Origin of the sequence: Rhizobacter sp. Root1221 (assembly GCF_001425785.1) — a bacterium.
GTDB lineage: Bacteria > Pseudomonadota > Gammaproteobacteria > Burkholderiales > Burkholderiaceae_C > Rhizobacter.
This window is the reverse complement of record NZ_LMDI01000001.1, coordinates 115,343-173,013: the sequence shown is the minus strand read 5'-3', so window position 1 is coordinate 173,013 and position 57,671 is coordinate 115,343. Positions and strand designations below refer to the sequence as shown.

Genomic DNA, 57,671 nt, shown 5'->3' with positions numbered 1-57,671 from the left:
CCGGAAAGAAGTTCACGCGCCTGCCGCGAGACGCGCCCGAATTCCTCGGCATCGCCGGCTTTCGCGGCAGCGTCCTCCCCGTGTACGACCTGCGCGTGCTGCTCGGCTGCACCGCCGACGCCGCGCCGCGTTGGCTGGTCGTCACAGCATCCGTTGCCGTCGGGCTTGCCTTCGATGGCTTCGACGGCCACTTGCGCCTGCCGCAAGAGGGTATTGCGCAGCAAGATCGCAGCTGCTCCGAGCGACCGCATGTGCGAGAGCTAGCGCGGGTGGCGTGCGCCGGCACGCCGTCGCAGGGCGGCCCGCTGCGGCCAATCGTGGATGTGGCCTCGATTCTCATGACGATCCGGCATTTCGCGCGGCAGAACGTCACGGCACAACAACAGGAGTGATGACGATGATCCAGCACTGGACTTTTGGTCAGAAAATCGGCGCGGGCGTTGCGGTGCAGGTCTTGCTCACAGTCGTGATCGGCGCGGTAGCGGTCTACGCCTTGCGAAGCGTCGTTCAATCCAAGGACGACGTGATCAGCGTTAACGGCGAGAACATCGTCGATGCCGAGAAGCTCCAGGTGGCGGCCGCGCGCCGCGTCGTCGGCGTCCGCGGCTTCCTGCTCGAACGGACCGAGCCGCACCTCGAGGAGATTCGCGCTCACGGCGACGAATTCCGAACCATTCTCGGCCACCTCCGCGCGCGCGCCGCCGCTGCCGAGGAGCGGGAACTGCTGGATCGTGTTGACCGTATTGAGACCGAGCACCGGGAGGCCATCGAGCGCTTGGTTGCACTGCGCAAGAGCGAAGCGCCCATGGCCGCCGTGATCGGCGCCTTCGACGAGTACGGCAAACCAAAATTTCAGGCATTGCTGCAGTCGCTCGATCAATTCGCCAAGCTCGAACAGCGACGTCGCGACGACGCGAAGCAGGCCGCGACCGATACGGCAGCCTCGGCCACTATGCTCGTCACTCTCATCGCAGCACTTCTGGTGGCGCTCGCCGCGCTGATCGGATGGCTGTTGACACGAGCGCTGGGCCGTCAGATCGGCACCGCCGTCGGCCACGTGCAGAGCTCGTCGTCGGAACTGCAGTCCGCCGCCAACCAGCAGGCGACCGGCGCCCGCGAGCAGGCGACGGCAATGAACGAGATCAGTACCACCATCAGCGAGCTACTCGCCACCTCGCGGCAGATCGCCGAGAGCGCGCAGCGCGTCGCGCACATCGCCAGCCAGACGGTGAACTCCGCGCGCAGCGGAGAAAACACCGTCGAACAGGCGCACGAGTCGATCGGCAGCATCCGCCGCCAGGTCGACCTGGTAGTGAACCACATGCTTGAGCTGGGAAAGAAGTCGCAGCAGATCGGTGCCGTCCTCGACATCGTGTCGGAGCTCGCGGAGCAGACCAACATCCTGGCCATCAATGCGACCATCGAGGCCGCCGGTGCCGGCGAGGCAGGCAAGCGCTTTGCCGTCGTGGCCGACGAGATCCGCGAGCTAGCCGACCGCGTGGCCAGCTCGACCAAGGAGATCCGCACCCTGATCGACGACGTGCGTAGCGCCGTCAACACCACGGTGATGGCCACCGAAACCGGTTCGAAAGCGGTGGACAGCGGGTCCCGGCAGTTCGGCGACGTGGCCGTCGCGTTCAAGCAGATCGCCGGCTTGGTAACGGCCACCACCGAAGCGGCGCGCGAAATCGAACTGTCGACCAAGCAGCAGACGAGTGCGGTCGAGCAGGTCAACGTCGCCATCGCCAACCTGGCACAGACGACGAAGGAGACCGAGGTCAGTTCGGGACAAACGCTGGAAACCGTGTCGCAGCTGGCAAGCCTGTCGAGAGACCTGCTGCGCCTGGTGCGGCCGCAGACCGCGGGCGCCTGAAGCATGGCCAAGGACGCCTACAAGTACTTTCGCGTCGAAGCGCGTGAGTTGCTGGAGCAACTCGGCCAAGCTGTGCTGGGTCTGGAGAAGCAGGGTAGCGCGACGCAGACCATCGTGCCGCGCTTGCTGCGCCTGGCGCACACGCTGAAGGGTGCGGCGCGTGTCGTCAAGCAGCCTGAGATTGCGGACTGGGCCCATGCCGTCGAGGACACCTTGGCGCCGTGGCGTGAAGCGACCGTGAACGTGCCGCGCGAGTGCGTCGATCGATTGCTGAATCTGCTCGACCGCATGAGCGCCCAGGTCGCCACGCTGCTGCCCGTGTCCGAGGCCGCATCCGCGGGGCCCGCCCAGTCAATGCCCGGGGAAGCGGTGCGCACGCTGCGCACCGATGTCGCCGAGATGGACGCGCTGCTCGATGGCATCGCACAAACGCACGCCCAAATCGCTTCACTGCGGCGCAGTGGCGAGCGCGTCGCCGGCGCGGGCGTGCTCGCGCGGCGGCTGCTGGGCCAACTGGCGCCGCAACGCAGCCTCGACAACGCCCGGCCGGGCAGCACTGCGCACAAGTCGCAGGTCTTGGCCGCGGAACTGCAAGCGCTCGTCGGCGGACTCGGACAAGGCCTGGTCTCGTCGATCGACCAGGTCGACCGCGAGCTGCGGCAACTGCGCGACGCCGCCGAACAATTGCGGCTGATCCCGGCCGGGGCGCTGTTCGCCACGCTCGAACGCAGCGCGCGCGATGCGGCGCAGACGCTGGGCAAGCGCGTGCGGTTCGAGGGGCGCGGAGGCGAGGTGCGGCTGGACGCGCAAGTGATAGGTGCGGTGCAGGGCGCGCTGCTGCAGGCAGTGCGCAATGCGGTGGCGCATGGCATCGAAGCTCCGGGGGTGCGGCAGGCGGCAGGCAAGGCGTCGGAAGGCCGGATCACGCTCGCGGTCACCCGACGTGGGCGGCATGTCGCGTTCAGCTGCGGCGATGACGGCGCTGGTGTCGATCTCGACGCAGTGCGGCGCAGCGCGCAGCGCAAGGGCCTGCTCGCTGCGGCGACGGACTCGCTCGGTGTCGACGCGCTGCTGCAACTGCTACTGCGCGGCGGGCTCAGCACCGCAGGCACGGTGACCGAGGTCGCCGGGCGCGGCATTGGCCTCGACGTCGTACGCGAAACGGCCGAGAGCCTTGGCGGCGAGGTGTCGGTACGGACCGCGGCGGGGCATGGCACGACACTGGAGCTGAAGGTGCCGCTGTCGCTCGCCGCGATCGAAGCCCTGGTGGTCGAAGTGGCCGGCACGGCGGTCGCGATACCGCTCGATGCAGTACAGCGCACGCTGCGCCTCGCCCCGCAGGACATTGCCCGGAGCGCACAGGGCGACACCATGGTCTACGACGGTAGGGTCATCCCCTGTATCGCCTTGTCCCGGTTGCTCGATGAAACCGCGCCACCGAGCCTCCGGGTCCACTGGACGGTGGTGATTGTCGAAGGCGCCGACGCGCTCGCGGCCGTCGGCGTCGACCGCTTGTTGGCACCTGCCAAGCTCGTGCTTCGGCCGCTGCCCGAGCTGGCCCCGCCGAGCCCGCTGGTGGCCGGGGCCTCGCTGGACGTGGAAGGCAACCCGCAACTCGTGCTGGATGCCGAGGCCCTGGTGCTCGCGGCGGGGCGCGCCGGCGCACCGCCGCGCCCCGCCGAGGCCGCGCGCGTCCCGGTGCTGGTGGTCGACGACTCGCTGACCACCCGCATGCTCGAGCAGAGCATCCTCGAGTCGGCCGGCTATGCGGTGCATGCGGCGGTGTCGGGCGAAGAGGCGCTCGAGCAGGCGCGCCGCCAGCCCTACGCGCTGTTCCTGGTCGACGTCGAAATGCCGGGCATGGACGGCTTCACCTTCATCGAGCGCACCCGCGCCGACCCGGCGCTGCGCGATGTGCCGGCGATGCTCGTCACCTCGCGTTCGTCGGTGGAGGACCGGCAGCGTGGACGAGATGTCGGCGCACAGGCCTATGTCGTGAAGAGCGAGTTCGCGCAGAGCGAGTTTCTCGAGCAGGTGCGCCAGCTGGTGCAGACAACATGATCAGGCTGCGCGTGCTCGTCGTCGAAGATTCCGTCACCGTGAGGAGACGCCTGTGCGAGGTCCTGGCAGCCGACGCCGAGATCGAGATCGTCGGCGAGGCCGAGGACGGCAAGCAAGCCATCGAGCGCTGCCTCGCACTGCGGCCCGACGTGGTCACGATGGACATGATGCTGCCGCTGATGACCGGCCTGGCCGCCACCGAGTACATCATGGCGCACTGCCCGACACCGATCCTGGTGGTCTCGTCGTCGATCAACCGGGGCGAGTTGTTCAAGACGTACGATGCCTTGGCTGCCGGGGCGGTGGACGTGCTAGAAAAGCCCACCGGCGACGAGCCCGAAGGCGACTGGGAGCGGCGCTTCCTCTCCACTCTCAAGCTGGTGGCGCGCATCCGTGTCATCACGCATCTGCGGGCCCGGCAGGGGGCACTCGCCCAGCCCCGTGTGACGCGCGCGGCCGCGTTTGCCGAGCCGGCGACGCTGCGACATCGGTGTCGACTGATCGCCATCGGCGCGTCGACTGGCGGCCCCTCGGCCATTGTCGAGGTGCTGCGCGCCTTGCCGCCGCAGATCCCGTCGCCGGTGCTGCTGGTCCTGCACATCAACGAGCCGTTCGGTAGTGCGTTCGCCGATTGGCTGGACGCGCAAACCCCGCGCCGTGTGAGATATGCGCGGGACGGTGAGCCCGTGGCGGCGGCGGCGGGCTGCGTGGTGATGGCTCCGCCGGACCGCCATCTGGTGCTGCGGGAGAGCAGACTGCTGCTGACGCAGGAACCCGAGCGGCATTACTGCCGGCCGTCGGTGGACATGCTGTTCGAGTCGGTCGCGCACGACTGTGGCGCCAACGCGGCCGGCTGCCTGCTCACCGGCATGGGGCGTGACGGCGCCGCGGGCCTGCTCGCGCTGCGCCGCGCCGGCGGCCTGACCATCGCCCAGGACGAGGCGACATCGGTGGTGTACGGCATGCCGCGCGAGGCAGCCCTGCTCGGCGCCGCGGCGCACATCTTGCCACTGGGCGACATCGGACCCGCGCTGGCCGCGGTGGCGAACACCCAACGCGAGGTGCCCTCATGAACGACACGGTACTGATCGTCGACGACAGCCTGACCGTCCGGATGGATCTGCAGGAGGCCTTCGAGACCTCGGGCTTCCACTCGCGCTCCTGCGCGACCGTGGCGGCGGCGCGCGATGCGTTTGCGCGCGCGCCGGTCGACGTGCTCGTGCTGGACGTGCTGCTGCCCGACGGCGACGGCGTCGAGCTGTTGAAGGAAGTGCGCGCGGGCGCTGCGGGGGCGAACGCCATCATCCTGATGCTGTCGAGCGAGGCCGAGGTGAAGGACCGCATTCGCGGTCTGCGCACTGGCGCCGACGAGTATGTCGGCAAGCCCTATGACGCCAACTACATGGTCGCCAAGGCGCGCGAGCTGTTGCGGCAGCGCCGCGGCGGCGGGGGCGCAAACGCGCGGCCGACCATCCTCATCATCGACGATAGCCCCACTTTCCGGGACGCATTGCGGCGAGCCCTGGAAGACGAGGGCTACGACGTGACGACGGCCGACAGTGGCGAGGCGGGGCTGCGCCTGGCCGCGGCGTCGCGCCCCGGTGCCGTCATCGTCGACGGCGTGCTGCCTGGAGTCGACGGCGCCACGGTGATACGTCGCATGCGGTTCGACGCCGCCTTGCGCGGCGTTCCTTGCCTGCTGTTGACCGGGTCCGAGGATCGCGGCGCCGAGCTTCACGCCCTCGATGCTGGCGCCGATGCGTTCGTGCGCAAGGACGAAGCGATCGAGGTGATCCTGGCGCGGCTGGCAGCCGCGTTGCGCAGCGCCGCCAGTGGCACCACCGACGGACCGGCCAGTCTGCTCGGCCCAAAGAAGATCCTCGCGGTAGACGACAGCCCGACCTACCTGAACGAGCTGGCATCGACGCTGCGCGACGAGGGCTACGACGTGGTGCCCGCGCGCACGGGCGAAGAAGCGCTGGAGTTGCTGGCCGTGCAGCCCGTGGATTGCATCTTGATGGACCTGATGATGCCCGGGCTGGGCGGTCAAGAGACCTGCCGGCGCATCAAGGACGCGCCGCTCGTACGCGACATCCCGCTGATCATGCTGACTGCATCCGAAGACCGCGGCGCGATGCTCGAGGGGCTCGGAGCGGGGGCCGATGACTACATCCAGAAGTCCGGCGAGTTCATGGTGCTGAAGGCCCGCGTGCGGGCGCAGATCCGGCGCAAGCAGTTCGAGGACGAGAACCGCCGCATCCGCGAGGAGCTTTTGTACGAACGGCATGCAGCGTCGCAAGCCCGCGCCGCCCGGGAACTGGCCGAGACGCGTGCTGCGCTGGTCGACGAGCTGCAACGCAAGACCCACGAGCTGGAGCTGGCCACGTTGGCCAAAAGCCAGTTCTTGGCCACGATGAGCCACGAAATACGCACACCACTGAACGCCATCATCGGCATGGCCGGATTGCTCAACGACACGCCGCTGAACGACGAGCAGCGCGAGTTCGCCGCCGTCATTCGCCACAGTGGCGACCATCTGCTGACCGTCATCAACGACATCCTGGACTTCTCGAGCCTGGAGTCGGGCAAGCTGCCATTGGAGAGCTTGCCGTTCGAGGTGAACGGCGTCGTCGAGGACGCCCTGGACCTGGTGGCCGGTCGAGCCCGGGAGAAGGATATCGAGCTCGTCTACGAGCTCGCGCCCGATGTGCCGCACGCGCTGGTGGGCGACGCGGGGCGCGTGCGCCAGATCCTGGTCAACTACCTGTCCAACGCCGTGAAGTTCGTCACTCGGGGCGAGGTGGCCGTGGCGGTGTCGACCACTGCCACCGCGGACGGGCGGCATGAATTGCATTTTGCGGTGCGCGACACCGGCGTCGGCATTCCAAAGGAACGCTTCGACCGGCTGTTCCGCTCCTTCAGCCAAGTGGACGCGTCGACTCAGCGCGAGTTCGGCGGCTCTGGCCTCGGCCTCGCAATCTGCAAGCGGCTGGCCGAGTTGATGGGTGGGCGCGTGTGGGTCGAGAGCGAGTTCGGCCGGGGATCGACCTTCCATTTCAGCTTCGCCGCCGCCTTGCCGGTACAGAACTCCAAGGTGAAGTGGCAGTCCAGCGAAGCCACCCCGCTGGCGGGAGTGCGGGCCTGGATCGTCGACGATAACGACACCAATCGTCGCATTCTCGGCCGCCAGTTGGAGGACTGGGGAATGCAGGTCCGCGGAACTGGCTCGCCGCAGGAAGCGCTGGAATGGGCGCGACGCGGCGATGCCTGCGACCTGGCCATCCTAGATTTCCACATGCCCCAGATGGACGGCCTGCAGCTGGCGCGCGCCCTTCATGCACTGCGCGGTGCTGCTCTCAAACAAGCACTGCTGACCTCGGGGTTCCCTTTGCCGGAAGCCGATGCCCGCGAGGCTGGGCTACTGGCGCAGTTGTCCAAGCCGGTCAAGCACGCGGCGCTGTTCAACACGATCCTCAAGCTGCTCGAACGCCGCGGCTTGGCAACAGCGGCCGCCGCGGCGACGGTGCCGCTGAACGATCTGGCCCGCCGGAATCCACTGCGCATCCTGATTGCGGAGGACAACGCGGTGAACGCCCTGATCCTCACCCTGCTGCTCGAGCACATGGGCTATCGCGCCGACGTGGCCGGCAACGGTGCCGAAGCCATCGCTGCGTTGAAACGCCAGCCCTACGACGTCATCCTGATGGATGTACAGATGCCGGTGATGGACGGCCTTGAAGCGACGCGGCGCATCCGGAATGAGTGGGCGCCGAGCAACTGCCCTCGCATCATCGCGCTCACCGCGGGCGTGATGGCCGAGGAACAGGCAGCCTGCCGAGCTGCCAGCATGGATGATTTCGTGGTCAAACCGCTGGATCGCGCTCACCTTGCAGCTGCGTTGACTCGCTGCAAGCGGCTGTGAGCGGTCCGGTCAACAGCGAGACCGTTCTGCCTCGCACATCTGGACGCCATGTCAGGTGCGGGTGCCGCCCCTCGTGCATGGCAAGTGACTTCGCCGGTTCCTATAGGTGCAAGCGCGCCTCCCGGTTCCTTGGTCGCCAAACGTGCGAAGCACCGCGGGGCGGACCACATCCTCCAGAACCAGCCACGCCGCGCGCAGCGCCACGTGATGGACGAACATGCTGCGGTCGCCGGACTCAGGGAGCTGGCGAGTACTTCAATGTCGTGCTCGTCTGACAGCACGTTGCGCAACATCGTTCCGATCCGCTGGTCGTCATCGACGACCGGCACGCGGCCCGCGCCGCACCGCAGAAGGTGGCACCGCGACGGGCGCTTCCTCCATATGATCACCCCGCGCAGCGGGCAGGATCACCTTGAAGGTGGTTCCACTCCCGGGTTGACTCTCCACGGCGATCTCGCCGCCCAGCCCGTTGACGATGCGCTGACACATGGTCAGCCCCAAGCCCGTGCCCACCCCGGTGGGTTTGGTGGAGAAAAAGGGCGTGAAGAGCATCTTCAGAGTCTCCGTTGTCATGCCCGGCCCGGTGTCGCGAACCTCCACGACCGCGCGACCGATCGCGTCGGTCCCGGTGACCACACGGATCTCGTTGGCGTTCGCATGCCCTTCGGGAATGGCCTGCGCCGCGTTGACGATGAGGTTCAGGAACACCTGGCCCAGGCGCGACTCGTTGGCGTCGACGCAAGGGACCTTGCCATAGGTCTTCACCAGCCGCGCCCGGTGCCGGATCTCGGTCCAGGCCATTCGCAGCGTCGATTCGAGCACTTGATGCACGTCCACCGCCGTGAGGCGGTCCTCTTCGGCGCGGGAGAATATCTTCAAATCCTTGACGATCTCCCGCACACGCAGCGCCGCGTCCCGGGCATCGTGCAGCGATTCCTGCAGCTCCACCAGTCGCGGCGAGACGTTCGCCTCGATGCTCATCTCATCCGCATCCTTCACCGCGAGTTCCAGGTTACCGAGGACGACGGCCAGCGGGTTGTTGATCCCGTGCGCCACCCCGGCTGCCAAGGTGCCCACTGAGGCCATGCGGTCCGAGATCATCAACTGCGCCTGGGCGCGCATCTGCTCGGTCACGTCGCGGCCAATGCTGAACACCAGCCGCTCGCCGCCGACTTGGACCGCCGAGTTGGAGAACTCCATCAGTACGATGCTGCCATCCGCCTTGCGAATCTCGACGGGGGCCGTTCGACCCGAGCCGGTCGCCACGGTTTGCCCGTAGCTCTGCATGTTCTTCTCTTCCCGGCCCAACGCCGCGAAGTCGCGGATGTGCCGTCCGACCATTTGATCGGCGGAATAGCCGAAGGTGTCGGTGAACTGGCGGTTGACCTCGCGAATGACACCGTCGGGTGTGAGTACTGAAATCGCGTCATGCGCGTTTTCTGTGAGCGTCCGATAACGCTGCTCGCTGTCCGCGAGGCTGGAGAACGAGCGCGCGAGCCCGATCTTGCCTTTGGGGCTGATCGTGACCAGTGGGTCCAGCGACGCTTCGATGAGGCTTTGTGCGTGCTGCGAGGTCGCGCGGGCCTGCTCCTCGACACGCCGCCGCTCGGTGATGTCGCGAGCGATGGACGAGAGGCCGATGATCTTGCCATCGGCGTCGCAGATGGGCGACTCGGACAGCGAGACCGGCAGCGGCCCGCCGCCCTTCCTGACCCGGACGGTCTCGAAGTGCCTGATGTGCTCGCCGCTGCGGATCCTCTGGAGGATGGTCGACATATCCTCGGGGTGAGCCGGGTGGATCAGCACCGAGAATCGCCTGCCGATCATCTCCTCCGCCGAGTAGCCGTAGATCTTCTCCGCGCCCCGATTCCAGCTCGTGATGGTTCCGTCTAGGTCCTTGCTGATGATCGCGTCATCGGACGAGTCGACGATGGCCGCGAGCAGCGCGAGCTTTTCCTCCTTGTGGAACTGGGCGCCATGCGGGTGCGTGCTGGCGCCTCTTGCGAGTCGATCCATGTTCTTGCTCCCTGTGCTTGCTTCACGTTCGGACGGGGGCGTCCGAGTCCCACTTCACGCTGGGGAAATGCCGGCCTGGCGGATCAAGATCTCGCTCGCGCACGGCACGCAGCGGCTGCTCGCCGTCCGTGCCTTGCATCGTGATGTCGGTGACGACCGCATTCAAGCGGTTCTCGCGCGGGAGAGGAGGCTCGCTATCGACGACCAGCACTCGCCGGGTGCCAAATGCCCTGGAAGGCGCACGCCGTCATCTTCGCCCTTGCTCGTTCTGATTGTTTCTCTTTCGAACTTGCGGACGTGATCAGTGTAGGCCTGCGCTTCCCCGATGAGACCCGAAAGACTGTAAGAACGGAACGGACATTCGACCGCCTGGACGTTGGACACTTCGCGGTTTGGCACGGACGCCAAAATGTCGAGGCACGCAGCGTGCGTGGCGTCGTACGAGAACGTTACCACGCCGCAGCCGAGGCATGAACGGCCGCCATGTCGCGGCACAAGCACAACAGGCGCTCGTGGTCAAAGCGAACCCGGACCTCGTTGGTACGCAGCGCAGTCTGGATCGCATGCGCCGGGTCGGCGGCGTCGCGCAAGGCGGGCGCGTCCAGCGCATGCCCGGCGCGGCTCGCAATGGCAGCCACCAGCGGCTGGTTCGCCCGGCGGCCGTGGCGCATCACAACGGCGGCTTCACCACTGACCAGGCGCACATAGGTGCCCGGTGGGTAGATGCCCAGCACCTTGACCACGACGGCACCGACCTCGTCGGGCTGGCCGTCCGCCCCGAGACATGCATCGCGCGCCGCCAGTGGGGCAGTGAGCCCCGAGCGGCCCTCGCGCGGGCTGATCTTCGACGTGTACACGTCGATGCGACGCAGCACGCGTGCCAGTCGGTCCTCGGGGGCCAGCTCCGCGAGCGGAAGCTGAGCGCCCGGAACTTGATGGTGCAGCTCCACGACAAACAGCCACAAATCGTCGCACACGCCGGCCGCGCGCAGGAGCTCGGCACTGAGGCCGGCGTGCTGATCGACGCGCCGCTTCTGCTCGGAGGTGAGCGGAAACTCTTGCAGCGCGAGGTGGTTCTGCAGCGTCGTCATGCTGAGGTTCATGGTCAGCGCGGCAAGCCTCAGCGAGGCTCTCTCCTTGTCGCTCCACTGCAGCTGCATGGCGCAATGGTCGGCGACCGCTGCGCACAGCAAGGCATGTTTGCTGCTGTAGTGCTCGAAGGAGGAGGTCGCCGCCTGCACCAGCAAGTACAGCAGCGCGTCGGCGTCGTGTTCGATGACGCTGTGCAAACGCTGCGCGCAGCGGTCGATGCGTTCACTCCAACCCTGCTCGCGGTGCGCGTCGAGCAGCAGCAGCTCCAGGTCCTGATGCAGGGTCGCCACTTCGCCAGGCAGAGGGTGCTGCCATCGATGGTCTCGGGGCGGAATGACGTTCGGCCTCATGGCGCCGACTCTGCCGAGAGCTGCTTTGCTGCCCCTGGCAACTCGATCGTGGCAGCGTCAGCCTCCTCCCGTGCAGGGCGATCGTTTTCTGAACTCATCTCATGGCGGCGAAACGCCTCTGCGATTTTCTCGCGGAGCAGTGCGTCATCCCAAGGCTTGGTGATGAACTTGTACACGGCACCATCGTTGATCGCATCGGTCACCGAATCCACTGTGCTGTGGCCCGTAAGCATGATGCGCACAATGTCAGGATAGAGCCCCTTGACGCGGCGCAGCAGTTCCATCCCGGGCATTTCCGGCATACGTGCGTCACAGACGATCACCCCAACCGGGTGGATCGCCAGTAGCTCAAGTGCCTGGCGGGGACTGGTCGTGCTCAGGATGTGGAAGCCGTCACGCCGCAGCAACCGGTCGAGGGTTGAAAGGATGCTTTCATCGTCGTCCACCAACAGCAGAGTACGTCGGACGGGTTCACTGCGAGAGTACTCGACCGGTAGATGCTTGCCTGCGCCAAGCAGCGCTACCAAGTCGTTTGCTGGCAGCGGACGGCTGAAGTAGTAGCCCTGGATCGCGTCGCATCGGTGGGTGTTCAGGAAGCTCAACTGACCCTCGGTTTCCACACCCTCGGCAACCGTCGTCAAGTTCAGGGACCGGGCCATCGCAATGATGGCCTTCGTGAGCGATGCGCCCTCCACACTGTTGGTCACATCACGGACGAAGGATCGATCGATCTTGACGACGTCAATAGGAAAGTCCTTGAGGTACGACAGACTCGAATAGCCGGTGCCGAAGTCATCCAGCGACAGCGTCACGCCGATCTGTTTGAGCTGCCGCAGCGCCCGCACGACAGCGTCCTTGTCTTGCATGAGCACACTTTCGGTCAGCTCTAGCTCCAAATATCGAGCGGCGAGGCCGGTCTCAGCGAGGACAGCGCGAACAAGTTCCGGCATGTTCTGCTGGCGAAACTGACATGCCGACACATTGACCGCCATCGACAGATCAGGATATCCGGCCGCATGCCACGCCTTGACCTGCGCGCACGCGGTCTTGAGCACCCATTCGCCGATGGGGAGGATCAACCCTGTCTCCTCGGCCAGCGGGATGAAGCGGTCTGGCGGAACCATTCCGACTTCGGGACGGTGCCAGCGGACCAGGGCCTCGACGCCGCGGACTTTACCGCTCTTCATATCGACCTGAGGTTGGTAGTGCAGTTCGAATTCCTGCCGCTCCAGCGCAAGGCACAATGCGTTCTGCAGTGCGATGCGCTCCTCGACCCGAACCCCCATTTCTCGGGTATAGAACTGCACAGCGTGCCTGCCCTGCTCCTTGGCGGCGTACATGGCCACATCTGCGTGCTTCAAGAGCGTTTCGCTGTTGTCTCCATCCTCAGGATAGACGCTCACGCCAATACTGGCGGTCAAAAAAAACTGATGATCTCCCACCGCAAAAGGCTCGGCGAACGCTGCGAGCACCTTTTGCGCCACGTTGTCCGCGTCTTTGAACTGTGCCAGTGACGCCAGAATGATCACGAACTCGTCGCCCCCCAATCGAGCCACTGTGTCGCTGTCGCGGACTGTCACCTGAAGCCTGAGTGCGACTGCCTTGAGCAGAGCGTCACCAACCCCGTGGCCCCAGCTGTCGTTGATGATCTTGAACTGGTCCAGATCGAGGAACAACATTGCAAGCCGCAGCCCCGATCCCTTCATCTGCGCAATGAATTGCGCGGCGCGATCGGCTAGCAGGAGGCGATTGGGCAATCCGGTCAAGGCGTCGTGCGTGGCCTGATGGTGCAAGTTCTCCTCATAGGCCTTACCTTCATCCAACGCTTGCTGCAGCCGCTGCGTCCGCTCCGCGACCCGCCGCTCCAGGTCATCGAGTCGCGCCTGCCGCTCGCGATGCAGCGACCATTTCTCTGACAAGGTGCAAGCGAGCTGCAGCACCTCGATCGTCTCGAACGGCTTGCGCAGAACGAGCAACCGGTCCGAGCGACCCAGTCGAGCGGTGATGTCATCCCAGGAGTATTCGCTGTAGGCGGTGCAGATCACCACCTGGATGCACGGGTCTGTGCGCCACAACGCCTCGATTGTCTGCAGCCCGTCCCAGCCGCCGGGCATGCGCAAATCGACGAAGGCCACGGCGTAGGGACGTCCGACGCTCACCGCCTCGACAGCGCGGCGCCAACCTTGCGCACCCTCCGCGACCAGATCGACTTCAAAGTCGGGGCGTTCGGCGCGCGCGGGCGTCTCGGGTTTGGCGTCCTTGCCGAACAACGAGTGTCCCAAGGCATCGAGCGCCGCAGTGGATGACGCGACTTCGTTCGCCAAGGTCTTTCGGAAACCCTCCAGAACGATTGCGTTGTCGTCGATGACCAGTACCCGCAGCGCACCGGGCCCATCCCCTTGGCCGCGTCGCGCCGCACCATTCTGCGACGCGAATCCGTCGCTCTGTGCCGCCGCTGCGGTGACGAGCCGCGACTGCGGTGACAGCGCGATGGGCGCGTGGTTCGCGCGCCTCGGCATGACATGGCGCAATAAAGAAAGTTGCTTCTTTCGCGCGAACTGTATGGTGCTGGAAGTACGACCCATGGTGAATTGCTCCTCTACTGGCTCAACTTGATGCCGTTTCCGCGATCCTGACGACCGTGTCAGGCGCACTTTCCAATGGCAAAGGCAATGCCAGCGTGAAGCTGGCGCCATGGCCAAGCCCGTCGCTCGAACAGGTCAATGCGCCGCCCAACTCCTGAGCCCAATTGGCGCTTAGATGCAGGCCGAAGCCGTGCCCGTCCGGTTTTGTCGTGAAGCCGTGGTTGAACAACCGCGGCAGATGTTGCGAGTCGATGCCATCGCCATTGTCCCTGACCGTCAGGTGCACGCGCCCCTCTACGAGGGTTGTGCTGAGCCAGATCTGCTTGTCGACGTGGCGCGAAGCGCGAAGCGCGTACTCGGCGTTGTTCAGCAGGTTCGACAGAATCTGCAGCGTCTTATGCCGGTCCACGCGCACGGATCCCATGAACGCGTAGGCCTGATGCAGCGCGATGCCGCGCACCGCGAAGGCGGTCCGGCTGAACGTGAGTGCGGATTCGATCAGGCCGCGAGCGGACACGAGCTCGCGCAACTGAGCGTCAGGTCGGGCCAGCCCCTGCTGGGTGGCGATCACCTCGCTCGCGTGCTTCACGCAAGCCCTGAGAGCCTCCGCTTCTTTCACCAGTGTCTGTTGCCCCGCCTCCAGGTGCTCGCTTAAGCTTGAGACGAACGCTGGCAGCGCCCGCACCCGGTCCTCGCTGACACCGGAAGATGGGCCCTGCGCATGCTCTTGCATGAGTTGGGCAACCTGGCGCAGCTTGCTCAACGGGAACTGGCGCAGCTGGTCGTGGATGAGAGTCGAGGAAACGGTGATCCCCGAGAGAATATTGCCGACGTTGTGAAGGATGCCCGTGGCGATCATTGCCATGCCCGATTCGTACGACTGTGCGCGCAACTGAGCCTGCGTCCGACTCATGCGCAACGCGGCGCGTACGCGCGCACGCAGTTCCGCCGGCGAGAAGGGCTTGGCGATGTAGTCGTCGGCACCCGCCTCCAGCCCTGCAACGCTCGCCTCGTTGCCGCCGCGGGCGGTCGCCAGGATCACGGACACATGACTGAGGCTGGCGCTCGCCTTGATGCGGGTGGTGAGGGCCAGGCCGTCCAACGCCGGCATCATCACGTCCGAGATGACGACATCCACCGAGTGCTGTTGCAGCAACGCCCAGGCTTGCTCGCCATCGGCGGCAGTCAGCACATCGCACTCCGGCTCGAGCAACTCCGCCAGATAGTTGCGCATGTCCAGGTTGTCATCGGCTACCAGTACTTTAGGCAAAAGCGCGCGTGGTGCGGAGGGCGCACCGGTGCTGGCGGTTGGCGGGCATAGATTTGGACTGTCGCTGCGCCAACGAGCGTGCTGCAGCATGGCATCGGTGGCGCAGCGCGCCTGCCCGGCGATCACGCTGGTGTCGGCGCCAAGGTTCGCGAGCCGGTCCACGCCGCGCGGCAAACGTACCCAGAAACGTGCGCCGCGTCCGGACTCGCTGTACACGCCCACACTGCCCCCCATTGACTCCGCCAGCCCCTTCACCAGGGCGAGGCCGATGCCGGTACCGCCGTACTGCCGCGTGGCGGAGTTGTCGATTTGCTGGAAGCGTCCAAACAGCAGCGGCTGTTTGTCGGCCGGGATGCCATGGCCCGAATCCGTGACGGCGAATTCGAAACAATCGTCGCTGACGGGCACCGCCTCGACACGGATCCAGCCGCCGACGGGGGTGAACTTGAGCGCGTTGCTCACGAAATTGAGGACGATCTTCTCGAAGTGCCGTCGGTCCAGACAGATCCTCTCCAGAGCGGGGTCCACGTGCCACGTCAGCGAGCAGGACGTGCCTCCGGCGACGACGGCCGCATCCCCGGCCAATTCGGAGACCAGCGCAGCCAAGTCGACGACCTCCCAATGCAACTCGAACTTGCCCGCTTCGGACTTGGAAAAGTCGAGGATGTCGTTGACGCGGTTGAGCAGCAGCAGGGCGTTGCGGTGTGCGCGCTCGAGTTGAACCCTCCCGCCCGCGACCCATTGCTCCGAGCCGAGCAACTGCCCCAGGGGCGCCAGGATGAGCGTGAGGGGCGTGCGCAATTCGTGGCTCACGTTGGTGAGGAAGTCGCTCTTCGCCCGGTTTGCCGCTTCGGCGGCGTTCTTCGCCTGATTGAGCAGCGCTTCGAGCTTGGTGCGCTCGGCGATCTCCGCCTGCAGGCCATGGTTGGCGTCGGCCAGCGCGCGTGCGCGGCGACGGTTCAGCGACAGCGACCACACCACTGCAGCCATCAGCACGCTCACCAGGAGCCCGCTGGCCAGGATCAGGCGGGGCTTCTGTATGTCAATGGTCGCGTCGAACGCCGGCAGTGTGTTGAAGCGCAGGGTCCATACGCGCCCATTGAACTCGAATGCCTGGTCTGTCGCGAAGGCCCCTGACTCGGGCGACGGTGCCGACGCCCTCTGCTGGCTGTCGTACATCAGCCCGTCGGCGGTAAGTTCAGTGCCGTCGAAAACTTGCAGTTGGATGTTGGGCAGCTTCTCCGACCCGAGAATGCCCCCCATGAGGTCATTCATGCGGAACACCGAGCAGGCCTGGCCGTAGAGCGCGGCACGCCGGCCCTCGGTGGTCGGGGGCACAATCCCACCTGGAAAGACGGGCATGCAGATGAGAAACCCGCTCTGCGCTCCTTCGTTCGTTTCTTGCGCCAGTTTGATCTTGCCTGTCGCGGACGGCAAAGCCATGTCTCGGGAGCGAAGCAGCGCTTCGCGCCGTGTCGGCTCCGAGAACAGATCGAAGCCCAAAGCTCGGCGGTTGCGCCAATCCAAGGGCTCGATGTAGGTTACGGGCACGTACTCCGCGCGCTCACCGGGCGGCTGAATGGCGTACTCCGGGAGTCCCTCGGAACGCGTGCGCTGAATGAATCCATTCAGATCGACCGGAAGCAACCGCCGAGAGAACGCCATCGCCTGAATGCCAGGATAGTTCTTCTCGAGATTGAGCTGGCGCACATAGGCCCGCCATTCGTCACGCGTGACCACGCTGCTGGCTGCGAACAACGCAATCCCGCCTCGTTGGACCTGCTCGTATGCCAACAGGCGTTGCTCGATGGCGAAACGGGCTTCGGCGACCTTGAAGTTGAATCGATCGCGGGCAATTTGACGGACGTCCGACGCCGCGATGCGCCACATCCATGCCGTGGCAGCGAGCAGCAGCCCAAGGGTCAGCAATGGCCATCCGATGGTGTGGAGCATTGCCGCCGGCAGCACACGCTTGCGGGTAGAGCGCCCCGGCAGCCTCAGACTCCAGGTCACAAGCCGGCCTTGGAAGGCGTGGAGCAATGTGCGAACGTCATGTGGCATTTTCTGCCTCGATTGAATCCAGAATGAATCGGCTCAGCCTCAGGCTGAGCGCCGGTGGGAGTGCTGGAATGACGGCCCGGCGGTTCGAAGCGAAGTCGCGCGCAAGTTCGACTTCCATTGGCCCGGCAGTCATTTCAACGCTCCATTTTTGTCAATTCGTCCGCATCTCGGACCCTCGCCCGAGATCTGTGCGACTGCGTCCAGCAGCTCTTCGCTGGCGAAGGTTTCGGGCGCCTGCACTGCCCACCAAGATCTCGTGTAGTGAACTTCATGTGATGGATCTTTCAAAAAGGGGATGCGTGGCTGAAATCGGAGCACGGCGTCAGCCGATCGCCACTGTCAACTTGGCGCTGTACTACGCGCGTAGCTGTTATTGCTTGCCTTGAATGCAGGTCTTATCCGGAACTCGCTCGCGGGCGCGTTGCGCCCGTCGGCGCCTTGGCTTCACCCAGCAGTTCGCGCGCTGCGGCCAGCAACTCTTCGTTGTCGAAAGGCTTGCAAAGGGCACCGTGGGCCCCAAGCGCCAACGCCTGCTTGACGTGCTCTTCGCTATCACCAGAGACGACAAGAACCTTCAAGGGAGTGGGAAGAGGTGTCTCGCGCAGGAATCGCAACACACCGAGGCCATCAATGCCCGGCATGCGAAGGTCCAGCGTCATCAGGTGCGGCTTGAACGTATGCAGGAGCGAGCCCGCGAGGAGACCGTCGCCGGCAATCGCCGTCTCGAACCCCGCGCGGGCGAGCACGCGCTTGATCGTCCGTGCCACCGCCGGCTCATCGTCGACCACCAGAACTCTCTTCGGGCTGCCCGGCATCTCATCGGGTTCCGGTATGCCGTGTTCTCGCATGAACCTGCGAAGTTCCTCTACGGGCACCCGGTAGTCACCGCGACCCGGCAGCCGATAGGCCTGCAGTTCACCTCGCTCTGCCCAGCGAATGACGGTGCGAAAGTTGACCCCGCACCTTCGTGCGGCTTCGCGGGTTGTGAAGGTCTCGGTCATTGGGTTGCATTTCAGGTTTTTCAGTTGACATCATAGGCACGTATGTCACATTAGGCACAATCAATGATCGTGCCTGAATTCACGAGAGACTGAGCGCTTTCAGTGTGGGGCGGACTTCGCACATCGAGCGCGAGCGCAGTGGCGCAAGGAACGGGTGCCGGTGCGGGTGAGGCGGACCATCTGCTCACGGAGGTACAGGCCAGTGCGGTGATCCGTTCAGTTGCCGTCGTAGATGTCGGCTGCGAGGGGTCACCAGGGCGACGCGCTGAACGACGGCCAAGTCAATCAACGCCGAGAGCGCCTGGTCAATGCGCACTCATGGGCGTCGAGGCTACGCGAGGGGATATCGACGTTTCGATCACGTGCGCCTCCCATGATCCGCTGTCTGCGTCGTGCCTGATGCCCTACGGAGCCCACGCTGCGTCCGGACGCACCCGACTCGCCCAAGAGGAGGTGGGAGGTTGAGACTCCCGGATGACCCGGCGTGGTCGGAGAACCTGGCACGTGCACAAGCTTCGCAGATCCGCTCCTTCGCCGGCTTGGACGACGACTCCGAGCGCCACCGCTCCAGCGTGTCCACGCCGACTCCAATCTCACGCGACGCCACCTCCGGTGATGCTCATGTCCTCGAGCTTGATCGGCCGCCATCGCGAGGGTCTGCTGCTTCATGTTCATCTGCCTGCATCTGCTGCTGCGGCGCAGGCAAACCCCGCGCCACATCTGAACTTGTTCGGCGTTGCCCTAAATCGATCCGTTCGCGTAGAGGCTGAGTTCGACTGCTACGAGCGTGGTGCCGGCGGCACCACCCCCGCGTCACAATACTTGTCGCCCCGATAGAACCATGAACCCGGGGGGCAGAGACAACGAGTTGGCTCGATACAGACAGGCATTCAAGGGCCGGGCGGTAGCGCGAATGCTGCCGCCGGAGAGCAGTACCGCGAGCAAGCCGAAAAGGCGCGATACGTTCCTGGCGCCGATGGAAGAAGTCGTGCCATGGGCGGCGCTGTGCGAGGTGAGCCGCTGAGCGGGGAGCCCATTGAGTTCCTGCCGGGCGGGCGGAGGACAAGCGCGAACCGAATGCCAACGGCCGTGCTTCTGCTGACGGACAGCAATCCGTTGAAATTCATCGGCTGGGATCGGTCTCAGTGAGAACAAGTTGCACTGGTACTCACGAACGGTCGCGGCGAGGGCGAACAGCCCGCCGGGATGCCGCCAACGTGCGGGTCAGGCGGCCGCGGGGAGGGCCACTGCCCGTTGGTGCTTGCGCGCAGTGAAGCCTATGGTGCCCGCACCGGCGAGTAGCAACAGCCACGTCTCCGGTTCCGGTATCGGTGCGGACACCGCGACGTAGCTGCTCGCAGAGAGGCCGCCGTACAGCACCGAGTCGCTGTTGTTGGTCATCGTCAGGGCCAGCAGGCCCCCGGGGCCCACGCTGTAGCTGAAGATGTTGCTCAGGCCCCCGATGTTCCAGATTTCGGCGGCAATCGTGGTACTTACGCGGCCGAACAGATTGCTCAGATCGCCCAGCGTCAGCGATGCGAACGAAAAATCATCGCTGTTGAAGGTAGTGGCCAAGGCCGGGGGATTCGAATCACCGTTGATGGCCACCGTGGCCAGGCCGCTGAACGTGAAGGACGAATGGGCGTCAAGTGAGAAGCTTCGCGACCAGGTGGCACGCGCTTCCGCTTCTGCGTACCGGTCGGTCAGCGTGACCCCGGCGTTCAGTGCCGTCTGGCCGACCGACGCGTTGGCGGAGGTGTGCGACCGTTCATTCGTGGTGCCCCCGGCGATGTGTGCTTCGTTGTCACCCATCGTGAGCGCTGGGCCGCCAGCGTGGTGCATGAATGCATGATTCGGCAGCCCCCAAGCTTTTTCCAGTTCCCCAGTGGTCTGGTTGATTGTGGTCGACAGCAGGTCGCGAGCGTTGACGGTGGCATAGCCCTGGCCGCCGTCCCGCCATTCCCCTGGCAGCGAGTGAGGTCCGTCCCATTCAGGGCTGCCCGTCCGCAGCGCCGGTAGCCAACCTTGCAACGCGAAGCTCGCCGAGTAGGTCGTGTCGGCCTGGGCCAGGCTCGTGAAGCAGCAGACCACCGAGGCCAGCGCAATTTGCGTAAGCTTGTTCAAGATGACTCTCCCTTGGGGCCGTGCTTTGCGGCCCTTGTGCCTAAGATCCAGCGAAATAGTAGGCATGGGGTATCGTTTTGTCGCACCCCATTCGCGGGGTCACCCTTCAGGCGCAGCGCATGCGGCCGAATCTCATTGAAGTTGACGATGACAGCGGCACGCGCGGCCTGCGCGCGCGGCAGCGACCGGTGCTCGCATGCGTGACTGTGATGGCGATGCAGACCGCCAGCGTCGAGCGGCTGGCGGTCGAGCCATCGGTGAGTTGGCGGGTGCGCTACGGGTCCTCGCAAGATGACCTGCGTGCAGGTGCATCTCGGAGGGCACACGCGATTCACGAACGGCCGAATGCCGGTTGCTGCCGCTTGCGCGCGGTGAAGCCCACGATGCCCGCACCGGCCAGCAACAAGAGCCACGTCTCCGGCTCCGGGACCGGCGCGGACACCGCAACGTAGCTGCCTGCGTTGAAAGTACCGCGCAGCGCCTGAGCGTGAGCGTGAGCAGGCAATTCGATGGGCCGAGGTCCGCCTTGGGCGTCAAATTTGTTGTGCAGGGACGCAGGGACCCTCGCAGACCACACACCAGGCCGCGCGGCTCTACGCAGACCTGGTGGCCGCAGCGCACGGTGTGGGCCCAAGGAGATCCCGACACCACAACGCGGAGCTCCAACGATCCTTCGCCAGCGGCTCACCACAAGCAGCTCCGTTGAGGACGCGCTGCTGCGGGCCTACACCGAGAGCCGGCTCGGCATGAGCCAGTAGGCCTTGGAGACCAACCTTTCCGTCTCTCGCGTGAGCCGCTTGATTGCCAAGGCTGAGCGCATTCGAGAGGATGGTGTCAAAGGCAGCGCCTGACCCGAAGCGATCTCTCGCTCCGTGAACGCAAGTCGCGGCTCGACCAACGCCCTCCCCCGCGAGTCTGGGCCGTTCCCACCTGATCGCTCCTTGCACGGGAATCGGGAGATCTCCAACTTGACCGTCGGCGGCGGTATCAGCCGACGGCTCGCATCGGGAAGACGAGGAGTCGAAGCCGATGATGAATGGGCTGGAGAAATCAAACTCGGCCATACGAGCAAAAGAACCTGCGATGGATGCGGAGTACGAAACGGCGGCGCTAAGGGGAATTGCTTATCGGTCGGATGGGAAATGTGCTCAGCGCTCAGCGGGCACGTTCGGTCTCTCCCAGTCGCCGATCAAATCGAAGTCGACGCCGTTGACGAAGTCTCCTTCCGGCGACACCGTGACAATGCGAATGCCGGTATCGATCAGGCCCTGCGCCTGAAGTTGCGGCCGCGGAATGCGCAGACGATAGGTGCCCGGTGGAACGGCCTCGACGATGTAGAACCCGTCCGACGCAGTGGTCGCACGGGCGACGACGCTGCGCTGCGCATCCAGGAGTTCCAGCTCGATGCCGCCGGTGCCGCGCTTGTGCCGGCCGTCGACCCGGAAGACCGTGCCGTCGATCTCGCCGGTGATGATGACCGCGAAGTCGAGCGTGTGGCCCTTCCCGGGGCGTGGCACCAGACGCACGCCCTTCGGCCGGGCCGCCCACTGGGTGTCCTCCAGCGACGTGGTGTCGACCGCGACGTCGACATGCTGCCGTGTCGGCAGGCGGTACAGGTAGGCAGTGCCCTGTGCATTGGTGCGCGCCGGGTGCCTAGCACCGTCCACGAGGAAGCCGACACCCGGCAGCGGCTGATCGCCCTCGTCTTCGACGCCGTTGAGGTTGCGGTCGAGGAAGACGCGGGCCGACACACCGCCCGTGTCGGCCATCGGCAGCGCGTCGAAGCGCCAGACGCCCTCGCGCGGCTCGCGCGCCATCGCGACTAGAAGCTGCACCCCGAGGCTGGTATTGCCCCGGCTGGACCCGCCGGCCTCGACGCGCAGTCCGTAAGCGGCCAGTCCTTTCGTGAATCCGACGCTGTAGCGGGTCTCGTCCAAGTCCATGCTGCGGGCGACCGACGCGGTCAGCAGCGCGCCTTCCGCCACGCGCTGTTCGATCGCCGCCGACCCCTCGCTGATCGAACTGCCTCCAGTGAGCGCGTAGCTGATCCCGCCGCGCAGCCCGAGCGAGCCGATGCGGCTGCTGAGCTGCGTCGCGCCGGTGCTCGTGTCGATCCCGTCCTGACGTTGCCAGCGCATCTGCTGCGTCACGAAAACGCGGTGCCAGGCGCCCGAGACGCGCAGCGCGGCCTGCACATTCGGTGCACCCGAGCGAAGCTGCTCGCGCGTCGCTTCGAGCGTGACCGGCAGCCTCAGCGCGGGGTGGACCGGAACCACCCAGTCGAGCCGCGCACTGTCGCGCCACCTGATTCCGTTGGCGGCCGGCAGGTACTCCTCGCTGGCGAAACCCTTCGTCAAGCCGGCACGGCTCAAGCCGAGCCGCAGGCCGGCGAGCTGGGTTTGCAGCGCCACCTCCCCCAGCGAGCCGGACTCCGAGCGGACCACGTCGCCGGTGACGAAGAACGGTTGCCACTGCGCCCGCAGGCCCGCATTGACATAGCGTCGCTGCACGCCGTCCAGGGGCAGGCTGATTAGCCCCGCGGTCATCGACATCCGGCGTGTCAGCCCCCAGTCGAACTGCGCCATGGCGCGGTGCTCGTCACGCCGGTCCTCGTGTGCCGCCAGGCGGTAGTGGAACTGGCCGGGTGCCGGCAGCGACTGTTCGCGCAGCAAGGTCTGTCGCTCGACGCGTGTCTGGCCCTGGGGACCGTGGAACACCAGCCGAAAATCGTTCGGCCCGTAGATCAGCGGCACGTCATCGAAGGCATAGCGGCCGTCCGAACGGGACCGCTGGTAGCCGACCAGGGCCTCGTTGACGTACAGCTCGACATCCCAGCCTGGCGGAAGGTCGCCGCGCAAGGCATGCCGCCCGAAGCTGAGCGACTGCGTCAACGGTGCGTTGCTGACGCTGATCCCGTTGCCCAGCGGACTCGTGTGGGCGACGTGGGCCAGCGCCGGAATGGTGACGCTACCGAGGGCGAACGAACGCGCGCGCAGCGGCCCGAGCAGGCCGGCGTCCGGATCGTCGCGCCCCAGCGTGATGCGGAAGTTCGAGGCGATGTCCTGCGCCGTCGGCCGCTGCGTCGTTCCGGCCACGTAGGCCGTCGATTGCAATCCCAGCAAGTCGCCGGTCAGGAAGGCCGCGAAATGGCCGTTCGTGCTGGTGTCGCCGTGGCTGTGCAGCGCGTCGGCACCGAGCGTCAGGTCGACCACCGGCGTGTCCCACAGCCGGTACGGCACCTCTGTGCGCGGGTAGCCGCGCTCGATTTCGGGCTGCGCCGGTCCGGCTCGCTCGCCGCGGCGTTCTCGCTCGAGCCGGCGCTGCAGCGGCAGCGGCTCACGCGGTCGCACGTTGAGCGCCAGCGCAGAGAAGTCGACCTCGATGTCGATCGGCAACCAGCGGGCCAGCAGCTCGCTTGCCACATAGATGTCGTCGTCGCGCACCTGGACCAGATGCGGCGCGAACCAGCTCTGCCCGCCGTCGAACGTGACCACCGCGTTGGCGGCATCCAGATGGAAACTGCGTTGCTCCTCCAGCACGAAGCCGCTGGCCTGGGCACGCTCAGGATCGGTGCGGATTGCGAGGGTCAACAGCCGCGAGAGTTCGCCGAGCGGCAACAACACGTGTCGGCCGGACTGGTAAGCGCCGAGGCCGCCGCTGAGCACGTGCCGGTCGAGGCGCACCTCCAGCAGCAGAAGATCGGCCTCGCCGGCCGGCAACGGCGCCGACTGCGCCCACCCCGTATTCAGCGGCGCGGCGAGGCACAGCGCGCAAGCCTGCAGGCACGCCAGGATTCGTTTGCCTATGCGGCCCGTCAGGGCATGGCGGACGCCGTTGCGCACTCCGAACATGCGTGCTTGGCGCGGATCCGCGTTCGAGGGCCTTCAGCGCAGCGGCAGCCGCGCTTCGGCGAGCGGCTTGCCGCCGTCGTCGGGGCGCTCCTGGAAGACGACCCGCAGCGTCCCGCCAGCCCCAGCCGCCGAAGGCGGCAGCGCCATGCGCACGCGCCGCAGCGGATTCGGCACGTACACGGCCACACCGTTGACGCGAACCAGCGGCTGTTCGCTGCCGCCGGGCGGCGTCAGCGTCACCACCAGATCGCCGTAAAGCGACCGGTTGCCTTCGCGGCGCAGGTCGAAGGCAAGGACCGGCGGCCGATCCGCTGCAGCCGCCTCGACACTCAGTTCGGACAACGCGGCGGTCGCCGCGGTCTGGCCATGCCGCACGATGACGGGGATCGATGCGCCCAGCAGCGGCGTCAGCTTGATCTCCAAGCCTTCGCCGGCGCCGCTCGGCGCAGCGGCGTTTCCCGCTGCCGGAGCAGTCTCGGCGACCTCGGCGAACAGCAAGTGGGACCGGTACTCGCCCGGCTCGAGGTCGGCCGGCTTGCGCACCTGAATGCGCACGGTCTGCGAATCTCCCGGTGCGAGCACCACCTGGCGCGGCGAATAGCGCAGCATCTTGACGGCGAACTGCTCGCCGGGCAGCGGCGGAGCGGCGTCGGAGAAGTCACCGGTTTCGTTCATCCGGCGGTTGACGAGCGAGATTCGGTAGGTCAGCGTGCGGCTGCCGCTGTTCACGAGCTCCACCTGCGCAGCGCGTTGGTTCTTGTCGAACACGATGCGCGTCGGATGCAGCATCAGATCAGCGGCGGCCGCATGGAACGGCAGCAATGCCATCAACCAGCCCAGGACCGGCAGGGCGCAGCGCCACGGAATCGAGTGATCGGTCATGGGTATTTCGGGGTTATGGCGCGAGCGTATCAGTTGTAGTCGACATAGACGATGAAACTGCCGCTGTAGCTGCCGCTGGGCTGCCCGGCACCGACGTTCAGGCGTGCTCCCACCGACAGGGCCTGCTGGCCCAGCGCGCCGAGCAGCCCGGCCGATGCCGGGTTGCTGGTGAAGTCGCTGAGCGACATGCTTTGCCCGCTGCCGTTGGACAGGCTCGCCGTGCCGTTGGCCGGCAAAGTGAGCGCGTAGGTCAGGTTGGCGTCGCCCGACACATTGAAACGTGCCGCCGCGCCGGAGCCGGAGGACAGCAGAACGACGCCGCCGGTCGCGCTGCGAGCGCCGGTGGTGCCGACGAGCACCGAGCCGCCGGTACCGGCGGCGAACTTGCCGAAGACAAGCGGTTCGGTGTTGCTGATCGTGATGGGCGCTGCCGCGGCCAGCGGGACGCACACCGACAACAGCAGGGCCGGCCACCGCCAAGTCCATGATGACTGCTTCATGATCGCCTCATGCATGCGACAACGCCATGATAGTACTCAGTGCTGCGCTTTCCCACAGGGCCCGAAACGGCCCCGCCGGCGTCGACGGGGCCGCCCGATCAGTTGTACTCGACGCTGACCGAGTAGGTGCCGGAATAGCTGCCTGCAAGCTGGGCATTGGCGACCGTCAATGTGGCTCCGACGTTGACGGTTTGCGCTCCACCGCCCGACAGCGTGCCGGTTGCCGACGGGTTGCTGACGAAGGTGCCGAGGCTCATTGTCGTCAACGTGTCGGTATGCGTCACGGTAGCGGAGCCGGGCAGCGTGATCGCGTAGGTCGCGGCCGCGTCGCCGGTCACGTCGAAGGCAGCTGCGCTGCCGGCGGTCCCGGTCAGGAGGACGACGCCGCCCGACTTGGATCGCACGCTGGCGGTGCTCATCACGACCGTTCCGCCCGAGCCGGCGGAGAACTTGCCGAAGACCAGGCCCGCAGTGTTGGAGATGGCGATCGGTGCGACCACCGTGGCACTTGCATTGGAGTTAGCGCTCGCCGCCTGGGCAACGCCGGTATGGACGCTCGCACCGATAGCGAGTGCGCAAGCGGTGGCGACGCCCAGCGAGCGGGCACGGGATTGAAAGAATTGATTGATGTTCATGGGAAGTCCTATTTGCGATTGATGTTGGCACTGCAGCCATGGTGGCCCGTTGCCGCGTCTTCGCCAGCGCCTGGATCTCCCGTTCTGAATTCGGGAAGGCGTGCCCTGGCAATCCCGTTGTCATAGAGCCGATGCCCCTTAGACCGGTGACTTTGCACCCCCGCCTTTCGGTCGGGTTCGCCCTTTTCAGTGCAGAGCCTTGCTCCGCTATTAACCTCCGTGATTTGCCGTGACGTGCCGCGTGCCGTGATGTTCGGTGGGCACGTGGAAGAGCATATGTCGGCCGTTCGATCGCCGCTTGGAGAATAGGAGGTTCAACCCCCCCTTTCTCTTCGCCCAAGCTCCCCGTGCAAGGCTCACCCGACACCAACTGATTCGGTCCTTGGGGTCGACTACGACTCGTTGAGTGTCGACGGCACCTCTGAAGGCTATGCGGTCGGCCGGGTTCTGGCCCAGTCGTTGTGCGTGTGCCAAAGGCCCAGGTACACCATCGCGCTGTCCCGTTCGCACCATCGAGTTCGGGCCACGACGCCATGCTGCTTCGAGCGAAAGAAGCTGAACCGACTTCGACGGTCCTGCTTCTGCGGCGTGGGTACTTCGTCGACCACCAAGTCCTCGGTGTCGAGCAGATTCCGGCCAAGCAGCGCGCCACCGGCTTCGGCCTGCCACCACGACCTCTGCGCGTGCGCCTACATGGCAATGGTGACAAATGGCGGGGCTACCCCATCTGGCCTGAGACGGTGGCGGCGCACAGGCGGCACTCTTCGTCTCGGGCCGGCGCCAGCCACTGACGCGCTTTGGCATCTACAAGCTCGTCAGGCGACATACGAAAAATCTCGTTCGAAGCGACGTGCATTAACAGGGCAAGACGATCTCACCGCATGTGTTTCGGCAAACGATCGCGGTCCGACTACTGGAGGCCGGAGTCGAGGCCAACGTGATCCGCGGCTGGCTTTGCCATGTCGGTCTGGAGAGACCAATCATTACGCTGAGATCACCATGCGAACCAAGCAGGCGGCGCTCGCGGCATGCATGCCTCCGACGACTTCGGCGGTATCCCCGACTCGCGTCGGATGGCGCGAGACCAAGACCTGATGTGGCTGCGATCGCTCTGAGAATTTTGAGCCCGGTGGCCGGTGACTCACCATCGCCAGCGCACTGCTCAGGCCGCTTGGGCGCATGACGCGCCTGGGCACAAAACATCGACAACGCCAAGTGCGCCAGCGTCAAGGCCTACTCGCACGACCCGCTCCTGCAGCGCACCTACGCCGAATGCGTCGAGGGCAATTGCTCTGCCATTCCGCCCTCCTCCCGGCAACCTTGCCGAGGGACCGCCGAGTCACTCGCCCCCGAACGCGGACGCTTGATCCTCCGTTGCCGCAGGCACAAGGCTCAAGGCATCGTGCGACACCGTGTCATTGACACCGCTGGATTCATTGGCCGCCGGATCGGCGACTGGAGCCAGCGCGGCAGTTGCAGTCGCGGCCTCCTTTCGTGATTCGCCGCCCACCTTCTTCGCATCGAGCTCGTTCATTCGCCGGCGGATGCCTGCAGCGAGATTCCTGGCGGTCGAGGCCATCGCCAGGACCACTCGCTTGCTCTTCGACCTCTGGTGCTCGACCTGTCTTTCGGTGATGACCTCTTCGATCTCGAGGGTCTGCAGCAGCGGCATCAGCTGGTCCATCTTGTGGATCAGCTCGAAGTACCGGCGGCCGAGCGCCGAGGTGATCCCGATCTCGGCCTCCAGCGGCACCGTGTCGTAGGTCGCGGCGGTGTCGATGCCGTGCTGCTTGAACAGCAGTTCGGCACCGTCGATCGCCTGGTTCAGGTCCTTGGTCGCCGCTTCCAATCGCTCGCGAATGGCCTGCTCGATCTTCTCCACGCTCTCATGGGGAAGCTTGGTCCGGCCCAGGGTCGAGGTGAAGTACACGCTGGCCTGGAACGAATAGAAGCACCTGGCGAAGATGCGTTTTCCTTCGGCGCTCTTCAACATCGTCCTGCGCTTGAGGGAGGCGGCCTCGACGCGACGGAAGTCGGCCCGATATTCGTCCTTCGAGAGGATCCGCCGGTTGGCCTCCCCTTTGTCCATCAGCGCAAGGGCGTTGGCGGTCATTCGGTTCTCCAGTGGGTTGCACCGTCCTGACCATGCTCATCGCGCGGCGCGTCGCGATCCAACGGAAATTCCGCCTCCATAAGGGGTCGCAGCCCACCTGCGCCGCGACCGTTGACACCCGACTTGGCTCACGCTACCTTTGCGGCAAGTGCAGCAGCTGGCCCTGCACCAAATCTCTCGGCAAGCACAGGAATCGAGCGCGTTCGCGCCGCCCACTTCGGGCACATCCTCCTTGACTCCCTCCGGTCGACCTTTCGAAGCGCTCTCAGCATCGGTGCGCGCCGAAAGGTTTTCTGACTGGTAGCTGGTAGGCCAGTCCGTTCGCGGTCACGCGGCCGCGTCACAAACCAGCCCAAGAGGTCGGGCCCACCCGACAACATCGAAACCCTGCGCGGGGCAATGCCCCACCGGGGCATGGCTTTGCCCGCGCCTTCCTGAAGGAGGCTGCAATGCCCACGATCCACCAAGCAACCCGGCCCGCGCCGGACCCGCTATCGAAGGCCTTCTTCGCGGCCGACTTCGAGAGGGTCGAACAGGCGCACCGGACGGTGCAGCTGAACGACCTCCCCCCGCACACGCAGCAAGCGGTCCGCAAGTTCATCGACGGCAGCTCGGCCACAGCCGATCCCGACGATGCGATCGACTGGACCGAGGAGGACATCGTCCTGCTCCACTGGGGTCTGCTGCGCGAACTGCGGCGGCTCGCTGATCCCGAAACGCCCCTTGAAGAGAAGCTCGACACGCTGGCCTGGGCCCTGACGGACCCGGTGCTCGACGGCCGGCCGTTCTCCTTCGCGAGTTGTCTTCGCGTTGTCGGCACCAGCCCGCTCTCACCAACGCCCTACCTCGGCGCGGTGAAGGTCGAAGAGGTTCGCGAATGGCTGCGGACGAACGCACGCAAGTGGCTTCGCGCCACCCTTGCCAAGTATCCCGACTGGGTCCAGGCACTGGTGCGGCAACAGCCCGATTGGGTTGCAAAGCAGCTCTCGAAGAACCCGCAATGGATCAACGAGCAAATCAAGGCGCGCGAGGAAGCTCATCAGGCCGACCTCTTCGGTGATCCCTCAGCGCTCTTGGCGTGCTGAAGGGCAACCATGGACCAATCACCGATCAGCCCAGCACGGGCACTGACCGCGATCGTCCGGCGATGTTCCCCGTGGCATGGATCACGTCGCGTCCCCAGTGTTCCGTTGCCACGTGCTCAACTGAAGAGGAGAACTTTCATGGCCCAGACCCATGGCATCCGCGCCACCGAGTTGACGAAGCTCGCGCCGGTGCGCACCCTCACCGACCTCGACTGGCTCGTGAAGGAACGCGAGATCCTGACCGGTGAACCTGGTCGCGAGTTCGTCGTCCTCGGTGCCGATCGTCCCGCCTACCACGTGACGCTCGATACCGCCGGCTACCAGATCCAGCGAGTCGACGATGACTCGTGCGCAGCAACGCCGATGCATTCGACCGCGCCCGACCTGGTTCGCCACACCCTGGGCAACGCACTCGCGTGCGGCCTGCTCTACACCGCGGCGCTCCACCAAAGCGCCTGAATCAACTTCGAGGGGCCGCAACGCTTGCGTTCACGGCCGCTCATCCGAATCACGGAAGGCTCAACATGAGCACACTCAATCAACCCATCGGCCAGGTCAACACCCCGTTCTGGCCCGCTCGCATCCTCGTTGGCCGCTACCTGTCCGGTGGCGCCATTTCCATCGAACTGGTCAGCGAAGAAGATCCCCTGGACGCGCTGGTGTTCTCGACCAACCTGGTGCCGTCTGGCGCTCGGCTTGCTCCCGACGAGTTCAACGTCAAGAGCTGGTCCGAGAACGAGCCCTTTGTGACTCCGCTCCTCGCCACGGGGCTCTTCGAAGACACCGGTCGGCGCGTCCGATGCGGCTTTGTCGAATCGCCCATCTGGCGCGTGAAGGCTCCGGCGCACGTGCCGTCGGCGACGACGGCGCGCGCGAAGGCTCATGCAACCAAACTCGCCGTCCTCATTGCAGACGCCGAGACCGAGGCGGCACGCGGGTGCGGGCAGTCCGACGTACTCTACGAAACACGCGTTCAGGCCGCTTACGCCTCCATCCTCGATCGAGCACCAGAAGCTGAGCGCGCGGAAACAGAAGCGGCTCTCAGGAAACGTGGCTTCGATCCTGACTTCGTCCCCTACGAAGCCGGAGAAGGCGAGTGCAGCCTGACCGGCATCTACATGGACTGCTGCCCCTGCGGTCGCCACCTCTAACAATGAAGTTGATTTGCCGACTTCAGGAGCAGGAGCGTGATGAATCCAAGAACCACCGCTCCGGGTGGTTCTTTCCAGAGCGTGCCACGTGCATGTTCCGGAAAGAACGGTTTCCCTCAGGTAGCTGACAAACCTGTCGCCTTCGGCGAAAAGTAAGCCCACGAATCCGAGTGCTGCAGCCCCTGCAGCACGAAGTCACCCGAGCCAGCTGCCGTCACGGTCGCTGCCCTGGGTGGTCTGCCGCTGGGCGGATCCCTCGGCGCAATCCTGCGCCGCATCCCCCTTCCCGCCCACCCCGAGCAGTCGAGCAAGTCCGCCCCGTTCATCGCCATGCGCGATGGGCGTCGGACAAGCCTTGCCGCGTGGGTTCACCTTTCATGGAGTTCCTCATGAACCTCAACGACAAGACCTCCGTTTTCTCACCCGCACGCCCGGCCAAGCCTGACCCTCTCCTGTCCCCGATGAATTTCGAGGACGAGGAGGCGCCGGCCTGCCACCGTGTGCGCATCGAAGACAAGGCCGTCATCAACGGCCGATCTGACGTCAACCAACTGGTACCACTGAAATACACGTGGGCGTGGGACAAGTACGTCGCCGCCTGCGCGAACCACTGGATGCCGCAGGAAATCAACATGGGTCGCGACGTCGCCCTGTGGAAGGATCCGCGCGGGCTGACCGAAGACGAACGTCTTCTGGTCAAACGCAACCTCGGATTCTTCGTGACCGCGGACAGCCTGGCGGCCAACAACATCGTGCTCGGGACCTACCGGCACATCACCGCCCCCGAATGCCGGCAGTACCTGCTGCGCCAGGCCTTCGAGGAAGCGATTCACACGCACGCGTACCAGTACATCGTGGAATCGCTCGGGCTGGACGAAGCCGAGATCTTCAACGCGTATCGCGAGGTGCCGAGCATTCGGGCGAAGGACGACTTCCTGATCCCGTTCATCGAGGCATTGACCGATCCGACGTTCAAGACCGGCACGCCGGAGAACGACCGTCGGCTGCTCAAGAGCCTGGTGGTCTTCGCGTGCTTGATGGAGGGCCTCTTCTTCTACGTCGGCTTTGTGCAGATCCTCGCACTGGGCCGGCAGAACAAGATGATCGGCGCCGCCGAGCAGTACCAGTACATCCTGCGCGACGAGTCGATGCACTGCAACTTCGGCATCGACCTCGTCAACACGATCAAGCACGAGAACCCGCACCTTTGGACCGCGGCGTTTCAGTGCGAGCTTGTCGAGCTGTTCCATCGCGCCGTCGCGCTCGAGTCCCGCTACGCCGAGGACACGATGCCGCGTGGCGTGCTGGGGCTGAACGCAAGGATGTTCAAGCAGTACCTGTGCTTCATCGCCAACCGGCGGGCAGCGCAGATCGGATTGCCGCAGTTGTACGACGCGGCAGAAAACCCCTTCCCCTGGATGAGCGAAATGCTCGACCTGAAGAAGGAAGTCGCTTTCTTCGAGCGCAGGCCCTTTGAGTACCAAACGGGCGGCGCTTTGCAGTGGAACGACTGAACACAGCCTGCGAGTCCCTCCGCGGGACTCGCGCCCCCAACGTCCGCCCGGGCCTCAGAGCACCTCGGGGTGCCGCCCAAACGGATTCAGCCATGGAGTCAATCATGCAAATGAAAACTTCCGAGTTGTCCGCCTTGTCTGTCATTCGGCGCGAAGGGAATGTCGTACCGTTTGATGCGGCCAAGATCCGCACGGCAATCGCCAACGCCTTCCTCAAAGACGGCGCTGGCCTGCCGCGTCGCCATGGCGGCGCCGCTCTCTCGGCGTCCGAGCGCGCCAAGGTCGACCGCTTCACCGACGAGGTAGTCAGCGCGGTCACGCGCCGGCGCGATGCCACAGTCCCCGTGCGCATCGAAGACATCCAGGACTACGTTGAACTGGCCCTGATGCGAGCGGGCGAACACGAGGTCGCCCGCGGCTATGTGCTCTTCCGCCATCGTCGTGCCGAACTGCGCGAAACCGCGAAATCCGAAGCCAGTAGCGCCGATCGCACCGTGGTGCTGGTCGACGGCGACAATCGTCGCCGGATCGGTCGCGACGACATCGCCGAACTGGTGGCCGACAGCTGCCGGGGCATCGACGGCGCCGACGCGAACGCCATCGTGCTGCAAGCGCTGCGCGATCTGCCGGCAGAAGTCACTTCGGAACGAGTCGTCGACGAAGCCTTGCTGCTCGCTGCCAGTTCGCTCATTGAGCGCGATCCGGCCTACGATCGGGTCACCGCGCAGTTGTTCCTGCGGATGATCCGGCGCGAGGTGCTGGGCGAGGGCGTCACCGACGAGGTGATGGCCATGGTGTATGCCCACCAGTTGGCCGAGATGATCAGCGTGGGCATTGACACCGAACGGCTGGACAAGCGACTCGCCGAGTTTGATCTCAAGCGCCTGGGCGCCGCGATCCAGCCCGAGCGGGATCGCGAGTTCCGGTACATGGGGCTGCAGGTGCTGTACGACCGCTACTTCATGCAGGTGGACGAGCGTTGCATCGAACTGCCTCAATCGTTTTTCATGCGCATCGCGATGGGCATCGCCCTGAACGAAGCGGACAGGAACGGTCGCGCGATTGAGTTCTACGATACCCTGTCGACGTTCCGGTTCATGAACTCGACCCCGACGCTGTTCAACGCCGGCACCGTGGTGCCTCAGTTGTCGAGCTGCTACCTGACGACTGTCGCGGACGATCTGGATGGGATCTACGAATCCATCAAGGACAACGCGCTGCTTCAGAAGTTCGCAGGGGGCATGGGCAACGACTGGACGCGCGTACGCGCGCTCGGCTCTCGCATCAAAGGCACCAACGGAAAGAGTCAAGGCACGATCCCGTTCCTGAAAGTTGTCAACGACACCGCCGTCGCGGTCAACCAAGGCGGCAAGAGGAAAGGCGCGGTCTGCGCGTACCTGGAGACCTGGCACCTCGACATCGAGGAGTTCGTGGAGCTTCGCAAGAATGCCGGCGATGATCGCCGTCGCACCCACGACATGAACACCGCGCACTGGGTGCCTGACCTGTTCATGAAGCGTGTCATAGCCAACGGCGAGTGGACCCTGTTCTCTCCCGTAGACGTCCCCGACCTGCACGACAAGTATGGACGGGCGTTCGAGAAGGCCTACGTTGCCTATGAGGCGATGGCGGCCGACGGTCGCATCAAGCACACGAAGACCGTGCAGGCCGTTGCTCTGTGGCGCAAGATGCTCTCGATGCTCTTCGAGACCGGGCATCCGTGGATCTGCTTCAAGGACGCATGCAATGTGCGCTCCCCTCAGCAGCATGTCGGCGTGGTGCACAGTTCCAACCTGTGCACGGAGATCACCCTCAACACGTCGGACGATGAGATTGCCGTGTGCAACCTGGGCTCGGTGAACCTGGCGGCGCACATGGTCGGCGGAGCACTGGACCGCGAGTTGCTTCGGCACACGGTTCGCTCGGGCATGCGCATGCTCGACAACGTGATTGACCTGAACCACTACGCAGTGGAAAAGGCACGGCGCTCGAACATGCTTCATCGGCCGGTGGGCCTGGGCATGATGGGTCTGCAGGACGCGCTCTACGCGCTGCAGGTCTCCTTCGCAAGCGAAGAAGCCGTGCACTTCGGGTCCGCGGCGACCGAGGCACTGTGCTACTACGCCTACGAGGCGTCGAGCGACCTGGCGGCCGAGCGCGGCCGGTATGAGACCTACGATCGGTCGCTGTGGAACCTCGGCATCCTCCCACCAGACACGGTGGAGATGCTTCACACGGAGCGCGGTGGCAATGTCGATCAAGGCGGCGAAACCACGCTGGATTGGGAGTCACTGCGCAAGCGGATCTGCCTGCAGGGCATGCGCAACTCGAACTGCGTGGCCATCGCGCCGACGGCAACGATCGCGAGCATCGTGGGGATCAACGCCACCATCGAGCCCGCCTACCAGAACCTGTACGTCAAGTCGAACCTCTCGGGCGAGTTCACGGTGGTGAACGAGTCCCTGGTGCGCGACCTGAAGGCGCTGGGACTGTGGGACGAGGTGATGGTCGCCGACCTGAAGTACTTCGACGGCAGCGTACAGTCGATCGATCGCGTCCCTGCCGAGTTGAAAGCCCTGTACGCCACGGCGTTCGAGATCGATGCGAGATGGCTGATCGAAGCCGCCTCGGCACGCCAGCGCTGGATCGACCAGTCGCAAAGCGTGAATCTGTTCTTCCGCGCACCGTCCGGCGCTACGCTGGACGCGGCCTACAAGCTCGCGTGGACGAAGGGGCTGAAGACGACGTACTACCTGCGTGCGTTGGCAGCCACGTCGGCCGAGAAGTCGACGGGCCGGGTCGGATCATTGAACGCGGTCAGCGTGGGAACGCCTGCCGCATCGACCGAAGAAGCGTTCGCGACGACGGCGCGTCCGATGGCCTTGTGCGCATTGGACAACCCCGAGTGCGAATCCTGCCAATGAAAGGAGGTGCGGTCATGGACAGCATCGACTTTCAGAAGCGAATCGAGGAGGTGAAGCGCCGGGCCCATGGGCGCTGGACGTCGATCCTCAAAGCAGTGGGGGTCAGCGAAGGCATCCTGAACGGGAGGAACCAACCGTGCCCAATCCAAGGCTGCGGTGGAACTGACCGCTTCCAGTACACCGACAAATACGGTGAAGGCAACTACCACTGCCGCAGTTGCGGCGCCGGCGGCGGCCTCAAGCTCGCGCAAGCGGTGCTCGGAGACCGGTTCGGTGACCTGCTCGACAAGATCGAACGCGAAGTCGGCGCCGCGAAGGTGGCGCCGGCGGCGGCCAACGCTGGGCCGTCGCCGGAACGAATGAAGCGGCTGTGCCAGCGAATCTGGCAAGAGGCCAAGCCCATCTCGTTGGGCGATGAAGTGGATCGCTACCTGCGCAACCGCGGGCTCGCGCTCCAGTCGTATCCCCGCTCGCTGCGCTACCACCCTGCCCTCGGCTACTACGAGAAGCAAGATGGCCAGCAGCGTTCGAAGATGATCGCCGAGTACCCCGCCATGATCGGGTGCGTGCAGGGCAGTGATGGCCATGCCGTCACGCTCCACCGCACGTACTTGAAGGACGCCCGCAAGGCCCTCGGCGACCAGAGCAAGAAGGTTCTGTCTTCAGGGATCAACGGTGCCGCGGTCAGGCTCGACGAAGCCACCGAGGAACTGGCGATCACAGAGGGCATCGAGACCGGGCTGGCCGTCCGGCTGAGCACGTCAAAGCCACTCTGGGCCGCGCTGAACAGCGGGAACATGGAGAAGCTCTGGATCCCGCACTCGGTCAAGCGCGTCTGCATCTACGCAGACAACGATGCCGACGCCGAGTTCACGGGCCAGGTCTCCGCTTACACGTTGGCGCAGCGGCTGGTCAAGGAAGCGAGAAGGAGTGGGTTGGATCGGTCGGTCCAGGTCTTCGTGCCCAAGCACGGGGGGCATGACTGGGCAGACATCTGGCTTGCTCGACTTGCGAGCGAGAAGAAGGCCGCGTAGTCTTGAGGGGTGGCAGCAATGCCACCCCCGTTTTCAGTGGGCCCTCAGCAGGGTCCAGCGAACACGGTTCCCTCTGGTAGCTACCACACCAGGCCGCATCGCGGCAGAAGGCAGCCCTCTCATCCAAGCCGTGGCGCCCGCCACGCTCATCCAGGCTCGCAAGAGCCTCAAACCCTCGCGGGGACGCACCCCCGCAGGGGTTGTGCCGTCCCCGTTTCATTTGGAGCATCTTCCATGAAACAAGGACGTACCCTCGTAGGCCTCGTCGAAGAACTCGAGCGCCAGTTGAGCACCAAGGTCGACATGATCGTGCCGACGCCTCTGATGCACCACGTCACGGGCCAGGACGGCCACACGTCGCTCCTGATCGAAGCGCCGGATGGCTCGAAGCGCTTCACCGCCACGGAAAGCTGCCGCCGGCAACTCGCCGACCGCCTCAAGATCCCGTTCGCCTACTTCGAACGGATGCGGAGCGACCAGCCGGAACTGCTGGACCGGAACGTGAACACATGGCTGCACAAGGAGCCCGAGCAGCGGCTGGTCCGCACGCTCGACGGCCGGGCGCGCGCGTTCCTTTCGGACCGCTACCGCCGCCTGGACAACTACGATCTGCTCGAGCACGTGCTGCCGATCCTGCGCGAGTTGCCTGGCGCCCGCTTCGAGTCGATGGAGCTCACGGAGACACGCATGTACGTGAAGGTCGTGACGCCTCGCATCGAGTTCGAGATCCAGCCTGGCGACCTCGTGCAGGCCGGCGTGGTGATCAGCAACTCCGAGATCGGCCACGGCTCACTGTCGGTGCAACCCCTGGTGTACCGGCTCGTCTGCCGCAATGGTCTGATCGCACCGGATCGCGCGATGCGCAAGTCCCATGTCGGCCGGCTGCAGGAAGCATCGACCGAGGAGATCACCGTCTTCCGGGACGACACGCTCGCAGCGGAGGACAAGGCGTTCTACCTGAAGGTCCGGGACGTGGTGCAAGCCGCCGTGTCCCAGGCGACGTTCGAGCAGACGGCAGCCAAGATGCGGTCGACGCTGGGCATCAAGCTGACCGGCGATCCGGTGAAGACCGTCGAAGTCCTCGCCACCCGGTACCTGCTGAACGAGCAGGAGCGATCCGGCGTTCTGCGCTCGCTCATTGCCGAGGCGAACCTGTCGGGGTACGGCTTGGTGAATGCCATCACGGGCTATGCCCAGGAAGTGGACAGCTACGACCGCTCCACCGAGCTCGAACAACTCGGCGGGCGGTTGCTTGAGCAATCCAAGGCCGAGTGGGAGGCACTCACGGCGGCTTGAGTCTTGCGAGAAGGGGCGGGAGCACTGTTCGCCAGCCGGTTACGGCGGCGGGCGGTGCCCCGCCCCTTTTTTCGTTCATGCGTGCACCGCACCACGCATCAGCAAGTATTGCCCCCGACACGATCCAAACTGATCATGCAAGATTCGCGCAAGCTGGATCTTTATACTCTCGCTCAGCAATAACAAGGTCGCACCGATCTGTCAACATGGAACAAGAAACGGGAGGAGACAAGCGCAAGGCCGAGCCGGTCATCTCCCGGGCCATTCAGGCGTTGCTAGACCGGCACGGCGTCCCGGAGCGGCGGCGGAACACCACGCTGGAGGCGGCCGCCGGCATGAAGTACCAGCAGGTGCGCCGGCGCATGACCGGTGAGACCTCCTGGAACGTCGACGAGATCAAGCGCCTGGCGTCGCACTTTGGCGAGCCGGTCTTCAAGCTGTTGGGCGCGCTGGTCGACGACGCCGGGCAGCCTGCGGTTCTCAAGGTGGCCGGCCTGCAGCTCGCCTGCTCGGTTTGGCCAGGCGAGGCCATTGCGGGCGACAAGGCCGTCGGTCCGCTGGTCGCGGCACAAGACGGTGAATCCGGTGAATGGGAGGTGTTTCTGCCCGCCGTTGCCGCCGGCCGCGCCGTCCATGAGGTCCGCCGGGTCGTCTTCGAAGCGGAGGAGCCGCGGCGGGTCGCCGTCATTGACGACGACGAAGCGGCGGCCGAAACCATCGTCCAGGTCTTGAGGCAGAAGGGGCTTGAGGCCATCTCCTACAGCAATGCCGAGCACATCCGCTCGGCGCTGGAAACCACCACCTTCGACGGCTACATCGTCGACTGGCAGCTCGGGGAACAGGACGCCCGCGACGTCCTGCAGCTGATCAGAGGCCGGACCGCCGCGGCCCCCCTCATCGTGCTGGCCGACATCCTGACGGACAGCCAGGAGGCGCAATTCGAGGAGATCACGGCCACCTTCCGGGCTCAGCTGTTCGTGAAACCCGCACGCACGTTGATGCTGCTCAACGCGCTGACCCTTGGGTTCGCGGCCCTTCGCCGCACCCCGGGCTGAACACATCAAGACTTGAGCACCGGGGCAGGAAAATCTGAGCCTCGGTTACGCTATTGGCGGCCGTTGTACGCCCGGCGTTGCCCCTGACCCTGGAGCGGCCGCAGTCTCTTGTTCACAAATCAAGTTTTTAGCCGCAACCCAGGCCCGCTCTGCACGATCACTTTTGGGACTGATAGCTGATTAGTTTTTGATCCATCTTGCTAGTGCGCGTTTGACAGTTCGTGAATTTCTTGGGTACTCTGCCCTCCACTCGCACCCGCTAAGGCAGCGAGCGGACGCCCCTCCAGGAGGTCGGCGTCGGACCGCCGTGAAGGCTGACCGGGAGAGAACCATATGACTTCAGTCAATTGGAGCGAAGTTCAAACGCTCAACTTCACCGCGATAGCGCTAGTGCGCGATGCGGCACGCGAGGACCTTGCCGCGGCATGCTGCCGCTTCGGGCTCAGCAAGGAGCTTCTGGAGCGGATCAGCATGCTGACACACACCGAGGTGCTGTCGCTCGTCGCCCACGTCGGCGAAGAGCCCCTGTTCGTTCCGCGAGGCGACCTGACCAACCTCCTGTCCGCGCACCCCACGGTGCTGCCCGTGCTGGCCACCCTGCCCAAGCGCCATGCCGGCCACACGGCAGCCGCGAACTAGCCGGCGCAACGCCGGCCCGTATGCGGGCAAGGGCCTCGGCGCCCTGCAAACGGCGCGCGAGTGCGTTGACCTCGGTGCTTGCGCCCGGACCATCGAGCTGATGACGGGCCTGCCTGCGACATTCATCTTGCGGTTCGTCTTCGACAAGGATGGCGGCGCGAGACGCGGCCGGCCTCCGTACTCGGACGAGTTCCTTGCTCGGGCGCCCTTGCGCGTGCAGGCAGCTGCGAGCGCGTTCGCGGCCCACTATGAACGCTTGCGCGACAGCCGTTTTCCACCTGCGCAGTCGCTCATCACCGCCTTCAAGCACTATCGGTCGTTCCCCAACGCGCCTACCCTCCTCTTTGACGAAGCGTTCTACCTTTGCTGCAACCTGGACGGAATCTGGGCCTGCCAAGCAAAGGCTCTGCAGCTCGCCGAGTGCCGCCGTTGCGGCAGCCGCCATCTCCAAGCCTACGGCTCGGGCGCAACGTCCTCGTGCGCGTTCTGCAACAGCCGGCGATGCGACGACGCCGCAGATGCGCGCCACGGCGCGGGCCACGAAACGCCGCGCTCCGCGACCGGGCTGGACACGCGCCTGGCCGCGCTGAAGCTGCGGCAGTCGCTCAAGCACCTCGGCGCAAGCGATCGCATCATCGATGTGCTGATGTCCGGAATGGAATGCGTCGATCCGGCGCTGCGCCCGTCGCCGCCTACCCAGCTCGTCCACTGGGGCCTTCCTCTCCCGCTGCAGCGCTGGGGCTCCTACCTGAACACCGTCCGGCGAATCCAATACTCATTGGTGGTCAACCAGTACATCGCCCTTCGCGACGCCGGCTTCTCGCCGGAAGAGTCCGTCGTTGCCGCATTCCGGCATCTCGAAACCAAATTCCGCAACGACTCGCCGCTGACGCTCGACCGCTGCGTCGAGGTGATCTCGTTGGCCGACGCCCGCTGGGGGGTGCATGTCGCCGAACTCGAGCGAAGGGGCTGCGAAGCCTGCGCGGCCGACTACCTCTTCAGCAGGCGCGACACCAGCCCGCAGCCGTGTCCCTTCTGCCTGTTGATGCGGTATCCGTCGCAGTACCGCGGGCACCACGTCGCCGCCTCGGACGTGGCGACGCAATCAAAGGCGGGATTTCCGGTGGATCGGGTCGCATGACCCTCCCACGATGGCAGCACCCACAGTGCTGCCATCGTCATGTCGTTCCTCTCCCTGTTCGGTCTCAGTCACGGTTCAGCGCCTGCCGCCGAGGCCCCGCGGATAGAACCGCGTATTGAGCCCTCGCCTGCACCGGCTCAGATTGCTCCGTCCGTCGATCCGGGCATCGCCGCGGTCACCGTCGAAGCCCTCCTTGCCTCGCACCAGGACCTGCTGTCGCGGATCAAGCTCTGCTATGGCGCCGACAAGGCCACGTTCGAGAAGGACCTGCTCGATCCGATTCGTCGCCTGGCGTCCTATGTGAACGTTATGCCTGCCACGGCGGACAACTACTTCTGCGAGCTTGGGGGACTCTTCAGGCTCGGCCTCGAAGTGGGTTTCTATGCGCTGCAAGGAACGGACGGCCACATCGTCTCCGGCAGGGCCACCATCTCGACCCGCCGGCAACTCGAACCGCGCTGGCGGCTCGCGACGTTCTTCGCCGGCCTCTGCAGCGAACTGCATCGCACGCTGAGCCTGCTCGTCGTCACGGACGAGCGCGGAGAGGCGTGGCCGGCCTATCTCGGGCCGCTCACCCTCTGGCTGGTCCAGCGCAAGTCGACTCGCTTCTTCATCCGATGGATGCCCAAGGCCGCAGAGACGCGAGCGCTGGGCCTGTTCGCTCTTCCCCACGTCGTGTCCGCCACCACCATGCAGCACCTCGCAACAGGGAACGGGATCGTGGTGCCGCAGCTGCTCGCGTCCGTCGCCGGCATCCCGCTGTACCGCGACCAGAACGTCCTGGTCGACCTCGTCAAGCGCGCGACGGCGCTGGTGATCGACCGCAACCTCATTGCCAACGCGAACCGCTACGGGCGGCCGATCCTGGGCGCCCACATCGAGCGCTACCTCATCGACGCCATGCGGCGGCTCATCGTCTCTCACTCGGCGTGGTTGCCAAACCAAGAGCGTTCGCGGGTCTGGCACGGCCGGGAAGGCTTGTTCATCGTGTGGCCCAACGCGGTCACCGAAATCCGGAAGCTGCTCGAAGAGGACGAACTGCCCGGCATCCCCCAGTCGCCTCAAACCATCCTCGAGATCCTGGCCGGCGCCGGCGTCGTTGTGCCCGCGGGCGACCAGAAACCTTTGTGGACGATCACCCCGCCGCCAGGAAAGGCCGCGGTAGAGGCTGTGAAGCTCGCGTCGCCGGACATCTTGTTGCCCGACCACGGCGGCCATAAGCCGCTGCAGGAGCCACTGATCGTCCCCTCAAGCGCCCAAAAGCCCGGGGCCAAGCCCCAGGGAGGCGCCGGCGAGAAGCCAGGCCCCGACCAGGGTGATCTTGCGCTGAGCGAGCCCGACCAGGCGGCATCTCCCCACGGTCCGAATGTCGTGATCACGTCAGACGGAGAGGTCGTCGACACCACGGCCGACCAGGCCGACATCACCGCAACGAATGCAGTGACCGGGCCGGCCGAACCGCCTCCATCAGGGGATCCGGTCTTCCGACTCGCAGCGCCAATGCGGCTGCACCCGCAGGTGCGGGATGCATTGGCCGCGGCCATCGACTCGATGAACGGCGACGCGAAGCATGCGCTGGCCGTCACGGTGCCCACCGGCATTTTCGTTCCACTCGACCATTTCAAGAAGGCCAACGTCGACCTCACCGTGGTCCTGCGCGCTCTCGGCGAACTCGACATGGCCATCTGCGGCAAGGCCGGCCGGCCGAACACCGTGCAACACGAACTGGCCGGCCAAGAGGTCATGGGCTTCGTGTTGCGGCCGCAGTTTGTCGAGGGACTGGATCCGGCGCTCTTCGCCCCTCAATCCTAGGAACACCGCCATGCTGATCCGCCGATACGAGATGCCCTGGCGAAGTGCGTACGAGGTGTGGGCCGCCATGGCCTGGCTATCGTTCTTGTTCCTCATCGTCTACTTCGCCGGCCTCGGAACGGTGACCGCGCCGGCGGCGCTCGCCATCGCCATGCTCGCAGTCTTCATGGCGGGCCACAGGTTGCGCCAGGGCTTCGAGGTGCTCCAGGTGCGCGCCTCGCTGTCCGGCAGAGCGATGCAGGTGATCACCACCAAGCGACTCGAGACGCTCACCCGCGACCCACAGGAGATCTTCCTCGGCTTCGGCTTCGAATGGCTGCCCGTGCACTCGCAGCGGCTCTACGAACTGGCGAAGATCAACTACAAAGACCACGCCCTGTCGCCGCAGCTGCTGCGTCTGCTCGGTTTCATCGAGAACCCGCAGCCGGACGGAGAAATCGGCCTCCCGTACATCCACGGCGTCGAACCCACCGAGCACCCACTGTACCGGCCACTGCAAAACTTCGAGGGCGGGACGCTTCTCGTGGGCACGACCCAAGCCGGCAAGGGCGTGGCCCTCGGGACTTTGCTCACCCAGGCGATCCGAAGAGGCGACGTGGTCATCTTCATCGACCCGAAGAACAGCAAGCGTCTCAAGCGCGTGGTCCAGCGTGCATGCCGGGACTACCGCGAGGCGGACACCTACATGGAGTTCCACCCGGCGTTCCCGGAGACCGGCGTTCGGCTGGACTTCACCTTCAACTGGCAGAAGCCCACGGAGATCGCATCCCGTATCCAATCGATCATGCCAACCGACACGGCCGGCGCGTTCACGGCCTTCGGCTGGGATGCAGTGAACGTGGTCGTGCAAGGGCTCGTGAGCCTCGAGGACCGCCCGAACCTGATGAAGCTGACGAAGTACATCGAAGGCGGAATCGAGCCGGTGCTTGAAGCATCACTGCAGCGCTTTTTCGAGGCGAGGCTGGGCGCCGGTTGGCGCGAAGGCGACGACATGCGGCGTCTGTTGGGCCAGGCCGCCAAGGGGCAGATCAAGCGCCCCTCGGACGTGGCAACGCCGCAGCTCATGGCCTTCGTCACCTACTATGAGCAGCACCTGCCGCAGAACCAACGGGACAAGGTGATCGACTCGCAGATCCGTGTGTTCAGGCACAACCGCGAGCACTACCAGAAGATCACGGCCAACCTGCTACCGATCCTTGCGATGTTGACGTCCGGCGACCTGGGCAAGAGCCTGTCCCCTGACCCGTTCGACATGGACGACGTCCGGCCCATCATGAACCTCGAGAAGGTTGAGCGAGGCGGGCACGTGCTGTACATGTGCACGGACTCGATGCCGGACCCATCGGTGGCCTCGGCCATCAGCGCACTTGCGATCGCCGACCTGGCCGCGCGTGCCGGCATGCGCTACAACCTCGGAAGCAGCCGGCGGATCAGCCTGTTCGTCGACGAGATGGCGAACGTGATCAACCTGCCCTTGATCGAGATCCTGAACAAGGGGGCAGAAGGCGGCGTGACGACGGTGTGTGCAATGCAGACGCTCGCTGACCTCGCGAAGCGCCTCGGCTCAGAGGATGCCGCGCGCATGGCGCTGGGCAACCTCAACAATCTCATCGCATTGCGCTCCAAGGACCGGCCGACGCAGGACTTCATTGTGGAGACCTTCGGCAAGACCGGCATCCACACGATGCGCGTCGGGATCAACCAGGGGGCCGATACGCATCTCGGCGACTGGAGCACCGGCCACAGCGTCCAAGTGTCCGAACAGATGGACGAGCGCGTGCCGGTCGACGTGCTTGGCAAACTACCCAACCTCCAATACTTTGGCTCCGTGGCCGGCCGGCTGATCAAGGGTCGGTTCCCCATCCTGAACCCGGACTTCGACCAGCCCTCGACCGAGAAGGCCGCCGCATGATCCGCTACATCTTCATCGGCGCCATGAGCGCCATCCTCTGCATCGTCCTCTACATCCCGTCGAAGGTCGCTCCGGGCGATTTCATGCAGGTTCTGCGCGAAGAGCACGCGCTGGCTGAAGAGCTCTGGGGTGAGGCGGTGGCGGACAGGATCCTTTCGCGCATGCTCGACCTTCAACAGGCATCCGCTGCGGTCACGCCAGCTGCCGCCCCGCCTGCGGGCTCAGGGGCCTCCGGGCCCGCCAATCAGGTCGACGCGGCGATGGCGGCGCAGGTCGGTCAGGTCGGCGTGCGCCTCTTCGGCAACCCCTACTTCCGATCGATCGACTCACTCTTCGCGCTGGTGAGCTTCCGGCTTTGCGCGGCGCTCGAGCTGCTACCGGTCCTGGCCGCGTTCTTCCTCGCAGTGGTAGTCGATGGGTCCGTCGTCCGGATCGTGCGGTCGAAGGAATTTGTCGCGCACAGCGCAGAGCGATTCAGCGCCTGCCTCGCGGCGGGCATCCTGCTTGGCGCTGGGGTGGTCGTTGCCTGGTTCCTTCCGTTCAAGCTTCATCCGATGGCGGTGATGGCGGCACTGCTCGCCATGCTGTTTGTGATGAGCCGTGCCTTGGCCAACTATCACGTGCTGCGCTGACCCTGCCCCCAACCTTGAACCCGTTCCAAGTCGGCATTTCCGCGTGTTCGCGAACGGGTGCGCTCCTAACCTTTGCTTCACGACGACGACGCTTCGTCGCCGAGACAAAGGCAACCGATGCACTGCGCACTCTCTCCCACGCGAGGTCTGTCGATGGAACACCCGATCGCCCGTGATGAGCGATCTTCGACGGTTCGCACCAGCGTTTGGACCGAGGAGCACGACTGGCTGCACCAGCTCTACAAGTCCCCGAACAACACCTCGCCGAAGTTCCGCATTCCCGACTTGCTGAGCGCTTGCGTTGCGCTCGTCCTCTCGCAGCCGGAAAACCAGCGCCTGCTGGTGGCGTACCTGACGACGCGCCATGCACTGCGGGATCCGCGCTGCCACGGCCGCAGCTGCGAGATCTTTCCGGCGCAGTTCGAACAGGTGCTCGACGCGCACCGCGCGGCGTGGAATCGCTTTCCGAATCCGATGTTCGAGATCGAGCACATCCTGACCGGCTGCGTCGCAGTGACGATGTCGCTGTCGAGTGGCGGCGAGCTCGTCTTGCGCCAGGCGCGTGACAACCTGATCGCACGGTCGAAGGCGACCGGCGCATCGGTGACCTGAGGGTGCACGATGCTGCGGCTCCTCGCCCTCCCCTGCATGCTCGCAGCCGCTCAAGGGACCGTCCAAGGGGCCGCTGCGGCGGCCGAGTGCTGGTCGCAGGCGGCACAGCAGTACGGCGTATCGGCTGAGCTGCTGTACGCCGTTGCCAGCGCCGAATCGGACCTCAATCCGACCGCGGTCAACCTGTCCCACAAGACCCGCACCGGCACCTACGACATCGGGCTGATGCAGATCAACAGCAGCCACCTGCGCCGGTTGGCCGCGGCCGGCATCAGCGAGCAAGACCTCTATGACCCGTGCACCAACATCCGAGTCGGCGCATGGCTGATGGCCCACGCCTTCGCGCGCCATGGCGTCTCCTGGAACGCGGTCGGAGCCTACAACGCCGCGTGCTCGCAGCTCAAAGGCGAGGCCTGCACTCAGGCTCGGGCCAAGTACGCATGGCGGGTGTACCACCGACTGCCGTCGGAGACCGCCGCGGCGTCGCGCACCGCGCCGACGCGCGCGGCCGGCAGCCCACATCCCCTCTTCATCCTCTCCGCAAGGGTGTCCCCATGATGCGTCGCCTGACCGACGTCGCCGTGGCCGCGCTGTTCGGCGGTGGCCTGATATTCACCTGCTCCTCCTGTTCGATGCTGCCTGGCCGTGAGCCCGCCGTAGCTGCCAAGCCGACGACGCCGCAGGTCACAAGATGGGAGCCGGTGTCCTTCGGCAAGGATGCGCGTTTCGCGGTTTGCGTCGAGCCCGCGTGCACGCGGGTCACACCAAAGACATTGGCGCAGGTGACCATGTCAGTCGCTGCCACAGCGACCGGCACCGCACCCGTGCCGCTGCACCCCGTTGACCTGCGAACCGGGGATGCCGCAGCCCAGCGCGCACCGAGCGAGACGCCAGCGGTCTTGCAGCCGCCGGTCAAGGCCCGCAACCTCATCATCAACTTCCCGCTAGGGTCAGCGGAGCTGACCAGCGAGGGACGGGCGCGCATTCGCGAGTCAATCGACTCAGCCAAGCACGCCGATCGCATCGTCATCTCAGGGCGCACCGACGCGCTGGGGGGCGACAAGGTGAACGAGTCGCTGGCGTTGGCGCGCGCGATCGCCGTACGCAACCACTTTCGCGATCTCGCGCCTGATCTTCCGGCCACGTTCTCCATCGACGCGAAGGGGCGTTGCTGCTTCGTCGCGAGCAACGATGACGAGCCCGGCCGTTCGAGGAACCGCCGCGTCGAAGTCCACTTCTCCTCTCGGGGAGGCGCCTGATGAATCAACCGATTCTCCGGCCCGCCCTGGCAGTCGCCGAGGGGCCCGCAGCCACACCGGCTGAGGGCTCCTCCGCATACCCGCAGAAGGCACGAAAGCGGCGTCCCGGCTGGAAACCCACCCTGGTCCGGGCCAACTCGTTCAAGCAACTGCAGGCCATCCAGAAATCCACGACGGATCCCGCCATCGACTTGAGCTACCTGACCGACGCGTGCGTGCAGATGGCTCTGGAACAGGGCAGCGAGGCGATCGTGCAGCGCGTGTTCGACGGCTTTCGTTCGCCACGCAAACCCCTTTGACCTCACCTTTCTGGAGCTTTGCAATGAACGCTGTTCTTCCTTCCGTCTCGCTGCCCGTGCCGTCGCGCAAGGTGGGCATTGCCCTGGGCCTGCTGGTCGTGATGATCGTCGGCCTGATGGCCACCTTCCCCAGCCATGCGCTGGACCTGGTGGCTTTCACCGGCATCACCGGCCCGCTGGTGTCGGCCCTGACCCAGCTGGCCGCCCTCGGTCCCAGCGTCAAGGCGCTGGTCGCCTTCGTGGGCTTCGTGGTGGCCTTCATCAGCCTCGCCGCGCTGCGCAACTTCGGCCCGGTGCTGTTCTACCTGGGCATGGCGATCTTCGGCGCGGTCGGCCTGGTCGTCTCCGGCGCCATCCTGGGCGCGGTGATCTGAAGCGCGGGGCTGGGCCTCAGAGACAAGGGGAACGCGATGCAAACCGACACCTACATCCCGCGCCGACTCGACGACCAGTGGAAGATTGGCTTCTGGGACGTCGACGTCGCGTTCCCCTTCACTTTCTCCGTGTTCATCGGGTACCTCTCGAGCACCAAGCTCGGGTTCGCCCTGTGCGTGGCTGCCGGCCTCTTCCTCAGCCGCTGGGTCTCGCGCACGAAAGCCGACAAGCACCCGGCCTTCGCAATGCACTGGGCCTATTGGGCCCTCCCCTCCAACCCCATCACGGCGATGCGTGCGACCCCGCCGTCGCACATCCGCCGCATGGTCGGTTGACCTTCACATCCCATTCGGAGCGGCAATGAACTTCGATCGGCACCAAGAGGACATGCGCACGCTGCGCAGGGACAACCGCATCAAGAGCCTCGCCATCCTGGCGCTGGCCGGCGGCCTCACCCTGTCGCTGTGCGTGATCCTCAGCATCGTCGGCACCGAGCGCATCGTCTTCGTGCCTCCCAACATCACGAAGAGCTTCTGGGTGACGAAAGACCAAGTCAGCAAGGACTATCTCGAGGAGATGGGGGCCTTCGTGGCCTGGCTGCAGCTTGACGTTTCGCCCAAGACGGTCGCGTGGAAGCGCGACGTGCTGCTCAAGTGGGTCGCTCCCGATGACTACGAGGGCGTCAAGAAGCACATGGATGTAGAGGCAGACCGCCTCGTCCGGAACAACGCGGCCACCTTCTTCGAGCCACAGCAGCTTACCGCCGACGAGAAGGAGCAATCGGTGCTCATCACCGGACGCCTGCGCCGCCAGATCAACGGTATCGATGTCGGCGAGCCCGAGGTCCGCGCGTACACAGCCAAATTCAAGTACGCGGGCGGCCGCGTCCATGTCAACGTGTTCAAGGAGATCGTCAATGCGCAACCCGGCCGGGTACAAGTGGGCGCTGCTTCTGCCGACGCTGTGGCTCGCTGAGTCACCCATCGTCCACGCTCTCCAGCTGGTCGAGGCCGCGGACGGTGTCACCGTCGAGGCGATCCTGTCGGTCAAGGAGTCGACCCGGATCCGCATCGACGGCGCGGCCATCACCAACGTCTTCGGGAACATCTACTCCAGCAACTGCGGCGGCGCGGCCCCTCAACAGCAGCCCGGCGCGGTGGGACCGAGCGCGCCGCAGATCAACCCGGCCGGAGAGATCGTGCTGGAGTGCGATGCCGAGAAGGGCGAGGTGTACGTCCGTCCCGTCGGTGCTGCCGGCAAGCCGGTCAACCTCTTCATCTCGTCGCAGCACGCGACGTACACGCTGCTCCTGCGCCGGTCCGACACGCCGGCCGACACCATCGTCATCCGCGACAAGACGCCGCGCCAGGCCAAGGCCGACAACACGACGTCGGCCGGACGGCAGCCGCAGCACGTCCGCGTGCTCAAGGCCATGCTGGTGGCAATGGCCTCCGACCGCGTGCCGACGGATGTGCGCGTCGAGGAGGTAAGTCGACCGATCCAACTGTGGGCCGAAGCGAAGTTCTCGCTGATCCGCCTGTACGAGGGCCGCGGCCTGATCGGCGAACGCTACATCCTGACCAACGTCAGCAGCCAGGACATGGTGCTGGCGGAACAGGAGTTCGATCGCGAGACCGGCGGCGTGCTGGCTGTCTCCATCGAGAACCACAACCTGCGGCCCGGCGAGAGCACGACCGTCTACGTGATCCGTCAGGGGGTTTGAGCCATGGCAAACGCCCTCAAACAACGCCTGATGGACAACTGGGAGCGCCTGTCGCCGCGAGCCCGTCAATGGGGCACCGTCGCTGCGATATCCGGCACGATCGTCGTCATCCTCTGGGCTGCCTTCTCGCTCGGAAGCGATGGCAAGAAACCAACCGCCTCGACCACGCCACGCTCCGAGCTCAGGCCGACGAACATCGACCTGATGGCGCCCGGCTCCCAGGTGAAGGACGTGGAAACCTGGGTAGGCAAGGCCGGCCGGGAGCTCGAGCTCTACAAGCAGGACCGCGACGAGCAGCGCCGCGTCAACCGTGAGCAGCAGGAGTCGAAGGCCGAGATGATGCGCCGGCTCACGGAACTGGAGACGCGTCTGAAGGCTGCGCAGGCCGAACCGCCGAAGGCGGGCGCATCGGCGCCAGTAGCACCTGCGACGCCGACGCCCCCACCTTCGCCAGCCCGCTTCCCGCCCGACAACGCGCTGGCCGGACGCGGCCTTCCGCCACCCCCGCCGGATCCAACCGGGCGGGGCGCAATGCCACCCGGCACGCCTGCCTTCGGCGAGTTGTCTCCCGCCCAGCCCCAGCCTCAACCCCAGTTGCTTCGCGTCGCGGTCGGTGCACCGAGCAAGACGGCCGCAGAAGGCGGCGATGCCAAGTCGCAAGCCAAGGCCGTCGACACCTTCCTCCCGGTCAGCTTCACGCGAGGCGTTCTGCTTGGTGGGGTGGACGCCCCCACCGGCGGGCAGTCGCAATCCAACCCGCACCCCATCGTCATCATGCTCAAGGACAACTCGGTCCTGCCGAACCGCTTCAGGGGCGAGTACCGCGAGTGCTTCGTCATCGCGGCCGCGTACGGCGACATCAGCTCGGAACGCGCCTACGGCCGCACCGAGTCGTTGTCATGCGTGAGCAAGGATGGCCGCGCCCTCGAGGTGAAGATCCAAGGGAGCATCTTCGGCGAGGACGGAAAGGTCGGCATGCGAGGCCGGCTCGTGACCAAGCAAGGCCAGATGTTGGCGAACGCGCTGATGGCCGGCGCCGTGAGCGGCATCGGCCAGGGCATCTCGACGGCCAACACCACGTACAGCACGTCCGCGCTCGGCACCATGGCCACGAGCACCGGCTCGGACGCGATGAAGGCTGGCGTCGGCGGCGGCGTCGGCAAGGCGCTCGATCGCCTCGCGCAGTACTACATCAAGCTCGCCGAGCAGACGTTTCCAATCATCGAGATCGACGCGGGCCGGGAGGTCGACGTTGTTCTCACCAAGGGCGTGCGCATCGAGTACTCCGGTGAAACCGCGAAGGCCTCGCCGACTTCCGACACGCGTACCGCCACCAACGACCGCTTCCAGAAGGTGAACGACGATGAAGAGTAAACATGCCCCCATTGCCTTGGCGATCGCCCTGACCTGCGTCGCCTCCATGGCGGAACCCGCCGACGAAGCGGCGCTGATGGCGACGTTGCAGAAGGCCTATCCGAGCACGAGGTTCACGTCGGTCACCGCGAGCCCGGTGCCCGGCGTCTACGAAGTCTGGATGGGCCCCAACGTCGCGTTCGTGTCGGCCGAAAACCCGCGCTTCTTCATTTTCGGGCGGGTGGTCGACGCCCAAACGATGACCGACCTGACGGGCCCGAAGCTGCAGCAAGCGGAGCGCGAGCTCGGTGCCATCGAAGTCGAGCCCAAGGTCGACATGGCGAAGCTTCCGCTCAACGACGCGATCAAGACTGTGCTGGGCAACGGTGCCCGGAAGCTCTACGTGTTCAGCGACCCGGGTTGCGGCTACTGCAGGCGGCTCGAACCGGAGCTGGCCAGGCTGAAGGACACCACGATCTACACGTTCGTCGTCCCTTTCCAGGGCCGGCAGCTGCCGCAGATGGTGATGTGCTCACAGGACCCGGCGAAGGCGTGGCACGCGGTGATGGTGAAGGGCGAATCGGGTGGCCTGTCAGGTCAGCCCGACTGCGCGTCGCCGCTGGACCGGAACCTCCAACTGGCACGGCAGCTGTCCGTGTCTGGAACGCCGACGATCTTCTACGCCGATGGGTCCCGCACGTCGGGCTACGTCGACGTCGCCGAAGTCGAACGACGGATCTCCGCGGTCACGCCGGCGAACGGCCAGAAGGTCAGCCAGCGCGCGGGGGCCCAACAGGGGAAGCTGCAATGAGCACCATCAACTGCATCCGCCCTCTCGCGATCGCTGCGGTCTGTGCCACCCTCACGGCCTGCGGCAGCATCACCGGCCTCGACGGCACATCAAGCTATGCCTGCAAGGCGCTAGTTGGTGTCAAGTGCGACTCGGTGTCCGGGACTTACTACAACGCGCTGCACAACAACCTGCCCTCGCAACGCAAGTCTTCGATGCAGGCACCCGACGGTATCCCGGCGCCGGAGATGTCATCTCGGCAGGATGCGCTGTCGGTCACGTCTGCGAGCGGCACAGCGCCGTCGCGGACAGCCGCCGCCCATCAGCCCTCCCCTCTGCGCGCGGCACCTCGCGTCATGCGCCTGTGGATCAAGCCGTGGGAGGACGCCGACCGTGACCTCAATGGCGAAAGCGTGGTCTACGTGCAGGTGGACGACGGCCGGTGGCTCGTGGACCACGTCCAGCGGCAAGCCCGCGAGCCCTTTGCACCGATCCGTCCCGCCAAGCTCGCCGCCACGGCCGCGAAAGGCGTCGCCAACGAACCCGCCCGTCCGCCGGGCGCCCTGGCTATCGGCTCGGACGACGGCGCGGCTGTGACGCAGGCGCTCAAGGCGCTGCAGCAGCGCGGCGGCGCAACGACGCCCCTGGGCGACAACTGAGGGAGACAAGCATGCTTTCCACCTTGCGCGCCAGCCTCTTCGGCGACCCCGACACCGGCCCAACGACGCCGGGCCGCCTCTTCGGGTTCGGCCGTGAGGACGAGTCACCCGCCGACCAGTTCGCGAGCTGGCTGCCCTACCAGTCCTACCTCGAGGATGAGCGACTGTTCGTCAACCGCGACGGGATCGGCTTCATGCTGGAGGTGATGCCGCAGTCGGGGGCGGACGATCGCATGGTCGAGGTGCTGATCTCCCTCTATGCGAACTGCCCTGCCAACACGGGCATCCAGTTCCATCTTTTCGGCTCTCCGCACCTGCGCCGGCAGTTGCGGGCCTACGCCAATCTCCGCACCGAGGATCCCGACCAGGCGGACAAGGCCCAGGAATGGGGCCGCCCTGCGCGCAACGACAACCTCTTCCGAAAGCTCGCACGCCGCCGCTTCGAGCACCTCACCCGCGGTGCGCAGCAATCGCTGACCCAAGGCTTCCACTACACGATCCGCGACTTCCGCTTGATGATGAGCGTCACCGTCCAGGGCGACGCCAGCAACCTGTCCGACCTTGAGCAGATCGTCTCCCTGCGCGAAGGCATGGCAACGACGCTGCGCTCGGCCTCACTGCCGAATCGCGTCTGCGATGCAGCCGACCTGTTGAACTGGGTTTCGCTGTTCGTCAATCCCGACCGGCTCACGAGCACGCACTCGCTCGAACTTCACTACGACGATGGCCGCGAGGTGCGTGACCAGGTCGTCGACCGCGACACCGTGCAGGACCCGACGCCGCACCGCATTCACCTCGCCAAGGAGGCTGGAGATCGTCACGGCGAGTCAGACGAGCGCACGGCCCACGAGATGGAGTTGCGCTTCTTCTCCATCAAGTCCTTCCCGGAGCGGTTCGGCCTTTGGCAGATGGGCGCACTCATCGGCGACCTGATGCAGCCGGCGCTTCAGTACAACACGCCGTTCCTGCTGACCATGGGCGTCCACGTCCTCGATCCCAATGCAACGCGCAACGTCGTGACGGCGAACCACGTACGTGCGACGCAGAACGCGGGCAGCAAAATGGCGTCGGTGATGCCCGACGTCGGGAAGAAGGCCCGTGACTGGACCGCAGCCGCCGACGTGCTCGACGCGGGCGGCACCTTGATCAGCATGTACCACGAGCTGGGCCTGTTCTGCCAACCTGGCAAGGGCGTGCAAGCCCAGGAGGCAGCGAAATCCATCTGGCGTGCCCGCGGATTCGAGCTGAATGCGGACGTCTTCATGCAACGCCAGGCGTTGATCGCGAGCCTGCCAATGACGCTGTCTCCAGTGCTTCATGGCGACTTGAAGAAGATGAAGCGCGTGACCCGCAAGACCGTCGGAAACGCGATTCACCTCGCGCCGATCGTCGCCGAGTGGCGTGGTACCAAGACGCCCACCATGCTATTTGCTGGTCGGCGCGGCCAGTTGATGACGCTGGATCTGTACGACAACGACCTCGGCAACCCGACGGCCGCCATCATTGGGGCACCTGGCTCCGGGAAGTCCGTGCTGATGAACGAGATGGCCTGGTCCTACTTGTCCATCGGCGCCAAGGTCTGGATGCAGGACCTGGGCCGATCGTTCGAGAAGCTTTGCCGGAAGGCGGGCGGCACGTACATCGAGTTCCGCCCCGATGTGCATCTGTCGCTGAATCCCTTCCCGCTGGTCGACAACATCAACGAGGACATCGACATCCTTCAGGCAGCCATCGCGAAGATGGCCTCGATGAGCCGGCCGCTCGAGGAAGTGCAGCTCAAGGGCATTTCAGCGATGGTCCTCAAGCTGTGGGCCAAGTACGGCTGCGACATGGACATGACACTGCTTCGCGACTCCTTTGTCGCCGGCACGCTTGAGGAACTGGGGCTGAAGAACGATCAGCGGATCAAGGACCTCGCGGTAATGCTCAATCCCTACGCTCGGGGCGGGCATTATGAGCGATTCTTCAGCGGACCGAACACCTGCGACTTCTCGAACGACTTCGTCGTCATCGAGAACGAAGAGCTCAAGCGCAAGCCGGATCTCCACAGCGTCACGAACATCCTCATCTTCTACCAGATCACCCGCGAGATGTACCTCACGCGGGACCGCAAGAAGGTCTGGTTCATAGACGAGTTGAAGCAGCAACTCGGGGACGCCAGCAACAACGACAGCATCATGGCCGCCTCTGTCGAGGAGGCTGCACGGCGGGCACGCAAGTACGGTGGATCGTTGGTCACAGCCACGCAGAGCGGCGACGACTACTACAGCTCCACGCAGATGGAAGCGGCTCTCAACTGCACCGACTGGATGTTCCTGCTCCGTCAGAAGCCGGAGTCCATTGAGTTGCTGATTCGCAACGGGAAGCTGACGGCGGACGAGTCGAAGAAGCGGATGCTTCAGTCGCTGCGCAAGGAGGAAGGCGTGTTCTCCGAATGCTATGTGTCCTCGCCCGTCGGCGAGGGCGTTGCCCGCATCGTGCTCGATCCGTTCAGCCACCTGCTGTTCAGCAACAAGCTGGACGACAACGCGCCGCTCGATCAGCTGCGGCGCGCCGGCTACTCGATCGACGATGCCATCACGGAGCTGCTGCGCCGCAGGGGTCACGACGTATGAAGACCATCGCACTGAGCGTTGCGCTCTCTACGCTGGTGGCCACCTGCGGCCTGGTCGTCTACGACCGGCTGGTTGTGCGGCCCGGCCGTCTCATCGGCGTCGTTGACGTCTCCGAGGTCTACCGGACGAAGGAGACCGAGTTTGCGGCGCTGCTCACGGCCAGCAATAGTGACGAGGAGCGGCAGCATGCCCTCGATCTCGCGAGCGCCTTCGCGAAGCGGCTTCCGGCCGCTCTGGACGAGCTACCCGCAGACTGCCAGTGCCTCGTGGTGCTCAAGAGCGCGGTCGCCGGCACCACGGCCAACACACTGGACCTGACGCCGCTGCTGAAGGCCAAGCTCGAACGGGAGCGCAAGTCATGAGCGCCGCGATCGCAGCGCGACCTGCCGGCGTGCTCAGCTGGTGGGCTGGTGGCGCGAGGTCGCTGGGCCAAGACTTTCGGCGGCGCTGGTGGCTTTACGGCCTGATCGCCGCCATCTGGGGTCTCGCACTGCTCCGGCTCTTCGTCCCCCACGTCCCCGTCCTCCCGGTGATGTTCAACTGGACGCCCAGCTTGCCGTACAGCATCGTCTACGTCGACTACTGGCACGGCCCGCTGCAGCGCGGGGACCTCGTGGTCTACCTCTTCACCGGCGAGGCCGCGCAACTGGACTACCCGGGCCTCGGGGACCAGGCCTTCTTCAAGCGCGTCGCAGGCGTGCCTGGGGACAGCGTCGCCGTCGTCGGGCGCGACGTGTTCGTCAACGGCGTGGCGGTCGGCCGCGCCAAGACGCACGCCTTCGATCGGCGGCCGCTGCAGCCGATCGCCCCGATCGTCATTCCGCCTGGCTTCCTCTACGTCCAAGGGACCAGCCCGGACAGCTTCGACTCGCGCTATCGCAGCAGCGGCTTGGTGGCCGTGCGGAATGTCCGAGCGACGGTCAACCCGATCTTTTGAGAGGTCAGTCCATGCGCCCGCTCACTCTCATCGCCGTCGCTACGTCCATCTTCACGAGCGTGTCGGCGTTCGCTCAAGCGCAGCCAGAGCGACTGGAGTTCCGGGACGACGTCCCGATCGAGGTCTACCTGTCCTTGCTGGCCCAGGTCGCACCGCCGGCGCGCGACGGCGCGGAGGCCTACTTGGCGGCTTTCCAGTCCCGATGCGGTCGTGCCATGCGGACCGTGGAGCTGCGGCGAGCCTTCGCAGAGGCCGACGGCGATCCGACCCTGATGGCGATGGTTCGGGCATCGCACCAGCGCGACGCCGCGACCCTGCAGCGCTTGGCCGCCCAGGTCTCCTGCCCCCCGAGGAGCTGAGGTGAGACTCACCCCGCTCGCTGCCGCGGCCGCCATCACGATCGCCTTCTCCGGTGGCGCTCGCTCCGAGGCTCTCGGCAAGATCGGCCCCACCTACCCGATCGCTGAGCAGAACCTGCTCGAGCACATCACGGCCAAGCTCAAGGAGAAGGAGCGCTCGGGCGAGATCGCGCGGATGCAGCAGCAAGCCAGGGCTCGCGCCACCGCCACGGTGAACAACCCACCGGCGGTGCCGGGCGTGAAGGCGGCCGAGGCGGCCCGCACGTTCTACTTCGATCCGTCAGTTCGGCTTCCCCAGAACGTGCTGGACGATCGCGGGCACGTGCTCTTCCCGGCCGGCACCGTCAAGAACCCACTCGACGTGGTCTCCATGTCGAAGCGCCTTCTCTTCTTCGACGGGGGAGACGCGCGCCAAGTGCGGCGCGCCCGCGAACTGATCGACCACTACCGAGGTCGGGTGAAGCCGATTCTGGTTGGTGGCTCTTACCTCAACCTCATGAAGGCATGGCAGATCCCGGTCTACTACGACCAGCAGGGGCTGCTCGTCCGCAAGCTGGGCATCACCGCCGTGCCCGCGATCGTGTCCCAGGAAGGCAGTCGCCTCCGCATCGACGAGCTCGCCCTGCGATGAAGAAGCTGTTCACCCTCGTCCTGGTTCTGCTTGCGCTCTTCAGCACCGGGATGGCACGCGCTGCAGGGATCGCCACCTGCACCGGCAAGTTCCCGAACCCGATCACGGACATCTGCTGGTCCTGCATTCTTCCGCTGAGCATTGGCAACGCCACAGTGGGCAACTTCGGTGGCCAGGAAGACGCCCCCAACGACGTGCCCGCGATGTGCAGCTGCATCGTCAATCCGACCATCGGAATCTCGATTGGCTTCTGGGAGCCAGCTCGTCACGTCGAAGCGGTGCGCAAGCCGTTCTGCTTGGTCTCTCTCGGCGGCCTCGACCTCGATCCAGGCATCCCCGCACCGGAGAGCGCGCGCTTCACGCGCCCTGAAGGCGACGGCGACGGTGGCAGCTTCTACCAGTCGCACTTCTACATGAACCCGGTGATGTTCTACCTGGACGTCGTCACCGACTTTCCGTGCCTCGAGCACGGCGCGTTCGACGTCGCGTACATGACCGAGGTGGATCCGCTGTGGAACGACGACGAGCTCACGTTGATCCTCAATCCCGACGCGATCCTGTTCGCGAACCCGGTCGCCGTGGCCGCATGTGCCGCGGACTGCGTGGCGGCAACCACGGGCTTCGGCATTCCGGAGATGTTCTGGTGTGCCGGTTGCCAGGGCGGTCTCTATCCCATGGATGGTCACGTTCCGTATCACATGGGAGGCGTGCGCACGGCTTCGCTGATCGCCCAACGCCTGACCGTCAAGATGCATCGCGAACTGATCTCCTGGGGATGGCACGGCAAAGATGGGCTCTGCGGCCCGTACTACGAGCCAGTGATGGACAAGCGCTTCTACAAGACCCAGCTGACCTACCCCATGCCGAATACAGCGAAGGAAAGCGGGAGGTGCTGCCAGCCGTTCGGACGCACCACGGTGACCTGGGGCGCGGGGAAGGAGTACCCCGTTCGCGGCGAAGACTTCGCCTTCATGCTCTTCAGAAAGCGGAACTGCTGTGTGGGCTACTGATCTCTTCCACCGCCTCGGGTTGGTCGGCGTCGCCGGCGTGCTGACACTCGCTTCCAACGCCTGGAGCCAGCAGGCGACCATTCCCTCCATCACGGAGGCCGACATGGCACGCGCGCGGCGGCAGCAGCCGCAGATCACGGACGCGGACATCGAACGCGCCAGACGCGCGAACCGAATGCCGTCCGAGGCAGAGCTCGCGCGCGTCCCCATCCAGGGCACGCCGCGCATCGACGCGCTGCCGCAGCCTACTTCCGTCCACCGGCCCGTCGACCTCGAGGCGCTGGCCAAGGGCTACGAACGTGCCGTGGGATCGCCGCCGCAGGGTGCCTTCCCTGGTGGTCCGGGCCTCATGGTCTTCGTCAGCTTCTCGATCCCCGAGCCCACGCTCGCGCGCCTGGTTGACCAAGCAGCGCGCTCGCAGGCGATCTTGGTGATCCGGGGTTTCGTGAACGGCTCGCTGAAGGAGACCGTGGCGCGTGTGAAGGATCTCATCGGCAGTCGCAAGGTCGGATTCCAGA

49 protein-coding genes, 1 pseudogene and 1 riboswitch (2 of these 51 running past the window's edge) are annotated in these 57,671 nt (G+C 65.4%); of the genes and pseudogenes, 36 read left to right on the top strand and 14 right to left on the bottom strand.

Annotated features, from left to right (window positions below; translation table 11 throughout):
- The 5 genes in view from ASC87_RS00635 to ASC87_RS00615 are tightly spaced (at most 3 nt apart) and all read left to right on the top strand, a layout consistent with a single transcriptional unit that may run on beyond the window.
- Positions 1-392, top strand: partial view of a chemotaxis protein CheW gene (locus ASC87_RS00635; protein WP_056655023.1) — the 3' portion only. Its footprint begins 175 nt before the window's first position; 392 of the gene's 567 nt are visible here — the last part of the coding sequence; its start codon lies beyond the left edge, outside the window; it ends in the stop codon at positions 390-392.
- Complete coding sequence (locus ASC87_RS00630) at positions 392-1,873, top strand: methyl-accepting chemotaxis protein (protein ID WP_235581993.1); 1,482 nt, start codon at positions 392-394, stop codon at positions 1,871-1,873. Before ASC87_RS00635 ends, ASC87_RS00630 begins: the two co-directional genes overlap by 1 nt.
- 3 nt (positions 1,874-1,876) lie before the next feature.
- Positions 1,877-3,934 (top strand): response regulator, encoded by a 2,058-nt coding sequence (locus tag ASC87_RS00625; protein WP_056655020.1) that lies wholly within the window; start codon positions 1,877-1,879, stop codon positions 3,932-3,934.
- A complete protein-coding gene (cheB, locus tag ASC87_RS00620) occupies positions 3,931-5,007 on the top strand; it encodes a chemotaxis-specific protein-glutamate methyltransferase CheB (protein ID WP_056655017.1) in 1,077 nt (358 codons plus the stop codon). Before ASC87_RS00625 ends, cheB begins: the two co-directional genes overlap by 4 nt.
- Positions 5,004-7,856 carry a response regulator gene (locus tag ASC87_RS00615; RefSeq protein ID WP_056655014.1) on the top strand — a complete coding sequence of 951 codons (2,853 nt, stop codon included), beginning with the start codon at positions 5,004-5,006 and terminating at the stop codon, positions 7,854-7,856. The genes cheB and ASC87_RS00615 overlap by 4 nt, the downstream gene beginning before the upstream one ends.
- A gap of 312 nt (positions 7,857-8,168) precedes the next feature.
- Here ASC87_RS00615 and ASC87_RS00610 read toward each other — a convergent pair whose 3' ends face one another.
- The 14 genes and pseudogenes from ASC87_RS00610 to ASC87_RS00560 form a co-directional block, all read right to left on the bottom strand.
- On the bottom strand, positions 8,169-9,872 hold the full coding sequence (locus tag ASC87_RS00610) for a PAS domain-containing sensor histidine kinase (protein WP_056655012.1): 1,704 nt from the start codon (positions 9,870-9,872) through the stop codon (positions 8,169-8,171).
- Positions 9,873-9,894: 22 nt separating this feature from the next.
- Positions 9,895-10,083 carry a hypothetical protein gene (locus tag ASC87_RS32935; RefSeq protein WP_235581992.1) on the bottom strand — a complete coding sequence of 63 codons (189 nt, stop codon included), beginning with the start codon at positions 10,081-10,083 and terminating at the stop codon, positions 9,895-9,897.
- Between the two features lie 238 nt (positions 10,084-10,321).
- Positions 10,322-11,314, bottom strand: a complete 993-nt coding sequence (locus tag ASC87_RS00605) for an HD-GYP domain-containing protein (protein WP_235581991.1) — start codon at positions 11,312-11,314, stop codon at positions 10,322-10,324.
- Positions 11,311-13,899, bottom strand: coding sequence for an EAL domain-containing protein (locus tag ASC87_RS31450; RefSeq protein WP_235581990.1), 2,589 nt, complete (start codon positions 13,897-13,899; stop codon positions 11,311-11,313). Before ASC87_RS31450 ends, ASC87_RS00605 begins: the two co-directional genes overlap by 4 nt.
- 22 nt (positions 13,900-13,921) lie before the next feature.
- A complete protein-coding gene (locus ASC87_RS00595; RefSeq protein ID WP_162255110.1) occupies positions 13,922-17,122 on the bottom strand; it encodes a CHASE domain-containing protein in 3,201 nt (1,066 codons plus the stop codon).
- 503 nt (positions 17,123-17,625) lie between these two features.
- A complete protein-coding gene (locus tag ASC87_RS00590; RefSeq protein WP_056655003.1) occupies positions 17,626-18,231 on the bottom strand; it encodes a response regulator in 606 nt (201 codons plus the stop codon).
- 1,224 nt (positions 18,232-19,455) lie between these two features.
- Positions 19,456-20,355, bottom strand: coding sequence for a PEP-CTERM sorting domain-containing protein (locus ASC87_RS00585; protein WP_162255109.1), 900 nt, complete (start codon positions 20,353-20,355; stop codon positions 19,456-19,458).
- Positions 20,356-20,686: 331 nt separating this feature from the next.
- A complete protein-coding gene (locus ASC87_RS32930; RefSeq protein ID WP_235581989.1) occupies positions 20,687-20,797 on the bottom strand; it encodes a PEP-CTERM sorting domain-containing protein in 111 nt (36 codons plus the stop codon).
- Positions 20,798-21,503: 706 nt separating this feature from the next.
- The gene (locus ASC87_RS00580) at positions 21,504-24,206 is read right to left on the bottom strand and encodes a carboxypeptidase-like regulatory domain-containing protein (RefSeq protein ID WP_056654999.1); all 2,703 of its coding nucleotides are present in this window, start codon (positions 24,204-24,206) and stop codon (positions 21,504-21,506) included.
- Positions 24,207-24,239: 33 nt separating this feature from the next.
- A complete protein-coding gene (locus ASC87_RS00575) occupies positions 24,240-25,088 on the bottom strand; it encodes a molecular chaperone (protein ID WP_056654997.1) in 849 nt (282 codons plus the stop codon).
- A gap of 29 nt (positions 25,089-25,117) precedes the next feature.
- A complete protein-coding gene (locus ASC87_RS00570) occupies positions 25,118-25,588 on the bottom strand; it encodes a DUF4402 domain-containing protein (RefSeq protein ID WP_162255108.1) in 471 nt (156 codons plus the stop codon).
- A 98-nt stretch (positions 25,589-25,686) separates the two neighbouring features.
- On the bottom strand, positions 25,687-26,223 hold the full coding sequence (locus ASC87_RS00565) for a DUF4402 domain-containing protein (RefSeq protein WP_082568262.1): 537 nt from the start codon (positions 26,221-26,223) through the stop codon (positions 25,687-25,689).
- Between the two features lie 104 nt (positions 26,224-26,327).
- Positions 26,328-26,415, bottom strand: a riboswitch (cyclic di-GMP riboswitch).
- A gap of 236 nt (positions 26,416-26,651) precedes the next feature.
- A pseudogene (locus ASC87_RS33650) lies at positions 26,652-26,894 on the bottom strand (hypothetical protein); the annotation flags it as partial.
- Positions 26,895-27,562: 668 nt separating this feature from the next.
- Entirely contained in the window at positions 27,563-28,336 is a 774-nt protein-coding gene (locus tag ASC87_RS00560; protein WP_056654991.1) for an AcaB family transcriptional regulator, read from the bottom strand.
- Positions 28,337-28,785: 449 nt separating this feature from the next.
- On the opposite strand from ASC87_RS00560, the gene ASC87_RS00555 reads away from it, so the two are divergent.
- The 31 genes from ASC87_RS00555 to trbC form a co-directional block, all read left to right on the top strand.
- Positions 28,786-29,421 carry a hypothetical protein gene (locus tag ASC87_RS00555; RefSeq protein WP_157603767.1) on the top strand — a complete coding sequence of 212 codons (636 nt, stop codon included), beginning with the start codon at positions 28,786-28,788 and terminating at the stop codon, positions 29,419-29,421.
- Positions 29,422-29,559: 138 nt separating this feature from the next.
- A complete protein-coding gene (locus ASC87_RS00550) occupies positions 29,560-29,880 on the top strand; it encodes a hypothetical protein (protein WP_056654989.1) in 321 nt (106 codons plus the stop codon).
- A gap of 65 nt (positions 29,881-29,945) precedes the next feature.
- On the top strand, positions 29,946-30,572 hold the full coding sequence (locus ASC87_RS00545; RefSeq protein WP_056654987.1) for a hypothetical protein: 627 nt from the start codon (positions 29,946-29,948) through the stop codon (positions 30,570-30,572).
- Positions 30,573-30,949: 377 nt separating this feature from the next.
- Positions 30,950-32,086: a ribonucleotide-diphosphate reductase subunit beta gene (locus ASC87_RS00540; RefSeq protein ID WP_056654984.1), complete on the top strand. Its 1,137-nt coding sequence runs from the start codon at positions 30,950-30,952 to the stop codon at positions 32,084-32,086.
- The gene (locus ASC87_RS00535) at positions 32,074-35,010 is read left to right on the top strand and encodes a ribonucleoside-diphosphate reductase subunit alpha (RefSeq protein ID WP_255358863.1); all 2,937 of its coding nucleotides are present in this window, start codon (positions 32,074-32,076) and stop codon (positions 35,008-35,010) included. The genes ASC87_RS00540 and ASC87_RS00535 overlap by 13 nt, the downstream gene beginning before the upstream one ends.
- Positions 35,011-35,024: 14 nt before the next feature.
- Positions 35,025-36,044, top strand: coding sequence for a toprim domain-containing protein (locus ASC87_RS00530; RefSeq protein WP_056654981.1), 1,020 nt, complete (start codon positions 35,025-35,027; stop codon positions 36,042-36,044).
- A gap of 234 nt (positions 36,045-36,278) precedes the next feature.
- Positions 36,279-37,340 carry a DUF932 domain-containing protein gene (locus ASC87_RS00525; RefSeq protein ID WP_056654979.1) on the top strand — a complete coding sequence of 354 codons (1,062 nt, stop codon included), beginning with the start codon at positions 36,279-36,281 and terminating at the stop codon, positions 37,338-37,340.
- 206 nt (positions 37,341-37,546) lie between these two features.
- Complete coding sequence (locus ASC87_RS00520) at positions 37,547-38,395, top strand: helix-turn-helix domain-containing protein (protein ID WP_056654977.1); 849 nt, start codon at positions 37,547-37,549, stop codon at positions 38,393-38,395.
- 333 nt (positions 38,396-38,728) lie between these two features.
- The gene (locus tag ASC87_RS00515) at positions 38,729-39,034 is read left to right on the top strand and encodes a flagellar transcriptional regulator FlhD (RefSeq protein WP_157603765.1); all 306 of its coding nucleotides are present in this window, start codon (positions 38,729-38,731) and stop codon (positions 39,032-39,034) included.
- Entirely contained in the window at positions 39,006-40,175 is a 1,170-nt protein-coding gene (locus ASC87_RS00510) for a FlhC family transcriptional regulator (protein WP_082568260.1), read from the top strand. Before ASC87_RS00515 ends, ASC87_RS00510 begins: the two co-directional genes overlap by 29 nt.
- 39 nt (positions 40,176-40,214) lie before the next feature.
- Positions 40,215-41,987, top strand: a complete 1,773-nt coding sequence (mobH, locus tag ASC87_RS00505) for a MobH family relaxase (protein WP_082568259.1) — start codon at positions 40,215-40,217, stop codon at positions 41,985-41,987.
- Between the two features lie 10 nt (positions 41,988-41,997).
- Positions 41,998-43,899, top strand: coding sequence for a conjugative transfer system coupling protein TraD (gene traD, locus ASC87_RS00500; RefSeq protein WP_056654971.1), 1,902 nt, complete (start codon positions 41,998-42,000; stop codon positions 43,897-43,899).
- Entirely contained in the window at positions 43,896-44,531 is a 636-nt protein-coding gene (locus ASC87_RS00495) for a DUF4400 domain-containing protein (protein WP_056654969.1), read from the top strand. Before traD ends, ASC87_RS00495 begins: the two co-directional genes overlap by 4 nt.
- Before the next feature lie 153 nt (positions 44,532-44,684).
- The gene (locus ASC87_RS00490; protein ID WP_056654967.1) at positions 44,685-45,143 is read left to right on the top strand and encodes a hypothetical protein; all 459 of its coding nucleotides are present in this window, start codon (positions 44,685-44,687) and stop codon (positions 45,141-45,143) included.
- Between the two features lie 9 nt (positions 45,144-45,152).
- Positions 45,153-45,701 carry a lytic transglycosylase domain-containing protein gene (locus tag ASC87_RS00485; protein ID WP_200954272.1) on the top strand — a complete coding sequence of 183 codons (549 nt, stop codon included), beginning with the start codon at positions 45,153-45,155 and terminating at the stop codon, positions 45,699-45,701.
- Entirely contained in the window at positions 45,698-46,402 is a 705-nt protein-coding gene (locus ASC87_RS00480; protein WP_056654965.1) for an OmpA family protein, read from the top strand. The genes ASC87_RS00485 and ASC87_RS00480 overlap by 4 nt, the downstream gene beginning before the upstream one ends.
- The gene (locus tag ASC87_RS00475; protein WP_056654963.1) at positions 46,402-46,701 is read left to right on the top strand and encodes a hypothetical protein; all 300 of its coding nucleotides are present in this window, start codon (positions 46,402-46,404) and stop codon (positions 46,699-46,701) included. The genes ASC87_RS00480 and ASC87_RS00475 overlap by 1 nt, the downstream gene beginning before the upstream one ends.
- Positions 46,702-46,724: 23 nt before the next feature.
- Complete coding sequence (locus tag ASC87_RS00470) at positions 46,725-47,075, top strand: hypothetical protein (protein ID WP_056654961.1); 351 nt, start codon at positions 46,725-46,727, stop codon at positions 47,073-47,075.
- Positions 47,076-47,111: 36 nt separating this feature from the next.
- Complete coding sequence (traL, locus tag ASC87_RS00465; RefSeq protein WP_056654959.1) at positions 47,112-47,411, top strand: type IV conjugative transfer system protein TraL; 300 nt, start codon at positions 47,112-47,114, stop codon at positions 47,409-47,411.
- Positions 47,412-47,436: 25 nt separating this feature from the next.
- Complete coding sequence (gene traE, locus ASC87_RS00460) at positions 47,437-48,051, top strand: type IV conjugative transfer system protein TraE (protein WP_082568258.1); 615 nt, start codon at positions 47,437-47,439, stop codon at positions 48,049-48,051.
- Entirely contained in the window at positions 47,993-48,799 is an 807-nt protein-coding gene (locus ASC87_RS00455) for a type-F conjugative transfer system secretin TraK (RefSeq protein WP_200954281.1), read from the top strand. The genes traE and ASC87_RS00455 overlap by 59 nt, the downstream gene beginning before the upstream one ends.
- Positions 48,800-48,802: 3 nt before the next feature.
- Positions 48,803-50,173: a TraB/VirB10 family protein gene (locus ASC87_RS00450; protein ID WP_056654957.1), complete on the top strand. Its 1,371-nt coding sequence runs from the start codon at positions 48,803-48,805 to the stop codon at positions 50,171-50,173.
- Positions 50,174-50,189: 16 nt separating this feature from the next.
- Positions 50,190-50,963 (top strand): DsbC family protein, encoded by a 774-nt coding sequence (locus tag ASC87_RS00445; protein ID WP_056654955.1) that lies wholly within the window; start codon positions 50,190-50,192, stop codon positions 50,961-50,963.
- The gene (locus tag ASC87_RS00440) at positions 50,960-51,601 is read left to right on the top strand and encodes a TraV family lipoprotein (RefSeq protein ID WP_056654953.1); all 642 of its coding nucleotides are present in this window, start codon (positions 50,960-50,962) and stop codon (positions 51,599-51,601) included. The genes ASC87_RS00445 and ASC87_RS00440 overlap by 4 nt, the downstream gene beginning before the upstream one ends.
- Before the next feature lie 11 nt (positions 51,602-51,612).
- Positions 51,613-54,216: a type IV secretion system protein TraC gene (gene traC, locus ASC87_RS00435; RefSeq protein WP_082568255.1), complete on the top strand. Its 2,604-nt coding sequence runs from the start codon at positions 51,613-51,615 to the stop codon at positions 54,214-54,216.
- A complete protein-coding gene (locus tag ASC87_RS00430; protein WP_056654951.1) occupies positions 54,213-54,578 on the top strand; it encodes a hypothetical protein in 366 nt (121 codons plus the stop codon). Before traC ends, ASC87_RS00430 begins: the two co-directional genes overlap by 4 nt.
- Positions 54,575-55,153 carry a conjugative transfer signal peptidase TraF gene (gene traF, locus ASC87_RS00425; protein ID WP_056654949.1) on the top strand — a complete coding sequence of 193 codons (579 nt, stop codon included), beginning with the start codon at positions 54,575-54,577 and terminating at the stop codon, positions 55,151-55,153. Before ASC87_RS00430 ends, traF begins: the two co-directional genes overlap by 4 nt.
- Positions 55,154-55,164: 11 nt before the next feature.
- The gene (locus ASC87_RS00420; RefSeq protein ID WP_056654946.1) at positions 55,165-55,512 is read left to right on the top strand and encodes a hypothetical protein; all 348 of its coding nucleotides are present in this window, start codon (positions 55,165-55,167) and stop codon (positions 55,510-55,512) included.
- A gap of 1 nt (position 55,513) precedes the next feature.
- A complete protein-coding gene (gene traW / locus ASC87_RS00415) occupies positions 55,514-56,143 on the top strand; it encodes a type-F conjugative transfer system protein TraW (RefSeq protein ID WP_056654944.1) in 630 nt (209 codons plus the stop codon).
- Entirely contained in the window at positions 56,140-57,153 is a 1,014-nt protein-coding gene (locus ASC87_RS00410; RefSeq protein ID WP_056654942.1) for a TraU family protein, read from the top strand. Before traW ends, ASC87_RS00410 begins: the two co-directional genes overlap by 4 nt.
- Positions 57,154-57,190: 37 nt before the next feature.
- Positions 57,191-57,671, top strand: partial view of a type-F conjugative transfer system pilin assembly protein TrbC gene (gene trbC, locus ASC87_RS00405; RefSeq protein WP_235581987.1) — the 5' portion only. 230 nt of this gene lie beyond the right edge of the window; only the first 481 of its 711 coding nucleotides appear in the window; it begins with the start codon at positions 57,191-57,193; its stop codon lies beyond the right edge, outside the window.

Bases quoted from the DNA above. Each gene is read 5' to 3' on its own strand.
- ASC87_RS00630 (WP_235581993.1), top strand. From the start codon at position 392: ATGACGATGATCCAGCACTGGACTTTTGGTCAGAAAATCGGCGCGGGC.
- ASC87_RS00625 (WP_056655020.1), top strand. From the start codon at position 1,877: ATGGCCAAGGACGCCTACAAGTACTTTCGCGTCGAAGCGCGTGAGTTG.
- cheB (WP_056655017.1), top strand. From the start codon at position 3,931: ATGATCAGGCTGCGCGTGCTCGTCGTCGAAGATTCCGTCACCGTGAGG.
- ASC87_RS00615 (WP_056655014.1), top strand. From the start codon at position 5,004: ATGAACGACACGGTACTGATCGTCGACGACAGCCTGACCGTCCGGATG.
- ASC87_RS00610 (WP_056655012.1), bottom strand. From the start codon at position 9,872: ATGGATCGACTCGCAAGAGGCGCCAGCACGCACCCGCATGGCGCCCAG.
- ASC87_RS00605 (WP_235581991.1), bottom strand. From the start codon at position 11,314: ATGAGGCCGAACGTCATTCCGCCCCGAGACCATCGATGGCAGCACCCT.
- ASC87_RS31450 (WP_235581990.1), bottom strand. From the start codon at position 13,899: ATGGGTCGTACTTCCAGCACCATACAGTTCGCGCGAAAGAAGCAACTT.
- ASC87_RS00595 (WP_162255110.1), bottom strand. From the start codon at position 17,122: ATGCTCCACACCATCGGATGGCCATTGCTGACCCTTGGGCTGCTGCTC.
- ASC87_RS00590 (WP_056655003.1), bottom strand. From the start codon at position 18,231: ATGACCGAGACCTTCACAACCCGCGAAGCCGCACGAAGGTGCGGGGTC.
- ASC87_RS00580 (WP_056654999.1), bottom strand. From the start codon at position 24,206: ATGTTCGGAGTGCGCAACGGCGTCCGCCATGCCCTGACGGGCCGCATA.
- ASC87_RS00575 (WP_056654997.1), bottom strand. From the start codon at position 25,088: ATGACCGATCACTCGATTCCGTGGCGCTGCGCCCTGCCGGTCCTGGGC.
- ASC87_RS00570 (WP_162255108.1), bottom strand. From the start codon at position 25,588: ATGAAGCAGTCATCATGGACTTGGCGGTGGCCGGCCCTGCTGTTGTCG.
- ASC87_RS00565 (WP_082568262.1), bottom strand. From the start codon at position 26,223: ATGAACATCAATCAATTCTTTCAATCCCGTGCCCGCTCGCTGGGCGTC.
- ASC87_RS00560 (WP_056654991.1), bottom strand. From the start codon at position 28,336: ATGACCGCCAACGCCCTTGCGCTGATGGACAAAGGGGAGGCCAACCGG.
- ASC87_RS00555 (WP_157603767.1), top strand. From the start codon at position 28,786: ATGCCCACGATCCACCAAGCAACCCGGCCCGCGCCGGACCCGCTATCG.
- ASC87_RS00550 (WP_056654989.1), top strand. From the start codon at position 29,560: ATGGCCCAGACCCATGGCATCCGCGCCACCGAGTTGACGAAGCTCGCG.
- ASC87_RS00545 (WP_056654987.1), top strand. From the start codon at position 29,946: ATGAGCACACTCAATCAACCCATCGGCCAGGTCAACACCCCGTTCTGG.
- ASC87_RS00540 (WP_056654984.1), top strand. From the start codon at position 30,950: ATGGAGTTCCTCATGAACCTCAACGACAAGACCTCCGTTTTCTCACCC.
- ASC87_RS00530 (WP_056654981.1), top strand. From the start codon at position 35,025: ATGGACAGCATCGACTTTCAGAAGCGAATCGAGGAGGTGAAGCGCCGG.
- ASC87_RS00525 (WP_056654979.1), top strand. From the start codon at position 36,279: ATGAAACAAGGACGTACCCTCGTAGGCCTCGTCGAAGAACTCGAGCGC.
- ASC87_RS00520 (WP_056654977.1), top strand. From the start codon at position 37,547: ATGGAACAAGAAACGGGAGGAGACAAGCGCAAGGCCGAGCCGGTCATC.
- ASC87_RS00515 (WP_157603765.1), top strand. From the start codon at position 38,729: ATGACTTCAGTCAATTGGAGCGAAGTTCAAACGCTCAACTTCACCGCG.
- ASC87_RS00510 (WP_082568260.1), top strand. From the start codon at position 39,006: ATGCCGGCCACACGGCAGCCGCGAACTAGCCGGCGCAACGCCGGCCCG.
- mobH (WP_082568259.1), top strand. From the start codon at position 40,215: ATGTCGTTCCTCTCCCTGTTCGGTCTCAGTCACGGTTCAGCGCCTGCC.
- traD (WP_056654971.1), top strand. From the start codon at position 41,998: ATGCTGATCCGCCGATACGAGATGCCCTGGCGAAGTGCGTACGAGGTG.
- ASC87_RS00495 (WP_056654969.1), top strand. From the start codon at position 43,896: ATGATCCGCTACATCTTCATCGGCGCCATGAGCGCCATCCTCTGCATC.
- ASC87_RS00490 (WP_056654967.1), top strand. From the start codon at position 44,685: ATGGAACACCCGATCGCCCGTGATGAGCGATCTTCGACGGTTCGCACC.
- ASC87_RS00485 (WP_200954272.1), top strand. From the start codon at position 45,153: ATGCTGCGGCTCCTCGCCCTCCCCTGCATGCTCGCAGCCGCTCAAGGG.
- ASC87_RS00480 (WP_056654965.1), top strand. From the start codon at position 45,698: ATGATGCGTCGCCTGACCGACGTCGCCGTGGCCGCGCTGTTCGGCGGT.
- ASC87_RS00475 (WP_056654963.1), top strand. From the start codon at position 46,402: ATGAATCAACCGATTCTCCGGCCCGCCCTGGCAGTCGCCGAGGGGCCC.
- ASC87_RS00470 (WP_056654961.1), top strand. From the start codon at position 46,725: ATGAACGCTGTTCTTCCTTCCGTCTCGCTGCCCGTGCCGTCGCGCAAG.
- traL (WP_056654959.1), top strand. From the start codon at position 47,112: ATGCAAACCGACACCTACATCCCGCGCCGACTCGACGACCAGTGGAAG.
- traE (WP_082568258.1), top strand. From the start codon at position 47,437: ATGAACTTCGATCGGCACCAAGAGGACATGCGCACGCTGCGCAGGGAC.
- ASC87_RS00455 (WP_200954281.1), top strand. From the start codon at position 47,993: ATGCGCAACCCGGCCGGGTACAAGTGGGCGCTGCTTCTGCCGACGCTG.
- ASC87_RS00450 (WP_056654957.1), top strand. From the start codon at position 48,803: ATGGCAAACGCCCTCAAACAACGCCTGATGGACAACTGGGAGCGCCTG.
- ASC87_RS00440 (WP_056654953.1), top strand. From the start codon at position 50,960: ATGAGCACCATCAACTGCATCCGCCCTCTCGCGATCGCTGCGGTCTGT.
- traC (WP_082568255.1), top strand. From the start codon at position 51,613: ATGCTTTCCACCTTGCGCGCCAGCCTCTTCGGCGACCCCGACACCGGC.
- ASC87_RS00430 (WP_056654951.1), top strand. From the start codon at position 54,213: ATGAAGACCATCGCACTGAGCGTTGCGCTCTCTACGCTGGTGGCCACC.
- traF (WP_056654949.1), top strand. From the start codon at position 54,575: ATGAGCGCCGCGATCGCAGCGCGACCTGCCGGCGTGCTCAGCTGGTGG.
- ASC87_RS00420 (WP_056654946.1), top strand. From the start codon at position 55,165: ATGCGCCCGCTCACTCTCATCGCCGTCGCTACGTCCATCTTCACGAGC.
- ASC87_RS00410 (WP_056654942.1), top strand. From the start codon at position 56,140: ATGAAGAAGCTGTTCACCCTCGTCCTGGTTCTGCTTGCGCTCTTCAGC.